The following is a 57671-nucleotide window of genomic DNA, read 5'->3' on the forward strand; positions in this document are numbered from 1 at the left end:
GCCAGAATACCAAGGATATCTCCTGTACGGAACCGAGATGAAATAAATAACGCTTGAGGTTCTAGAATACGATACATCTGAACACGCATCTTCGATAGAATCCGCAGAATCGTATCATGCCCGACAAGACGTTCGACGTAATGAACAACAGATCTACTGGTTCCAAACGTTCTTACGATAACAATCTGCACATACACCATCAGGATATTCTCTGGCCGAAGAGCAGACTTAGAGATCAGATAACCTGATGAGAACATAAGACTACTTGCCGTAAATACCGTCAGGGCACCAAGCGCAACAATCACTACGAAGCGCCAAAAGTATGAAGTGATATAAGGCCGCAGCCATTGTTCCCGTCTCATAGCACACCCTCCAGTTGTGATCTAATTAATTCATAATACACACCTTTGCAGGCGAGTAACTCCTCATGGGTACCAATCTCTGCAATCTTCCCTTGATCCATGACAATGATCTGATCCATATCTGGCATCCAGTGTAGTCGGTGTGTCGCTAGAAACACTAACTTCCCTTCAAATAGAGAGCGCATCGTCTCCTTTAACTCATACTCCGTCTCAATATCCAAATGCGCTGTTGGTTCATCTAATAGTATAACGGGGCGATCACTAAGGAATGCTCTTGCAAGAGCCACTCTTTGCGCTTGTCCACCACTGAGTGTACGACCTCCACCACCAATGATCTCGTCATATCCATTAGGTAAACTATTCACAAGATCGGATAATCCAGCACTCTTAACTGCTTGCTCAACTTCTTCCTGGCTTGCGCTCGGCGTGTAGAACTTTACATTGTCAGCAAGACTGCTACTGAAGAGATACGGACTCTGAGGAATATATGTCATCTGATTCTGCCATGCTTCATCTGTTAAAGCAGGCAGCCGTTGCCCATTCAGCGAGATATCACCTGAAGAAGGTCGTAAGAAGCCACTTAGAACATCAATCAAGGTGGATTTACCTGCTCCACTTTCACCAATAATCCCAATCTTACGTTTACCTTGAATATGCACGGTCACATCTTCTAAAGAATGTGGGCCTTCTTCTTCATGACGCACATTTACATGAGATAACGTTAGTTCACTATTCGAATTCCAAGAATATGAGAATCCTTCAGGTAAAGTGACATCCACCTTGGGGATTGGCATGTCTATGATAGCTTGGATCGATTCTCCTGCCTCTTTCCCATTCAAGGTTGCGTGATAATCGGCACCCACCATACGAACAGGTAAGAAGTACTCAGGAGCTAGTATAAGGATCGTCAATGCCGTAACAAGCATCATATCACCATTCACTAGACGAAGCCCCAGACCCACCGCTACAGTTGCTACAGACAACATCGTAAAGAAATCTAGAGCGAATGAAGACAGGAAAGCAACCCGTAAAGTACGCATCGTTGCCTTTCTATACTTATCACTAACTTTTCCAATCGTCTGACTATGCGACTTGCTTCGTCCTAAATACTTCAATGTCTCAAGTCCACGTAAGGAGTCTACGAAGTGATTCGCTAAATTGCGGTAAGATACCATTTGGCTATCTATTTTCTTCCCAGAATACATACCAATTAGGATCATAAAGGCAATGAGAATTGGCATCGTAACTAACAAAATAATCGCGGATTGAACATCCTGTGTACATACATAAATGAAAAGAACAGCAGGTATAATGACAGTTGCCACCATACGCGGAATGATTAATTCTAAATACACCTTGAATTTCGATACACCGTCTAGAACGATTGTTACTAGTTTCCCTGTTCCTTCCGTCTTCGCGAACCGAGGTCCAAGTTGGAACAATTTATCCATCAACTGTTTACGCAATAACGCACCGGTATGCTCAGCATAGCGGTACGTTATTTTTTGTTGAAGGAAATTCGTAAGATGTCTAACCAGGAAAGCGGCTAGAAATTGAAATATATTTTCTTTCTGTTCTTGCAAAGCCCCTCCTGCGAAGAGGGCGGAGACAACTTCCGATAACGATCTAGCCATCCATAGAATGGATACACTTTGCACTAAGGTCAGCAGTGCCACCGCCGCAAGGACGGGTTTAATTCCTTTGAATCCTAAAAGATCGCGGCCCATTAGTATTCCAAATGATCTTTCGCGTTCACGCGTTTATGGAATACGAAGTAACTCCATACTTGGTATCCTAGTACAAAAGGAAGCAACGTAAGTGCGACGATGGACATGACCTTTAATGAATAGTGACCTGATGCAGCATTCGTGATCGTCAAGCTAAAGGCATCACTAACGGAGCTAATCATGACTCTTGGGAACAACCCGATAAAGATTGAAGCGACGGACACAGCAATAACTGCTCCTGTCATCCCGAAAGCCCAAGCATCTTTTTTTCGTGAAATGAAATACGCAGCTAGGAAGTACACAATGACTCCTACAACAGCAACTATGCTTAGAATCGTACCCCGAACTTCGAATACATCTGTGTTAAAGTACGTCATCACAGCAAAACCAACCAACAGAATAGCCAGAGGAATCAGAAGTTTCTTAGCCATTGTACGCGCTCTGTCCTGTAAATCCCCCAATACTCTTAGGGTAGTAAACATCAGACCATGTACTAAGCACAGAACAACTACCGTAATACCTCCAAGTAAGGTGTACACATTCACTACATCAAAGAATCCTGCATTCATATTCATATCTTCACCAATTGGAACCCCTTGGATCAGACAAGCAAATACAACACCGAACAGAAGTGGTGGAAGTAAGCTGCCTAAGAAAATAACGACATCCCACGTTTTCTTCCATACCTGAGACGCTACTTTACCTCTGAATTCAAAAGCAACACCACGTCCAATCAGAGCCAATAGAACAAACACCAGTGGAATATAGAACCCACTAAATAATGTGGCATACCAATGCGGGAAAGCAGCGAACATGGCACCACCAGCTGTAATTAGCCACACTTCATTTGCATCCCAGAAGGGACCAATCGAATTTATTAACACACGGCGCTCTGTATCGTTCTTGGCTAGAATCGATGTAGACATACCTACTCCGAAGTCAAAGCCTTCTAAGAAGAAAAACCCTACAAATAGTACAGCAATCAATAAGAACCACAACTCATTAAGAGACATGATTACCCTCCTTATCAAATGGGTCGTGAGACTCTTCATCATGGGAATCCAAATCATTTGGCCCCTTCTTGATCACACGAACAAATAAGTAAACTAATACAAATGCTAACACAGTATAAGCAAGTGAGAAGGTAATTAACGAGAATAACATGGAACCCGCTGATACGTTAGGCGAGATACTATCTTCTGTCTTCATTAAACCAAAGACGGTCCATGGTTGGCGCCCAATCTCAGTCATAATCCAACCTGCCCAGTTCGCGATAAATGGCAATGAGATCGCCCAGATCATCATACGCATAAACCATTTGTTACTCTGTTCCAATTTCTTACGGGCAACGAGATACACACCATACATACTAAGAAGAATAAGCGCTGATCCAGCTGCTACCATGATGCGGAAACTCCAGAACGTCGTACGTACAGGAGGAATATAATCACCAGGACCATATTTCTGTTCATACTCTGCTTGCAACTGATTCATCCCAACGACTTCACCAGAGAACTGGCTATAAGACAAGAAACTGAGTAGGTACGGAATCTTAAAGGTGAACCCGTTCTCTTTTTTCTCAGGATCTATGCTCGCTATAACAGTCCATGGCGCTGGATCGGGACTTGTATCCCATAGTCCTTCTGAGGCTGCCATCTTCATCGGTTGAGTATCAACTAGATATTGTGCTTGACTATGTCCAACGAGTGCGACACCAATCGAAGATACAAGCCCTATAATGATAGCAATAATGAAGGATTTCTTGAAAAACTGAACGTCTTTGCCCTTCAAGAGTTTAAATGCGCTGACCCCAGTAACCAAGAATGCACCCGTCATAAATGCAGCTAATATGGTATGCGGGAACTCAAGAAGCACCTGTCCATTGGTGATCAAAGCTAAGAAATCATTCATCTCGGCTCGACCATTATTTATCTCAAACCCTACAGGTCTTTGCATAAAAGAATTCGCAACTAGAATCCAGAAAGCAGATAATACTGTACCAAAAGCTACTAACCAGATACACATAGCATGGAGCTTCTTAGATAGACGATCCCATCCGAAAATCCATAATCCAAGGAATGTAGACTCCAAGAAAAATGCAAGTAAAGCTTCAACAGCTAGCGGAGCTCCGAATACGTCCCCTACAAATCTCGAATAATCTGACCAGTTCATACCGAACTGGAATTCTTGTAAAATCCCTGTTACAACACCAACGGCAAAGTTAATGAGGAATAGCTTACCCCAGAATTTAGCCATCTTTTTGTATTCTTCTTTACCCTTGATAACATACATTGTTTCCATAATTGCAATCAGCAATGCTAAACCAATAGATAATGGAACAAAAATAAAGTGAAACAAAGTTGTTGACGCAAATTGGATGCGTGAGAGCATAACCGGATCCATCAATTCAATCCCTCTTCCTTGTTTAAGTTTCCAATTCCTTATTCTTTCAGAACAAGGATAATAAATATCTTATATTTCACATTCTGTCAGAGACTCGGCTAAACAATGTGTGATATTTATCACACTTTTCGCTAAAATCACCCAACATTGTGAAGTTTGTCACACAATATTTAAAATTAGAACGAATTTTTATTGAAAAAAATCCAATTTATTTAAATTTATCTATCACAAAACCAATAACGCTGCTGTGATCTAAAACATAGATTTAAAGTTACATACTAACGAATAATACTAAAGTATTTCAATCAACCGGATATGGACCTATATAAAGACAATGATTCTAGTGTAATCAACGTCGATACCCTCTTATCTACCAGCGTTCATCGTATAGCTGAAGGTGATCTAACTCAGAAGCCTTTAGAGTTCAAAAGTAAAGACAAGTAGGCAAGTTAGCAACAGATATTAATATCATGATGGTTAATCTACAGAATCTCCGAAAGTGCTGATATGCATAAAGGAACAGCCCATCGAATAATCGATGGGCTGTTCCTTTATGCAGACATTATTCTAAGAATCTCGTTCCACAAAGTACTTGTTCGTCATATACCAAGCATCACCTTTATCGGTAGGAACCTTCCCTTTTTTCTTATCCATAAATACGATTTCTTTGCACTTTGAACAGAACCATTTGGTTGTGTAGTATTGCGAGAAAGTCGTATAGGTTGTACCACATTTGCAGTCAACCTTAAAGAATACAAGGTTTTCTTCATAAGCCTGAGAAAGTTGGTCTGTTTTCTCTTGCTCTATTCCGGCTGAAATAGGTTTAATGATATCCACATAGCTTGAGAAACGATTCTGTACCTTGAAATCAGCCACTAATTCTGGATTCAATCCAAAGAACTCTTTTCCGATTGTAGTAATAAACTTCAAGTTCGATTTATAGCTCTCTAACCATTCTTGAATTTGCTTATTAGATAAAGGTACTGTTCCCTTAATACCGCTATTCAAGGTATATGTCATGATGGATAAATTCTCGTTGTCTTCATAATACATTAATTCGTAAACCTCCTTAATGATATCTTTATTAATGTACTACTTCTTCAAGAGATAATCAAAAGGATGAATCAGGGAACGCTTCCTATCCTAGGTAAGCATTCACCAACGACTTATGAAGCCATATTACCCCATGAGGTCCGAAAGGCCTGTCTCCAACTAACAATATTCACAATAATAAGAATGACCATATACATGTATACCCCATAACTGACAAAAGTACTTAGGAAGTGAATGCCTGCGAATGCAGCCATGATAGCCATGAGAACAAATAATAGCATCCCTTCGCCTTTTCCAGAGACTAGATAGGGTTCTGAGAAAGGTATTGCCTTTCTTAACATACAAAATGAAATAACGGTATATACACATACGCTTAATAGAAACACGATAATATCAGGAATAATCCTCCATCCAAATACAATGGTAAAGACAATGCTTACTAATAGGAAAATGGGTAGAAATAATCTAACTAGTAGCGCTTTAAGACTACCTTTTAGAATAGGTGTTACATCTTGAACCGGCATAACCTTGTAGATCCATGCCCCTTTGTAACTATCGGAGAATTTCAACATCATAATCACAGATGGAACAAATAAGGCTGCAGCATAGATGAGTAAATAACTTTTACTTGACGATACCTCGCCCCATTCTTGAGTCTGTAAAAAGTTAAATAAAAATATAAATGGAAATACAAGTGAAAAACCTAAAGATGGATACACCTTCAGCTTGAAATTTCGGTCATTATGTATCATATCTGAGGTAAAACGGAAGAATACCCTTTCTTCCTGAGTGGAACATAGGAATCTCGATATTCCTGTTCCTTTAGTACGAAATTCCTCCTTTCTCGTCACACTATTATTTGATAGTTTCAGTAAATTCCTCTCAAATAAGGGCATGCACTTGACATAGATAAATATAGATACTAAAGGTACTAGTACAGCCATAAGAGAGAAAATAATAAAGACATTCGTCTTATTCCCATGAATAAAAAATTCAAATGGAGCAGCGAACCATACCGGAACAATAAAATACTGCCACCACTTTCCATCAAATACATAATTGAAGTCTACAATACTAAATAATCTTGATACGAATTGGTACCCGACCGTCATAATCAACGTTAAGCCAATCTGCACATAATTAATCATATCCTTTAGCTTCTCTCCATCAAAAAACTGAAGGACAACGAGGTATAACAGGGCTGTTAAGACCACAATAAAGATATCTATAAGCACGAGCTCAAAGAGAAAGAGCAATAAGAAAACAATGCCGTGACGGATCGTTCCTCCAATAAGCGGAGCAATAGAAAGTGATGCCGTTATAAAGAAAAGGTAAATACTGATGTGTATGATTTTGGCAGCTTGAATTGTTCTTGCATCTACAGGTTTTGAATCCAGAATCGTCTTATCTCGAATGTCTAGGAGAACCGATGAGAAGTCGGAAATTAAAGAGGTCAACACCATAAAGATCACAATTCCAAATACCGTACTCATTGTAAATATGAAGTTATCACTCATCATAACGACAGGTGCTAAGGCTAATGTACCTAACAACAGATATATCCACATTGATCGCAGAAACTTATTCTGGTCTTCATTCTCCGGCTTCTGGTGAGACGAATTCCCAATAACTGTAGGCACTCTTCTGCCATCCAACGTTAATTTGGTTTGGAGAATCCTTCTCATGATCACATAGTTAATTCCTAACTTCTCAAATAGAATCTGAAAACGATCCAATATCCTTAAGGCTCTGAACTCATTCATAATTTACACCTCATGCACAATAGAGACGATTCGTTCTGCTATCATTTTATGGTCATGAGATCCGGTGAGTTGGTTGAATACTTGCTCTAGAGACCCTTCCTTAGATTGTTGCTGAAGTTCGTGAAAGGTACCATCTGCTACGATCTTTCCATCATCTAATAAAATAATTCGATTGCTAATCTTCTCTACCACATCCATGATGTGAGAGGAATAGAAAATCGTCTTTCCTTGTGCAGCTAAACAAGCTAGTAATTCTTTCACAACCATGACGCTATTGGCATCTAGCCCGCTGAGTGGTTCATCTAAGAATAGAATCTCAGGATTATGTATAAGACTTGAGATTAACAACACTTTCTGCTTCATTCCCTTTGAGAAGGAGGAAATGCGCGATTGATACATGTGTTTTAATTCAAAAGTATTCATCAACTGTTGTGCTTTGTGGTCTACCCTCTTATAGTCGATTCCGTAAAGTTGCCCAATAAACGTTAAATATTCTTGTGCTGTAAGGCTATCGTAGATATCCACTACCTCCGGTACATACCCAATCTTTCGCTTGTATTCAACGTTTCCATCCGAGATATCCCTACCTAGAATCTTCACCTCACCCTTGTATCCTTCGATGAGACCAAGTAGAATCTTCACCGTAGTGCTCTTTCCCGCTCCATTGGGTCCAATATATCCGATGATCTGTCCCTTAAATACATCTAGATTAATCCACCGTAGAATGGGCTTATCTCCGTAACTCAAGACTAAATCACGAATAGATATGATGGGTTCTTCCGTAAACTCCAATGCTATTCACTCCTCTCCTTCACACGATAATTGCAATTGTAAGTATATAATTTCTATACATGTTATAAATATCCTTTTTAAATCCAGATTAATTAATATTAATTTAAAACAATATGGCTCTTATACTTAAATTAAAAGGTACTCGTAAGAGCACCTTTTATTTATGATATTCTTTCAGCGATGGATCTGAGTATTACACCTACTGACGATTAAAGTGTGACACCAAGAATACGGCAGGTGAATTCCAGTAGATCGTTACTTCATTGGTAGAATAACTATCTTCATGGTCAGCGAAACATTGAGCTGCAGGTTTACCTTGCAAATGTTCCCTTACATAATCATCATGAAGCCCTTGATCGGGACCGCCGGCAACCATACCTGGTACGGGAGCCAACGCATCGTCACCTACGGATGGACGATGATGCGGATTCATCACAGGATGATCTCCAAATCCGGTAACATAACTTATATCTAGCACATTACGTCCCATTAAGTAATGAAGATGATTCAATGCACACACCTCATAGGCCGGGTCTTCGTGTAGGCCATAAGCAATAAGCAACACCATCGCATTGTTCAGAACCAACATATTGCTACCCCATATGTAATCTTCGGATCGAAGCGAAATAAGATATCCATCTTGATTCCCCTGTTGTACTAGTCGATTGGCTTCCTTCAGCCACTCTTCCTTTAATTCGGTGTACAAGCTCTCATTCACTTGTTCTACACCATGTAGTAAATAAGAAATGGTTCCATAGCCGCCCATATCTGCCCAGCCTAATTGAATCTTTGAGAATGTTTCCTTCGAGAGCGCTTGAAAGGCACGGTGGTAAGACTCATCTCCTGTTGAACGGAATAGTTCAGCAGCCGCCCAATAGCGCTCATCCAAATCCTGCTCATCACCATACTCTCCCGTCGTAATATCCGACGGATTCTTAAATCCAGGTACTGTAGGATTTGCCTCTAACCAATTCCAAGCCACTATGGCTGCTTTCAAACAGCTTTCGGCAAAATCAGAATCGAATGGCATATAAATACGTGCTGCCATCGCCATCACACCTGCGAAACACCCCGTTGCGGTAGCAGAGATTGGTGAGAAATATAAATCAGAATCGTCGTCTTCTGGCATCACATCTAAGGCAGGAAAGTTCAATGTGGTCAGCTTGTGGAACACGCCACCGGTTTGCGTCTCTTGCATTTTCATTAACCATTCCAGTTCAACGCGACACTCATGCAATACATCCGGCGTGTGAGTGTCACTCTCTGGTAATGGAACAGGTTCACTGAATGACTCAGGATACAACTCATAGGCAAGTAATAAGTCAGCAACTGCTTTTGCACCCGGACCTGAATATTTACCATAATCCCCTGCATCATGCCAACCGCCACAACCATCTAGCAAGGTGTTAGGTTCCCCATAGACTATTCCCCTTGTTAAATGACATGCTTTATGATTCCAACGCTCTGCGAATTCCTCTTCTAACTCTACACCACAGCGGAAATAATAGAATGCTTTCAAGAGTCCCTTGTGAAGCTGCTGATAAGGTCGATCTACAATCATGAAGGAACCTGACGAACCTCGACCATCCTGCTCAATATGATATTGTCCTGGCTCCTGTATAAGTGAGAAATCTCCTATATGAACGGTAACCCCACTTGCATCATCCTTACGTGGTTCTCCTGTATGTCCATGAAACACAACCTCTTTGGTTGTATTGTTCACGACTCGAAACTCTCCACCTCGTCCCTTAAATATGGCTATCTTCTTGCTATGGATTGGATATCCAATCTGATTTATCGTAATGCTACGGATTCCACTTTCACTCATCTTTGTTTCCTCCCTCTCACTCCAAATCCAAAATACACGTATAATATATCTTACAATGCAGTAATTGTATATTAGATCCTCAAAAATACCTGATGAGATTCCATCAGGTATTTCAAAGGGACATCTTATTTTTTCCTTTTCACAAGACGAACGGGTGAACTTAATTTTCTATACCGCATGACTTTGCGATACACTGATTTATCAGCCAACTTGTTAAAGATATAAGGATCCGGGTTAGAATTCACCTCGATAATCCACGGACTCATCGATTGATCAAGTCCTACATCTACACCAACTTGCCGATAATTAGGATACTTCTTCTTTAATTGCTTAGCGATCGTAACACCTAATCTACTCATTTTATCTATGAGGGCTTGTTGTCCACTTAATGACAGATGAGAAGATAACAATCTCTCGATGGATACCAATTTACCCCCACTATGATAATTCGTTACTATTTTCCCCGGGTGGGCAACTCTACCAATGATTCCGGTTGTTTCCCAGACCCCCTTAGGATTCAGTTGAACCATGACCCTAATGTCAAATCTACGCTTTTGATATTTCAGTAAATGAATGCCCATCTGTACCAGATAACTTCGTTTCTTCGTAACCTTTTTTAACGATTGATAAAAGGAATAATAGTCTTTAAAGGTTCTCTTACTCATTTCAATCTGATATTGATACTTGTACATTCCTTGTGGCAATATCTCTGCACGTATAACTCCATTACCGTACGTACCACGTTCAGGCTTAATATATACCATCCCATACCTTGCTAACATGGCTGATAGGTTATCCATCGTCAATCTCTGTGTCTCGGGAATATACTTGCTAATTTCGCCGTGACTCAGTAATGCGTTGGTCTTAAGCCATTTACTTGTTATCGTGCTCATCCGCTTACCCTTCATACCTAACCTCTCTCCCTATGAATGAAATGAACTGCATTGGTCATGGCATCCTTAATCCCAAAATCAATACATTCTATTCATCCATCTGCTTCCTTGTATAGTTCATATATATGATCTTTGTGGAAATAGAAGATATTAAGGTACCGACCATAAGACCATACTTTTTCTACAGAGGTAGCATATCCTAGAGAAATAACTAAGTTGTTCCTGACGGATAGGAGAGAAGCTATGCGCATTCTTATCGTTGCCCCAGAACGGATACCCGTTCCAGGAAGTGGTTCTGTAGAAATATGTATTCTCGCAATAGCTAGGCAACTCGCCACTAATCATCAAGTCACCATTATCAGTAGACGCACCCCTTCTTTGCCGCATCAGACTCAGATGGGGAATATTACTATTGTCAGAGTACCCTCAAAGAATACTTCAACCTATATCTCCGCTGTGATCCGTTACATTAGACAGGGAACAATCTATGACTTCATTCAAGTCGATAATCGCCCGCAATATATGGCTCTCATTAAGCAGACATTCCCAGAAATACCAATCTCCTTATTTCTTCATTCTTTAACATTTGTTCCTCCACAACCAGTCATTTCACGATACTTAAAAAAAGCAGATCTCATCATCGCTAATAGCCATTCGTTACAACAGAAACTAGCTTCGCAATTTCCACAATCGGCAAAGAACATCCATACGGTAGAGTTAGGTGTAGATATTTCCCGTTTCCGTTCAGCTACAGAAATAGAGAAGAGAACTAGCAGGAAACGTTATGGTATCGGCAATGCTTTTACTATTCTTTTTGTAGGTAGAATCATTCCACAAAAGGGTGTTTCTATACTGCTTCAAGCCGCACACCTCGTGCGAAAATATACACCTGTGCAAATCGTTATCGTAGGCAGAGTTCGGCCTTCCTACATGAGACGCCTTAAGAGCCAGGCTCGAACTTTAGGCGTGCCTATTACTTATCTAGGGGAATTTGCTCATGCCAAGATTCATAAAATATACCGTCTAGCTGATTGCTTCGTATGTCCATCTCAGACCCATGAGGCCTTCGGTCTTGTCAATATAGAAGCTATGGCTTCAGGGGTACCTGTCATCGCTTCTCGAAATGGTGGCATTCAAGAAATCGTCATTCATGGACACAACGGTTACCTTGTGAATCAATACCGTAAACCACAAGGATTCGCTGATTATATACTTAGATTGGCTAATAGTATCAGTCTTCGAGATCGTATGGGTGCGAATGGTCGTAATGATGTCCTTGAACAGTTCACATGGGATCAGACTGCAAGTAAGCTTACGAATCTATACAGACTTGAACTATAACAAAGAACGACACCCCCACGAAGAGGCGCCGTTCTTTATGAAACGCTAGAGTGATGTGAATACGTTAGGACTACCCTCATCTCCTACAAAAGAAGGTCCATCCTCTGTGGAGACAGCTGGAGGTTGTTGCGTGATCGTAACTTGGTTCTGCTTCATTTCTAAATTCTTAAATGCTATAGCCAACATAAGCTTTATTCGATTAATCTGATTCACTTCACTCACACCCGGATCATAATCAATATACGTTATATTAGCCTGTGGATATTCAGACTTCAGCCCTTTAGCAACACCTTTGCCCGTCACATGATTAGGCAAACAAGCAAACGGCTGTATACATACAATATTATCAGTACCCGATTCGATTAAATCCATCATTTCAGCTGTGAGAAACCAACCCTCTCCCGTATGATTACCAGGTGAGATAATCTTCTCTGCCCTTTCAGCCAATTCATAAATAGAATGTGGCTTAGAGAACTTAGCATATTTACCAAGCACTGATTTCATCACTCGTCGGTAATACTCAATACCCGCAATTGCCGCATTACCAACGAGATAACCTTTCAAGCTTCCTTCAAGGAGCTTATATGCTGTATCACTTCCATAGGCACAGTAGAGAAAGAAGTCCAGCAGATCGGGAACAGCAACCTCCACCCCTTCCTTCTCCAATAACTGGACGATGTTATTATTCGCCTGTGGGTGGTATTTCACAAGAATCTCTCCAACCACTCCCACCTTAGGTTTCCGAACAAGCTCAATATCCAGATCATCAAAATCAGCTACGATTTGCTTAATGTTCCGACGGAACGTTGTATGGTTCCCATCCCGAACTGACATCTTGCAACGTTCTACCCACTTCTCATATAGAGCATTCGTAGCTCCTCTTGCCTTCTCATAGGGCCTTACTCGATACAATAATCGCATGAGCAAATCACCATACACGATCCCGAGCAGTCCTTTATTCATTAACCCTCGTGTCACCTTGAATCCTGGATTCTCCTCAAGTCCGCTACCTACATTTAACGAGATGACAGGAATGTGAGCCATACCCGCATCCTTCAAAGCTTTCCTTAAAAAGCTAATATAGTTCGTCGCTCGACATCCTCCGCCCGTCTGTGTGATCAAGAGTGCGGTTCGATACAAGTCATATTGACCCGATTTCAGGGCATGAATCATCTGACCCACAACAATAATCGTTGGATAACAGGCGTCATTATTAACGTAGCGTAACCCTTCCTCAATCGTCTCTGCATTGACGTAAGGTAGAACTTCAAATCGATATCCCTCAGCACGAAAGGCTTCCTGCACAAATTGAAAATGTATAGGAGCCATCTGTGGAGCTAGAATCGTATGCGTATCCTTCATTTCCTTCGTAAACATCACCCGATCCTGTGATGCCTGTTCTTCTGTAGCATATGCTACTTCCTCGCATCTGGAGCCGCAAGGCTGTTGACTTCGTTCCTTCATGGCAGCCTTTAAGGAGCGTAGGCGTATCCTCGCTGCCCCGAGGTTATTCCCTTCATCTATTTTGAGACAGGTATAAATCTTACTACGGCTCGCCAGTATTTCCTCAATCTGATCTGCTGTAACCGCATCTAACCCACAACCAAATGAATTCAATTGAACATATTCCAACTGGCTTGAATGCCCGGCGACATCCGCAGCCGCATAGAGACGAGAATGATACACCCATTGGTTCATCACTCTTAGCTTCATGTTAGGATCACGCAAATGAGCTATGGAATCTTCACTCAGTACGGCCATGCCAATCTGCGTAATCATCTCAGGGATGCCATGATGAATTTCAGGGTCGATATGATAAGGTCTTCCCCCTAGAACGATGGCTTTTTCTCCAGTTTCCTCAAGACAGGCAAGAACTTCCTCCCCTTTTGTGCGAATATCTTGCTTTACTAGCTCATCCTCTAGCCAGGCAAGTTGAACGGCTTCGGCGATTTCTTTTCGCGAAATTTGGAAGCATTTCAATTCCTCCGTTAATCGCTGAATAAGTTTTCTCTTGTCTTTGTAAGGTAAGAAGGGATTCATAAAGGTCACATGCTGTTCCTCCAGAACCTCCATATTGATCTTAATAACTTCCGAATACGATGTCACAATCGGACAGTTATAATCGTGATCCGCCTCTTCAAGCTTATCTTTCTCATTCGGAATAGCTGGATAGAAAATAAACTTCACCCCGCGATTCACCAGATCCATGACATGCCCATGGGCTAGCTTCGCAGGATAACAAGCTGATTCGGATGGAATAGATTCTATCCCAAGCTCATATGTGGCCTTCGATGAATGGCTAGAAAGCTCAACTCTAAATTTTAAATGGGTGAAGAAGGTGAACCAGAACGGATAATTCTCATACATATTTAACACTCGAGCGAGCCCTACAACTCCCCGCTCAGCATTCTCTGGAGGCAATGGTTCATAATCAAAAATGCGCTTATATTTATAATCATAAAGATTCGGAAGATGTTGATTAGTTAATTTCTTACCTTCCCCACGACTACAACGATTACCTGAGAAGAAGGTTGATCCACTTGAGAATTTGTTAATCGTCATTTGACAACTATTGCTACAACGATTACATCGTGTAAGCTGTGTCTTCATCTCGAAACCTCTCATTGCCTCTTCGGATAACAGGGTGCTCTGCCCTATCTGTTCTCGTTCCTTCGCGATTAATGCAGCACCAAATGCCCCCATCAAGCCGGCGATAGTAGGTCGGACAACCTCACGACCGATGATCATTTCAAATGCTCGCAATACAGCATCGTTATAGAACGTGCCGCCCTGTACCACGATACGCTGTCCTAGCTGCTCTGGTGTACGAATCTTTATCACTTTATAGAGTGCATTCTTTATCACAGAGTACGATAGGCCTGCTGACAGATCAGCTACCGTCGCACCTTCCTTCTGAGCCTGTTTCACCCGTGAATTCATGAACACGGTACAACGCGAACCTAGCTCAACCGGTTGTTGAGACAATAAGGCAACACGTGCAAACTCTTGGATATCCATGCCGAGGGTCTGAGCATATGTCTCTAAGAAAGAGCCACACCCTGCCGAACAAGCTTCATTCAGAATGATACTGTCAATGACACCATTATGAATTCGCATGCACTTCATGTCCTGACCACCGATATCCAATATAAAGTCGACATCGGGATAAAAGAACTGTGCCGCCTTGAAGTGAGCCATGGTCTCAATCTCACCTTCATCGATATGAAGTGCTGCTTTAATTAAATGCTCTCCGTACCCCGTAACCGTCGTATTAGCAATGACTGCACCATCAGATAATTGAGTATAGATGTCCGTTACAATCTGAAGTGCCGTCTTCACTGGATTCCCTTCATTACTGCCATACCAGGAATATAACATGGCTCCTTCTTCATCAATCAACACAGCCTTGGTTGTTGTGGAACCTGCATCAATTCCTAGATAACAGCGCCCTATATAACCCTCAATCTCCTGTGTAGGTACAGTATGTTGTTGATGTTGAGCCCGAAATTGCTCAATCTCCTGTTCATCCTTGAATAAAGGGACAAGTCGCTCCACATTCTCATCCGCAAAGGTGGTTAGTCCATCTACTGCATTCATGAACGTTGAGAATTGAATGACCGCTTCCTTCCGCGCCTCAAGGGCTGCACCGATTGCAACCATAAGATGAGAATTTTCCGGAAAAATAACTTTATTCTCACGCAAATGAAGCGTCGCAACAAACCGTTTACGAAGCTCTGAAAGATAAGTCAATGGCCCTCCTATAAAGGCTACATTGCCTTTGATCGGCTTCCCACAAGCTAGACCACTTATCGTCTGTGTAACCACGGCCTGAAAAATAGACACTGCAATATCTTCTTTAGCTACTCCCTCATTAATTAACGGTTGAACGTCTGTCTTAGCGAATACACCACATCTTGCTGCAATAGGATAAATACGCTTATAATTCTTGGCCAACTCATTTAGACCTTGCGCATCTGTTCGTAACAAGACAGCCATCTGATCGATAAATGCACCCGTCCCCCCAGCGCAAGAACCGTTCATGCGTTGTTCTGTACCACCTCGAAAGTAGGTGATCTTCGAATCCTCTCCACCAAGCTCGATAATAACATCCGTTTGCGGCATCAAATGCTGAGTCGCATTCATACCTGCAATGACCTCTTGAATAAAAGTAACCTGAATCCATTCCGAGATCGATAATCCACCTGAACCTGTAATGGCAACAGCAATATCTGTATCTCCTATATGTAGGTGTGCCTCGTGTATTAATGTAATGAATGTATTCCTAATGTCCGAATTATGTCTTCTATAGTTACTATAGATCAATTCCGTATTCTCGTTAATGATAGCCATCTTAATCGTCGTTGAACCAATATCAATACCAAGATACATCCTATCGCTCTTCATCCTTATATGCCTCCCCATCCCCACTTGTTAAAAAAAGTAACGATTCCAATAATGTGTTCTTATCACTCTCTTGAAGAGATGGCATGCCAAATAAAGCATTAAATTTCAGACCGTCGATCGTAAGCCGAATCATCATCGCCGATTTAGGGTGAATACCATCATGCTCCATGTTGTCCTTCCACAATTCGTAATGTTCATGAAAGGGTCTTAGCATTTCAGGATGCGTCGAAATAGCGGCCAACAACCCTGCATTCGTCTGGTCAAGTTCATCAAATTGTGCAAATACCTCTTCTATATAAGCGCGACACCATTTACCCCGAGGGTTAGGATCATCGGACACCCGTTTCATCATTCCCTCGGTTACACGATCCATAATATCCGTAACCATCGCTTCAAACAGTGCGTCCTTACTTGGAAAGTGATATAACAATCCACCTTTACTTATCCCCGTCTCTTTGGCGATCGCATCCAAAGTCACGTTAGAGACACCCTTGCTACAAATAAGGTAAGATGCTGAATGTAAAATGTCCTGACGTTTGGACAATCTTGAAGTGATTCTCACGGACCTTCACCAACCTTTTCACCGTCTGGACGGTATAGTATGGTTAGAAAATATCCTATTTCCCTGAATCAATTTCATAAATCGTTCTCTCATTAATTAGATTAACCGAATATTAACACCCTCATTTTTTTAAAATAGGGCTACGCAGTTAATTTATTTGCTTTAATACTTTGGTTCAAACGGTCAACGGTAAGTTTACAAGCGTTATACGTCAGACAAGCTAGTTCAAAATCGACTTTGGCCAATGCTCCACGATGACGAAGGTTGTTCAGTTGAAAGTATTCTTTTAGATAGGCATTTACTCGTTCGACTGCGGTTCTTTTCTTGTACAGTTCATAATAACGGTCACTACCCCGAGCAGGAACGGTGTATCTTCTTGGATGATCATCGATTCTTTTCTTGAAGACCTTCTGGCATTCTCCATCGTTAAAAGGACACTCTTTGCACTCTTTGGGTTGCGTGTATTTGTTGGTTTTGTATCTCGCGTCATAGCTGTCGTATCGATAAGAATGACCCTCTTTACAAATCGGACGAAAGTACTTGTCCGCATCGGGATCCGGTTGTTCGTTACGACGGTTGTAATCCATGAGTGCTCTGGCTCCCATGTTCTCAACCTGTTTGTAAATCGGTACTAAATCATAACCAGCATCCGCCAGCACATGAGAAAAAGGTAGCCCAGGGTACCTTTCGGCTAGTCCTTTAAGTAAGGGGATCGCCATCTTACCATCGTTAATGTTGCCGGAAGAAAGTATCGCTGTAAGGATATATTGCCTTTTGCAGTCGACGAGAAGATGTGCTTTAAAGCCATACCAGAATACATTTTTTCCTTGGGAATTCTTCTTTACACCCCAGGCAGGGTTTAGTGGAATTTCCTTCACCAACTCTTCATACGAGTAACATAATTGTGCTTCTACCTTCTTCTCGAACAAGGAACGATTCTCTTCAAGTTCTAACTGTTCCTTTAGCCATTGCTCTCGCTCATCCTTAGATTTGCGACCCCGTTTTTTCTTGGGAGGTTCAGTTACTAGTTGGTTCGGTTCGTCTTTCTTCTTATCCGGTTGGCGATCTCTAGCTTCAATATGAGTGGCATCCATGGCGACCTCGGATGCATCAATAAACCCTTCTTGAAAGGCTTGTTGAACTAATTTTTCATTGGACTGCTGAAAAACTTGGGATTTTTGAAGCTTTTGGATTAGCCGCGTATATGAAGCTTCACTTGGAATTCGATCGGAACCGGTAAACCCACAGTCCGTACTAAATTCAATACTTCTATTCAGGCGCTTTCTTAGATCTTCAATCGTTGGGATACGTTCGACGATCCGAATGAACAGCGAGTGTAGCATAGCTGCATAGTTGAGCTGTGTTGGTGCCCCTAGAAATGCCTTCTTAGAAACAACGCGTAGGAATGGATTAATATCTAGCGTCTCAAAGAGATAACCGTACGTATCCTTGGGGGACATTTCCAGTAAATCCTCCAAGGAAAACAAACTTTCTTGTCGAATACTATACATCGAGAGTACTCCTTTCAATCTCTGTGTAAAGTAGCGGTACTAAACACTTCGAGATTTGGGGAGGTACTCCTTTTTTCATGTTCTAAAAACTTAAGCACAGTAAGGCTTTGAATTTATGAAATTGATTCCCCTAAAAATAAATATGATCGAATTCATATTTATCACCTATCTATGCCTACCATCGTCCCCTCCAAGCGTTTATTCACATCAAATTTGGTTCCAAAAGAAAAACTGCCAAGATCAGGATCTCGGCAGTAAATAGGTTAGCATTTGAATTAGAAATATCTTCTTCTAGTTGAACCCACCAGTATGATTGCAAGTAAATCGAACAGTACTAATGGGAGAATGAATGGTGCAAAAGAGGTATGAACTTTCTTATCGCTCTTAACGGAAGAAACTTTTAAAAACATTTTCGTAGGACTAACTTTCACAATCTCTCCGTAAAAGGTACTTCCATACTTCGTTTTCACCTTCACAAATTTATGAAGATGTTTCCTCGCTGTAACATAATGGGATTTAGGTGACATAATTGATGTCCCTCCCTTCATCCCACTATATGAATGGGATAGAGAGGCGGTGTGGGCGCATCTTATTGAATTGCTGCACCAATTTCATTGATCATCTCTACCATCGATACAAGCCCTCCACCGGATAGATACCAATAATTAGGATTAAGATATACGATATGTCCTTCTTTGAACGCGTTCGTATTCTTCACTAAATCATTCTCAATCGTGTCCTTAGCGGAAGTCGCCTCTGCACCTTCTGCAGCAACCACAGTGCTTCGATCCACTACAAATAGGAAGTCTGGGTTCTTCTCTTGGATGAACTCGGAAGTAATGCTTTGTCCATGAGTGGACACTTCGATAGTAGCATCTGTAGGTTTGAATCCAAGTACGTCATGAATGATTCCAAATCTTGAACCAGCTCCATAAGCACTTAATTTACCTTCATTAGCAAGAACAATGAGTCCATTCTTACCTGTTGCAGTCGCTTTATCGTGAATATCTTTGATCGATGCGTCAATCTTAGCTAGTTCTTCATCAATTTGTGCTTGTTTATCAAAGATTTGACCTAACGTGTTCATATTTTCTTTGAATGACTCTACTAATTTCGTGTTATCTACTCCTAAGAAAATCGTAGGAGCAATCTTCGTCAATTCCTCATAAGCTTCCTGTTGTCTTCCCGATATAATGATGAGATCAGGATCAAGAGCATTGATTTTTTCAAAATCAGGCTCTTTCAAGCTTCCCACGTTGGCATATTTCTTATCTTCATATTTAGAAAGGTACGGAGGAATGTTGGCTTGCGGTACACCCGCTACTTCAACAGCTAACTTATCTAGTGAATCCAATATTCCGAAATCAAACACAACGACTTTCTCAGGGTTCGTCTGTAACTTAGTCTCACCCAACTTATGTTTAATCGTTATTTCTTTACTTTCTACGGGTTCTGTAGGTGCTGCTGCATTCGTCGTATTCCCTGCAGAGTCCGTCGTTGTATTCTTTGCCTCTTTCGTATTATTATTGCCGCACGCAGCTACCACGATAGCCATCATTACAGTCATTATGATCATGAGTACACTTTTCTTCAATTGAATCACTCCTAAATTTTTAAAGTTATACTATTAAAATCATTGATGCTCATTACACCATACTGGCGCCTTTACGCATGGCATATGCACATCATAATTTACGAAACAAAGAGTTACCTTTTAAGCAAAGTAGACACATATTTTGTTATCATGAATGTTCTCAATATGGATATCCATACCATACACTTCCTGTAGAACAGTGCGATCAATAATATCGTTTGTTGCTCCTTCTTTAATGATTCTTCCATCCTTAAGGGCAACGATATAATCGGAGTAGACGGATGCAAAATTGATATCATGAATGACGATAATGACCGTCTTACCCAATTCATCAACCATTCGTCTTAGCACTTTCATAATCTGTACAGAGTGTTTCATATCTAAGTTATTTAAAGGCTCATCTAGCAAAATATAATCTGTGTTCTGGGCAATAACCATGGCGATATACGCACGTTGGTTCTGACCTCCACTTAACTCATCTAAGTACTTATCTTGAAGGTCTTCAAGGTCCATATACTGAATCGCTTCATTTACATACTTCCAGTCTTCAGGAGTCAACTTCCCTTGAGAATAAGGAAACCTTCCAAAACTAACAAGTTCCTTAATCGTCAATCGAATATTAATATGGTTCGACTGTTTCAGAATTGAAATTTGCTTGGCGAGGTCATTACTCTTAACCTTGCTAATTTCCTGTCCTTCAATTAAGACCTCACCTTGATCCTTGGTTGTGAGGCGACTAATCATCGAGAGAAGTGTACTTTTTCCAGCACCGTTAGGTCCTATAAAAGAAGTAATGGTGCCCTTAGTAATCTTAAGGGAAACCTGATCAACGACATGTTTATCTGCATACTTTTTGGAAACATTTCTTACCTCTATCATGACTTATTCTCCTTTAGCAGAAGATATATGAAGTACGATCCCCCAATAAAGTTAATAATGACACTTAATGTGGTGGAGAATGTAAATACCTTCTCAACAATGAACTGCCCTCCGATTAATGCGATAACGCTAATAAGAACAGATCCAAAGATTAAATATTTATGTTGATATGTTTTGAGGAACTGATGTGCAACATTCGCAACTAGAAGTCCTAAGAAAGTGATTGGACCCACTAAAGCTGTGGCGATCGACATCAGAATGGCTATGACTACGAGCAATCTTTTGACAACATAATCGTAATTGACACCTAGATTAACAGCCTGATCTCTTCCTAACGAGATAACATCTAGATATTTAACGAACCTCATGAAATAAATAGTCACGCCAAGAATCCCAATGATTGATATAACCAACAAATCGGTATTCACATTGTTGAAGCTAGCGAACATCTTGTCCTGTAGCATCATAAACTCATTGGGGTCAATGAGTACCTCCATAAAGGAAGATACACTTCCAAAGAATGTTCCTAGTATCATTCCAATCAATAACAGAAAGTAAATGTTCCTCTGTCCATCTTTTCGAAATAGAATCTTGTAGAACACACCCGAGAATCCCACCATTAATCCAACGGAGATTATAAAGTTAACATTTCGGTCAACCGAAGTTACATGGTTCGATCCAAAGACGTAAATGACAAAGGTCTGAAACAACATATATAGCGAATCCAACCCTAGAATGCTAGGTGTCAGAATGCGGTTGTTCGTGATCGTCTGGAACACAATCGTAGAAAAGGCAATTGCACCACCGGTAAGGACCATGGCTAGAATCTTCTTCCCTCTTCTAGGAAGGACATAATCCCAGTGACCACCTACGTCATACAACAAGAACAAAGCGATAAGTGCCATCACAATAACAAATAAAATACTGAGCTTTACCTTCATTATGCATATGCCTTTCTTCTAATAAGTAAGTATATAAAAATACCGCTTCCTATCACGCCAACAGTGAGACCAATAGGTATCTCATATGGAAATATAATCAGCCTTCCTAGGATGTCACAGAACAGAAGGAATACCGCTCCTAATAATGCCGTATGAGAGAGACTTTTTTTAAGATTATCTCCTTGATAGATGGTCACGATATTCGGAACAATTAACCCCAAGAAGGGAATCATACCAACCGTTAATATCACAATAGAAGATACGGCAGCTACAATGATAAGGCCAATATTTACGATTTGCTTATAATTTAGGCCCAGGTTCTTAGCGAAATCCTCACCCATACCGGCAATCGTGAACCGATTAGCAAATAAGTAAGCTACAATGACCAGCGGAATGCTTATGTATAACATTTCATAGCGGCCCTTTAAGATCACTGAGAAATCACCCTGCAGCCATGAAGCCATATTCTGAATGAGGTCATTCTTATAGGCAAAAAATGTTGTAATCGAACCCACCACACTCCCGAACATAATCCCAACTAACGGGATGAAGATGGCATCCTTGTATTTCACTTTGTCTAGAATTTTCATAAAGATAAAGGTACCTAGAAGTGCAAAGATGAACGCGACTAACATTTTCTGAAGTGATGTCGCATTGGAGAATATCATCATAGCGACGAGGATTCCGAACCTTGCCGAATCCATGGTTCCAGCTGTCGTCGGTGATACGAACTTGTTACGGGTTAACTGTTGCATAATTAGACCGACAATACTCATACTCATACCGGCTATAATAATGCTAATAAGACGTGGAACCCGACTAATCGTTAATGTTTGAAGTTGTTGATCTGTTAAGTGGAAGATATCCAACGGAGAGATGTCTTTAACCCCGATGAAGATCGAAATAAATGAAAAAACCACAAGTGTAATGAGTAAATATCTCTTTTTCATAGCTCTTTCCTTACTCTTCCTGAAATATAGGGTTAATGAACTCTAATTAATAATGATATTCATTATCAATTGAATGATATTTTAATTATACTGTCTTACTGGGTATTGTCAATGGAACATCTGAATTAATAATATGTATCCAATACTTTCGATTTATATCTTCTATGGAATATAATGGTTATAATAAAATAGATAAACCATTTTCATATTTTTATCCCATATTTCTTATAACAACTCACTTTTGAGATTGGAGTGTACTTATGTTAGATCCTTATCAGGCTAAGAGCAAAGATAAACGAAGAGAATTTTTCACGCTAAGAGTAAATACTTTCTTTTTTTGTACCTTTATTATTTTCTGCATCATTATTGTTAGATTAGCTATTCTTCAATTTGTTGAAGGGCCTACTCTGAAGGAGGAAGAAACCAATGGGTTAATGAAAACGATCGCCCTTCCCCCGATTCGAGGTACCATTTATGATGATACGCATACGAAACTTGCCTATTCTACGCCTATTCAATCTCTTTTTATCACATTGAGAGAAGATTATAGCTTAGCAAAAGAACAGATTCTAATTAAGAGAAAGAAATCGCTCGTTAGGCACAAAGCCTTTCAACTAGCCGAGGATATTGAGAAAGCCTTGAATAGATTAGATCCTGATGATAAGAATTTTACCAAACAAGATATCATCGATGCCATGGATTTGGAATTCATGAAGGGTTCAGGTTATGAGCCTCGGCGGATCAAGACTGACCTTAACAAAGAGGAAGTCGCCTTTTTCTCAGAAAATAAGGCATTTTTTCCCGGCATAGAAATTGTAGAAGAAGGTATTCGCCATTATAATCCGGATACGATAGCCGTCCAAACGGTAGGATATATTAAATATTACAAAAGTTCGAAGGAATTATATACGAAGATGGATGCACTTCAGAAGGATAGAGAAGGCACAAGAAACCCTGGTCTAACCTATACAGAGGATGAAGTTGTCGGATATGACGGGATAGAGTATGCCTTTCAGGATGAGCTTAGAGGAGAGAATGGCTACAAGGACGTTTCCGTCACAGCCCAGAATATGCCGATAGCCGTAGAACAAGTGGTTCCTCCTCAGAAAGGTCATGATATCTATTTGACGATAAATAAAAATGTCCAACTGAAGACTGAGCAAGCTATCACAGATCAGTTGAATTGGCTTCACACCAATACGGTCTCTGGAAAGACTCATCCAAATGCCATTACGGGCTATGCAGTAGCCATGGAAGTAGATACGGGAAAAGTAATTGCGATGGCAAGCATGCCCGATTATAACACGAACGTATGGAAATCATCAGGAAGTAAGAACATTTCTACCGAAGATTATGAACGGATCAAAAACAATTACCAGAATGGGACGATCTCTCCAATAAGTTCTGGCAAATCCGCTAATGGGCTGGATTCTCTCTTACTGTTAGGTTCTACTATTAAACCTCTCAGCGTATTGGTTGGGTTAAACGAGAATCTATTCAGAACTACCGATCGCTATCAAGATCGCGGAATAACCTACATTGGGAAAGAGGGCTCTGAGCAGCCTATCCGAAATTCCTCTGGTCATGTCCTTGGCTCCATTAAACCTACCATGGCTATTCAGGAGTCATCCAATACCTTTATGGTCGATATGGTAGGTAAGAGATTGAACTCCAAATATCCAGGAGAAAAAGGTATCGATATTTGGGATCGATATATGAAGCAATTCGGACTCGGTGTTTCTACGGGTGTAGATCTACCCAAAGAATATTTAGGTATACTTGAATACAAGAACACCAAACAAGCTGGGAGTAATTTAGCAGCCTTAGCCTATGCCTCCTTTGGACAACAAGGCAAGTACACAACCTTACAACTTGCTCAATATGCCAGCACACTAGCAAATGAAGGCATACGAATGAAGCCACAGCTAGTGAATGAGATTAAAGATCAGGATGGAACCATTGTTAAGAAGTTCGGTCCCGAAATTCTAAATGATGAAGAAAATGAAATCAAGATAGATAAAAGCTTCTGGCGCGAAATCAAACAAGGTATGAATACGAGTGTAAGTGCTTTTGAAGGATTCCCTTATGATTTCGCAAGAAAAACAGGGACATCTGAGCAAGATGCCAAAGGTAAAACAAGGGATAACGGAATATTCATTGCCTTCGCCCCTCGTGATAACCCTAAGCTTGCTATCGCTGTTGTCGTTCCCGAAGGTGGATTCGGCGCTCAGAGTGCAGCTCCCATTGCACGTAAGATCTTTGATGCATATGATCAAGAATACGGACTGGACGGCACTCCCAAAAAGTCTCTCCCGACATCACAAGACACCCCTGTAACTGTTCATTAATAAAAAGCCGGCAATTTACACACATTATACTTAAATGCTACCTCGGCATTAAGGATGAGGAGACGACAACCTTCTCATGCTTGGTTCCGAGGTTATCCTATTTGAATAATGGAGTGTGTGTACATGCTAAAGCTAACCCTACGCAAAAAAAGAGCCATCCTGATATGGATCACCTGTATCGTTATGTTATTATGTGTATCCTGCAGTAATACTGCCAAAGAAAAGGACGCCCCCTCTTCTCCTACTACTGCTGGGATGTTTACGGATCAAGTCTTATACACCGACTATTCGGGCAAGACCTGGGTTCCGTTAAAGAATGCCGTTCAATCCCTTGGTCTTCGTATGAAGGATTCTGGAAAAGATGTACAGATTGGATATACCGATCCCATGTACCATGCCTACCTAGGGCAAAAACAAGCTTCCTCATTAGGATCATCTATTCAATTAAAAGAAGCCCCTATTCGACAAAATGGCCAATTATTTCTAACCCTTGGTTCTCTTTCAACGCTACTCCATACGGATGTCAAATGGAACCAGAGATATCACAGAGTAGAGATTTCGCCTTTGCATGATGTAGACTCGCCAAATAAAATTCAAGCTAAATCCTTAAAGACTGCGAGTACAACAACAGACCAGAATAAGCTCGTCTCATTTGCTAAAAAATATCTTGGAGTCCCCTACGAATTCGGTGCGGAACCCTACACCCAATCAAAGACCTTTGACTGTTCCTCATTTACTCAATACGTGTTCGATCAAATCAATAAGGATCTACCTAGACTAGCCAGAGATCAAGCAAAGGAAGGAGTTGAAGTTACACGTAACGATTTAAAACCTGGGGATTTAATATTCTTCACCGTTCCTGACCGTTTTGAGAGCAACACGATTCCAGGTCATGTGGGGATTTATATAGGAGAAGGTAAGTTCATTCATACTTGGGGAGACCCAGGGGTTCAGATCAGTAGTCTTGATACGGGTTACTGGAGTAACGTTATTCTGTCTATGCGACGTGTCGTATAGCTTAGCCTCCAGATGATCTGTAATGGATCAAACCCCGACTCATGAATTTAGTCGTTCATGGAGATAGTATAAATAGTAACTATACAAGGAGGCTAAACACATGGATAATACGCACGAGTTTGTAGAGAAATTACATGATACACAGGCTAAGCAGGAACTAAATAAAGAGCATCATGGCAAGGGAACCCCAAGCGATAAATTACCTAACAAGCAACACGGCACCAAAAAATAACTATATCTAACCGGTATCGTTTCCCAAAAGAGACGATGCCGTTGTATTATTATCCATCTATATCCTTGCGAACTCTTTGGTACAACTTATGTAGTCAGTTTGTTTACTGTAGTTATCGTCTGTATGTCGATGAGGTAACTGTTGAAGTCTCTTGTGGATATACATATTTATTATCCGATCAAGCTGTACCGATTTAATCATGACCCGTTGATCTTTAATACCATATATACTTACAAGCGTATTTAATTCATTCCTCCTACACTCTATCAATTTATAGACTGTAACAATATTCACTATTCTCCCTCCTTATATTTCCTATATATATTACAACAAGTTACCAAATTGTAACTTAACACCTTTTCGATTTCTTAACGATTTCTTAATGATTTCTTAACGATTTCTTAATCCCCCCTTACTTATCTCTTACCTATATATCACATGCTATATATCCATATAAATATATTAAATCACACAAACAAGAGCCTACTTGTCAATGAGTAGGCTCTTACATTTATTTATTATTCGTTCTTTTCATATACAGAATCTATTCTGCTTTATCTGGTATTAACGGAGAATCCCAACATTCAATGTTATGAGAATTATCCAACATATGCAGACTATCTCTCGTAAATACGGGGTCCTTGCCCATTTTCCTCTGCTTCATATAATCTTTCAATGCGGCAAAGGCTACTCTAGATAACATTGTAATGGCAATCAGATTGACGATGACCATGAATCCCATAAATAAGTCGGCCAGATCCCATACTAACTTAACCTTGGCCACCGATCCGAAAATAATCATAGCTAATACACTACATCTGTATATAACGATCCATATCTTATTTGACTTCAAAAACGCAATATTGGTCTCTCCATAGTAATAATTCCCGATCAGCGTACTGAACGCGAACAACAACACCATAATGGCTAAGAAACCAGATGCCCAAGAACCGATGTGCACACTTAATGCCGCTTGAGTTAATTCAATTCCACCTAGCCCAGATTGCGTATATACGCCGGACAATAGAATGATCATAGCAGTACTTGTACAAATTACTAATGTATCGACTAGTACGCCTAATGCTTGAATTAACCCTTGCTTAACCGGATGACTTGTCGTTGCAGTTGCTGCAGCATTGGGCGCACTCCCCATACCCGCTTCATTCGAGAATAATCCACGTTTCACACCCTGCATGAGTGCTGCCCCCAGAGAACCCCCTGCGACTTGTTCAATACCAAAGGCATTCTTCACAATCAGGGAAAGTACTGCCGGAACTTGTCCAATGTTAGCTAACACGATATACACGGCAATCCCGATATATAATACAGCTAGAACAATAACGATATATTCGGACATCTTTGCAATACGTTTCACACCACCGAATATGATGATTGCGAATACCGCCGCCATGATTAAACCTATTGCTAGACGATTTGTGCCAAAAGCATTCTCAAATGCTAAGGTAATGGTGTTTGACTGAACCGCATTAAATACGAGTCCGAACGATAAGGTGATCAGGATAGCAAACAAGGCGCCCATCCACCGCTTCTTTAGTCCTCGTTCCATATAATAGGCTGGTCCACCTCGGAATCCATCTTTATCTTTGACTTTATACACTTGCGCTAGTGTGCTCTCAATAAAGCTGGATGCTGACCCAATAATGGCAATAACCCACATCCAGAACACAGCACCCGGACCACCAAGTGCGATAGCGATCGCAATCCCCGTAATATTACCCGTCCCTACTCGCGCCGCCATGCTAATACAGAAAGCCTGAAACGGAGAGATCGTATCACGAGAACCGCTCGTGGATTCTCTTAATACGCGAAACATTTCTTTCAAGAGACGGAATTGTAAAAAATTAGTTTTAACACTGAAATACAAACCACAAACAATAAGCATGATGATAAGTAATTTAGACCACATCATACTGTTTATAACATCAATCATATCTTGTAAAATTTGTAACATGAATACGACTCCTATCTAGTTGAGGTATATAGTTTTTGATGTCCGTGTTGAGGAGACACATTAGTATAACAAATTTCGCTTTTAAAAATATACATGTTTTAATTTGGAATATATCGAACGTTATATATCTAAATGGTTATTCTGATGTGTTTACTCCCGCCCTAATGTACTGGGACTCTCGGACCATGTCAGCATGCCATGCACGAGTAAGGCCATCTCCAGACATGTTCTTTTATCTGAATCGAGGAAATTGTCGCCTAGGATCTCCGTCATTTTATCCAAGCGGTTGTATAACGTCTGTCTGTGAATATATAATTGTTCCGCTGTATCTTTCTTAGAACCCATACATTTTAGATACACCTCTAACGTCTGAATCAACTGTAAGTGATGTTCTTGATCATACGCAATAAGAGCACCTAAATGGTCCCGAACGAATGCTCGAAGAAAGGACTGATCTGGGATGGCTTTTAACAGCTGATATATTCCTAGATTCTCGTAAAATAACGAGGTTTGCCCTGTCGGCCTGATTCGTGCCATCTCAATCACTTGAATGGCTTCTTTGAAGTCAAGATACATATCCGCGATGACGGATCGAATTTTTCCAAAGCCCGCAACCAAGGTAAGCGAGTTAGAAGTACTCATACTAGACGCTCGGAGTTGTTCTACGACTTTCGCAATGCCTTTTCTCAGTAGATCCGTGGGATCTCCACTCGTTACATCCTTGGCACATATCACATATATTCGAGTATCCTTCATCATTAACAAATGATGTATTCCATGCTTCTTAAGAAGTGCCCGTAAAAGTACCAGTATATCCTGATGGTCGATATGTATTCGTTCTTGGCTCAATTGCCACATATCATGCTTCATCTCTATGATTCCACCCATAAAGAAGTCCCTCTCCCCATGGCCTTTAGGTCGCAGACCCATCCGAGTACGAGCTACCTCTTCATCTTCGATCTTATGATCCATAATGTCTTGGATGAGTTGATTCTGATCTCGCATCATCTTTTCTTCTAGAAATAGACTTCTAATCAATAGAGTCGCAATCGACTTGGCCGTATAATCCAAGAGTAGAATGAGTGTCTCCGTTGAATTATTATTCGGAAGAATGATACCCACATAGGAGAGCGTCTGACCTAGACAAATAACAGGCTGGGATAACAGTATCTGATCATCATTCATTCTGAAAAAAGCCGTCTCCTGTGCTGCCCCTTCATCATTCTCAACCTGTTTTTTATAAAAAGCAGACATTTGATTTGTCATCTCGGAAGGTAGTGATGGAACAAATTTATTCGATTCTACCGTAGAATGGTACACAATTTGCTGATTAGTGTATTCATATAATAAATGGAGTACCGCATGCACATCCGTACTTTGAAGTGTCATCTGTTGCAACTTACGTGAAAAAGCCTCCAGATCTTTAAGGATCTGATGTTGTTGATTAATCAGTAGCCCATGGATATCCTGTGTTATTGCAACGAAACGGACGGGGTGTTCAAATATAATCAAGGGAAAATCATGTGCATTCGCTAGATCTATTATTTTATCGGGGATTCGTTCGATTGCGGTACCGAATTCAATACACAGACCCGCCGCCTCTTGATGAATGAGTTGCTCCATATAGGCAAGCTGTTCCTCCTCTATTTGATTAAGCCAAAGACCCGTCGTAAGAATGAAATCATTTTTACTGATAAAAGGAGCAATTTGAGTAATTTCTATCACGTGAACCCAGCCTACTTCTCGGTCTAAACCACGATTGCCTGCTATCAACTTGGCCTTCTGGAATACGGAACGTTTCAATACATCTTTAATGTAAAGTGTAAATCCCTTTATCATATAGTTTCACGCTCCTGCGTTAATATTCATAACACAAATCACTTGTCTGTTCGTTGATTGCGGGCTAGTTTTGGTCAAGTCCCATGTTAGTTCATTAAATCACACACTTTATGTGTTATATAATATTACACCATAAACATTTTGTCTTCCTATTATCTTATATTTCTAGACATGGCGTACGATGATAAAGTTTCCATTCACTTGTACACTTTAATTATAGAGGTGGTTCAAAAAGTCATCTTTTGATCACGAAGTATATCAAGAAGCTTATTCGACATCGAATATTGAATTCAGCCGGTCCTTCCGGTGCTCACGTAGGTACTGCCTACGCTCCGCTCCTCACTCCCTTGCTTCATCCAATCTTCTTGGTGCTGAAAATCTGACTTTTTGAACACGCACTTACGCACTTATAAGATTATTAAATCTAAGAGGTGATTATGATGAGAATTGGAATCCCAAAGGAAATCAAAAATAATGAAAATCGTGTAGCGATCACCCCTTCAGGCGTAGAAGAATTCCTTCAACATGGACATACCGTATATGTTGAACATCAAGCAGGAGCAGAAAGTGGGTTCCCTGATCATGAATATACTGCTGCTGGTGCAATAATCGTAGAAGAAGCTCAAGAATTATGGAGTCAATCGGATATGATTATGAAGGTTAAGGAACCTTTATCTAGTGAATATGTGTACTTTAGAAAGGGGTTAATCCTCTTTACGTATTTGCATCTAGCCGCTGAGCCTTCACTTGCAAAGGCTTTAGTTGATTCAGGTGTAACCGCCATTGCTTATGAGACAGTTACTACTCATGGTACACTCCCGCTACTAACACCCATGAGTGAAGTGGCTGGTCGAATGGCAGCTCAGATCGGGGCGCAATTACTAGAAAGACCCCAGGGTGGTAAAGGGATACTATTATCGGGTGTTCCAGGCGTAGCACGTGGGAAGGTGACGATCATTGGTGGAGGAGTCGTTGGGACGAATGCTGCAAAGGTTGCTATCGGTCTCGGAGCACATGTCACCTTATTAGATCTAAATGTAGGTCGATTACGCCAATTAGATGATATATTTGGTCACCAGATGACCACATTAGTCTCTAGTCCGTCCAACATTGCTAAAGCTGTTGCAGAAGCAGATCTATTAATTGGTGCTGTTCTGATCCCTGGAGCCAAAGCTCCCAAGTTAGTGACCGAAGAAGTTGTGAAATCAATGAGTCCAGGTTCTGTTATTGTAGATGTTGCTATTGACCAAGGGGGAATCGTAGAGACGATTGACCATATCACGACACATGATCATCCAACCTATGTGAAGCATGGCGTAGTTCATTATGCTGTAGCGAACATGCCGGGTGCCGTACCGCAAACGTCAACGGTAGCCTTAACAAATGCAACTATACCATTTGCGTTAAAGTTAGCTAATCAGGATATTCAAGAACTTATTCTTAGCAATCCAGCGATTGCAAGTGGAGCTAATGTCATCAATGGCTGCGTCACATATGCAGCGGTGGCTCGTGATCTTGGATTTGAATATGTCCCTGCAGATAAGGCCCTTTCCCGAGTTACCGTTTAATTTTCTCATATCACAAGTGAATATAAAAGAAAAAGGATATGCATCTAATGCATATCCTTTTTCGTTATGATACTTCCCCGTATACCCACTATAATCACACTGCCATCACAATCGCCACACTCAAGGCTAAGATCCGAGCCATATTGGTAATCATGAAATTCTGTACAGCTAAACCAAAGGTGTGTTGTTTGGTCTGCTTCTTCATAAACAAGTTAATATTCTTCCTAACGGGGATCAAAGTGAGTAGAACCAGCACAACGATGAGCGGATTTACTTTCAAGAATAACAATACAATCAGATCCAAGAAAGAAGCATAGTAAATGAATCTGAACAAGATTAAGGCATGCGATTTGCCGATATACACCGGAAGGGTGTATCTTTTATTCTCAACATCTTCATCCATATCACATATGTTATTGGCTAGCATAATATTAGCGATCCCAAGAATAGCAGGGATCGAAATGAGGAAGATCAATAATACTTCGACCATGTCGATATGAACGCTCAGATTCTGTTGGTTAAAAGCTAAAGTAACGAGTTGATCACCTACATGAATAAATGTGGAGACAAATATAATGACGAACCCCATAAATAAACCGGAGAACAACTCACCTAATGGCATTCTAGAGATAGGAATGGGACCGAACGAATACAATATCCCCACGCAAAAGGATAGCCCTCCTATAAGGAATACAACCATTCCCGTACTCATAACCAGCCATATCCCCGTACCCACTGCTGTCACAAAAAGACTAATAATCAGCGTCACAACCGTCGATTCTTTCAGTCCGAACTTCACAATGGCGTTATGTTCTTGGTAACCATAACCCTCTTTCTTACTTGCCCTTTTGAAATCATAGTAATTATTCATTGCCGTTGTAAACATATCAAACGAAAGTAAGGATATCAGCATCAGTAGGAAATGTGTAACTTGAAACTCATGGAATCGGAACACCACATATACCGATCCTATAAAGAAGGGAATCATGCTGGCGAGTTTCGTTCTAATCTCCACTAAACTCAGGAAACTTTTGAATGTCATCTGTTGTCACCCTTTAAATTTTATTGTTATCACGGAATGCCAAGTCAAGTGTGACAGAGACTGACCATGTATTATACAAAATGATGATATCTTAATTTTTAAGTTTATTCAGCTAGAAACCTCCTTGACAATAGAGAAAAAGCCGCACCGAATACCGTGCGACTTCATTCCTTTACCTGCTATGTCTTCGTTCACCTTCTACTATGTTGGTCATCTACATTCAGCATTCATAGTCAGTTAGCGTAATGCTTGCATCTCAACGCAAGCCATCACAAATGCGCCAACGCCGTGTAGATCATTCTTACTCGTAGGACGAGTTACATAATTCTCATAATCTCCAGCCGAAGTACCAATACAAATATTCGGTAGAATTAAGCCCTCATTCTCGTCCCACTCTAATATGTTGATTAACCCTTCATACCCCTTCTTAGCTGCTTCTACATATTCTTTCCCAACGATGCCGTGCTTCACAGCCTTCGCAATGGTATAGACGAATAAGCAACTACACGATGTCTCCAACCAGTTATCCGACAAATGCCCCTTATCTACAACTTGATACCAAAGGCCACTTTCCTTGTCTTGATAACGAACCAGTGCCTGCACGAAGTTCCCCAATTCCAATAATAGTTCTGCGTGTCCTGGGTCGCTCTCTGGTAGATAATCAAGAAATTGTGCTAATGCCAGGCCATACCATCCAAGTGATCTCCCCCAGAATTCAGGAGAGCAGCCACTCTCAGGATCAGACCATGGCATATGTCGACTCTCATCCCACGCGTGATACAGTAATCCTGTATCCTCATCCTTCATGTGTTTGCGCATCAAGCGCTCCTGATGAAGGACTGTTTCCCTCAGGGATGGCTCCCCATAGGCTTCCGCATATTTCAAGGAGAATACCCCCGCCATATATAGCCCATCGAGCCACATTTGATTAGCGTATTTATCCTTATGCCAGAATCCTCCCTCCGAGGTTAAATTAAGCGTCAGTAATAAACTTCTCAGTTTGGTAGCAGCCACACGATATTTATCCTTACCTGTCCGTTCATGAAGATTAAATAATAGAAGCCCTGCCTGAATGGCATCTAACTCATCACGAGCGAAATAGAAATTACCATGATCATCTATGAGATCATCCACATAACTTTGAATATAGTCCACATAGCGATCCTCTTGTACCGTTTCCCACAAGAGTTCCATTCCACATAGAAATACACCTTGGTGGTAATGCCACCGATGTGCAGGAGGAAGTTCTCCTGCAGCGTAAGTGTTCATCAGAGAATCACAAGCCTTTTTAGCCCATTCTAGCGGTGTTCTCGTCAACATTTGAGTCATGTGTAGTCTCCTCTCATTATCAGAACAATATCTATTCATCAGATTTCAAACGTTAATTTTCTAACCTTTCATAGACCCCAACATGGCACCTTTAGCAAAATGCTTCTGTAAGAACGGATATAACATTAGAATTGGCAGTGTTGCAACGACAATAACCGCCATCTTAATCGTCTGATCTGGGGGAGGTACAGCCGCATCCAGCGTAGAACTGTAATCCATCCCACTTGCAAGAACTACAATCTGTCGCAATAGCACTTGAATCGGCCATTTAGCACTATCGTCCAAATATAGAATTGCCGTCATGTACGTATTCCAATAGGTTACCGCGTAGAATAGAGAGATGGTTGCTATAGCTGGCATAGATAACGGAAGTACGATCCGAAATAATATTCCGAAATCCGTGCAACCGTCGATCTTAGCGGACTCTTCCAACCCCTCCGGTATATTTTGAAAGAAATTCTTAAGAATGATCATATTAAATGCGCTAATGGCTGAAGGAAGAATGAGTGCCCAATAAGAGTCGATTAACCCCAGTTCCTTTACAACTAAGAATGTCGGGATCATTCCACCATGAAACAACATCGTGAAGACGACCATGAAATTGATAGCCGTACGTCCATCTAGATCCTTGCGAGAAAGACCATATGCCATGAGCGCAGTCACAAACATACTGAACAATGTTCCTACCAGTGTAACTCCAACGGAGATACCCATCGCTTTGAAGATCGTACCCGTAGAGAATATAAACTTGTAAGCATCCAAGCTCCACACTTTGGGAATGAGCACAAACTTGTTAGCTGCCATCTCAGCACTTGTCGTAAAGGAGCCTGCAACTACGTGAATAAACGGAAGAACCGTGACTAAAGCAATGATGGCTAGTAACGTAAAGTTAACTGCAGCAAAAATCCTTCCACCGATGGATCGATCTTCTACCATTCTAATCCCTCCCACAACATATCAATACACGCCTTCTTCTCCCATTTTCTTGGAGACTTTATTCACAGACATGACCATAATCAAACCAATAATAGATTTAAAGAATCCGATCGCTGTACTGTAACTGAATTGCCCCTGTCTCAAACCGGCTGTATATACGTACGTATCAATAATTTCCGCAACCTCTCGGTTCATCGAATTGAGCAATAAATAGACATGTTCAAATCCAAGATCGAGTACGGAACCAATTTTCAAAATAAATAATGTAATAATGACGCCTCTTATGGCTGGAAGTGTAATATGCCAGATTTGTCTCAGACGTCCTGCACCATCTATACGAGCTGCTTCATACAATCCAGGATCAATGGCAGCAATAGAGGCTAGATAGATGATCGTACCCCAACCCGCTTCTCTCCAGATAACCTGAAGGATATACATCGGTCTGAACCATCCGGGGTTGAGCAAGAAATTGATCTTTTCGAACCCGAAAAACGATATAACTTCGTTAATAATTCCTCCATCCATCGTTACCATTACGAAGGTGATCGAGACCACGATAACCCATGACATAAAGTGAGGTAAGTAGACCAGCGTCTGAAAGAACCTTTTAAAGAACGTCCCTCTAAGCTCATTCAACATAAGTGCCAGAATAATAGGTATTGGAAAATAGATAAGAATGTTTAATCCGAATAAAATAAGCGTGTTCATCAGAATGTTTATGAAATCAGGCTCTGTAAATAACCTTTGGAAATGCTTCATACCCACCCATTCACTGCCAGCAATTCCTTTGTAGGGTTTGTAATCCTGAAATGAGATAATTAATCCGTACATCGGTAGATATTTAAATATGAGAAAATAGAGTACTCCCGGTGTTAACATGACATAGAGCCATTTATTTCTCCACAGTCGCTTTTTGAGCTCACTGCTACTCTTGTTGCTTTTACGCTTGGGCTGAGGGGATGTAGTCGGTTGAACGGCAACTTCCTGCATGAGATTCTCCCTTTCTATATAGTTATTCAAAATACAATTTCCAACACTTTAAAGGGAACAGAAAGGACTGTTGAAATCGATCATCAACAGCCCTCTAAGCCCAACTTTTCAGCCAGTGGCCATTGTAAGACTATTTCTTATACTCTGCGTTATACTCTTCGATGATTTTGGCGCCACCACGACTCTTCCAGTCCTCAACCTCTTTTTCGAATCCCGCTTTATCCAGCTGTCCATAGATATACTTGTAGGTAGCATCTGTGATGATCTGCTGAAGTTCAACACCTTTTTCCGTATACGTAGCTGAATCTAGTGCAGCCGTAGGATCTGCCACCCCAAACTTCACATTCTCGAGGACTAACTCCTCTGCGTGAATTCTACCAGGCAATAGGTTCAAGCTTTCATACATGCCATTTGTCTCGGATTCACCGATCACACTATCCTTGAACCCTTTCACTTCACGTTCGATCAATTCTTTGTCATCTGCTGGTTTGGCTTTACCATCAACAACGGTATAATGCGTACCTTCAATTCCCCAGAACATTAAGTTGGCAACTTCAGGTGTCATCATTTGATCAAAGAAGGCCAGGATCTTCTTGAGCTCTGCTTCGTCCTTCACAGCAGATTTAGGGAACAAGACCACATTGTTATATCCCGGAATCATCCACTGAGCGAACTTACCGTCAGGACCCGCAACCATACTGTGTGTATCGAGAACTGCATCTGGGAAGTTCTTAATTAGATCTTTGTTCAATGTATCGATATCTTGCATGGATCCACCAATATAAAGACCTGCTTTACCACTTGTAAACATATTTACGGCATCTGTTTTACTAGTTGCAGCGAAATCCTGGTTCATATACCCTGCATCACGTAGCTTTTTGAAGAAATCTAATGTGTCAATATACTGTGGGAATGTAAACTCTGGTGCCAATTGTCCGTCTTTCTCACCCCACGTATTAGGTGTTCCGAACCAAGAAGAGACCGTCTTGAAAGCACCATAGGTTAACTCATTTCGGTCAGCAATACCTGTGGTGTCTTTCTGTCCGTTACCATCTGGATCCTGCTCTGTAAACGCCTTCGCCATGGCGAACAACTCATCCAGATTGGCTGGAGCACTAATTCCAAGCTTATCTGCCCAATCCTTACGGTAGATAATTCCTTGACGTGCAAGCGGTCTACCAATATAAAGCGTATACAACTTGCCGCCTACTTTGGTGTTATTAAGAATTTCAGGTTTTAGCTTGTTCAAATTCGGAAATTCATTCATGAATGGACCAATTTCCCAGAATTGATCTTCCTTAATTGCCTCTTTCATCTGGACGAATGTTGTCTGATTCTTCAAGTACGTTACTTGAGGTAAGGACCCTGTAGCAAATGATGAATTTAATTTCTCTTCATATGAATCTGCAGGAAAGAATTGATATGTTAATTTCGTGTTGGTTAACTTTTCAACCTCATTCTTAATCGTATCTGGTGGTGTTCCTGTTGTGTTCAGCGGAAGCATAATCTTAATCTCTGTCGGTTCCGCATCTTTCGCTGGTTCTTCCGTCTTCGCTGTGGTATTTCCCCCATTTGGTTCAGTTGCTTCCGGAGACGTTGTTCCATTGTTACCATTCGAGCATGCAGACAGCATGACACTGAATGTTAGCAGCGCAGTAAGCAACAAGGAAAAGGATTTTTTCTTCATACCTTCGTGACCTCCATTTAACTTTTTAATTGATTACAGAACCCACATTACAGGCTAACGTAAGTTACGAATACAATCATTTACTCACAAAAGCACCTCGTTATCATCATCTGTTCTAATGATTATCTAGATCATTTATCTAAACCTAGACACAAAAATCCACTGCGCCTACTCCGCAGTGGATAGATAGAACCTATTCTCTATGGGTTAACCAATTCTTTAGCTACCTTATATTCCTCTGAAATCCGCTTACCACCATTTCGCTTCCATCGTTCAACCTCTTGTTCGAATCCCACCTCCGTCAGATTACCTAGAATATAATTGTATGTAGCATCTGTAATGATCGTTGATAACTCCATGCTTTTCTCATCATACGTCTGAGAACTTAGATGAGCGGTTGGATCATCAACAAGAAAAAGCTCATTGTCCTTACTTAACTGATCTGCAAGAGCTGTCATCGACTCCTTCTCAACCACTTCAAGGATATTTTGATTGCTAGAGCTTGCAATAATCATCGTGTTAAGAGGATTTACTTCGTTCACCCGTAATTGGGAAGTTTCCTCGGGCAGTATCACCTTATTATCTTGTACGCTATAGTGCCTTCCTTCCACGCCATACATCATCAGATTAACAACATCTTTATCCATTGTGCGGTCAAAGAATCCAAGGGTTGTTTTTAAATCAGCTTCCGACTTGATGGCTTTCTTAGAAAAAACATAAAGACCGTTATAATTAGGAATGGACCAAATCTTATATCCACTTGGGCCCTCAATACGATTGACTAACGTTAATGTAGCTTTCGGATTAACAGCTTTAGCCTCATTAGATAACCTTTGTACATCTGTCATACTTCCAATAAATACGCCAGCCTCACCACGAATGAAGCGATCCCGTTGAACTTCCTTACTTGTAAGTGCGAAATCCTGATTTAAAATCTTCTCATGATACAACTTTTTCATAAAGTCCATGGTATTCCTATACTCAGCTGTCTCAAATTCAGGAATAAATTGATTATCCTCATACATCCAGTTGTTTGGTGTTCCGAAATAAGAACTAAGTGTCTTGAACACACCATAGACTAAATCGTTACGATCTACTAACCCTATTGTATCGTTCTTTCCATTCTGATCTGGATCATTATAGGTGAACTGTTTCATTACGTTATACAATTCATCCAACGTACCTGGCTTATTTAGATGAAGATGCTCAAGCCAATCCTGCCGAATGATGATTCCCTGTCTTGATGATGGTCGTTCCGTATAAAGTCCATATATTTTCCCATCAACCGCAGCTTGCTCCAGATAACTCGAGTTCAGATACTTGAGGTTAGGGAACTCTTTCAAATAAGACCCAATCTCCCAGAAGGCTTCAGATCTAATCGCATTCTTCACTAAACTGTAGTCTGTGTATTTTACAAAGGTCACTTTTTTTAGAGAGTTGGTCGTTAATGTCGTGTTCATCTTATCCGTGTAGATCCCCTCAGGGACCCAACCGATATCAAGGTTCGTATCCGTTAACTTCTCAAGTTCTTGAATAATTTCTTGCGTGGGTGGATGCGGGAAATGGAGAGGTACCATGATCGAAATATTGGGTATATCATTCTCTTTATGATGTATATGTTCGGAGCTCTCTCCATTCGTACAAGCAACCATAAAAAGGAATAGCAATAGGAACAATAGCCATCGACAAGAACTCACGAACCTTTTACCCAGAAACTTAATGAACATGCCCATCCCCCTTGATCAATTCCCATAATTTAGTCATAATTAAAGTGAAAGCAACCAATCTCAAAGATAATGATTATCCTGATTCTAGATGATTATTGTTCTCCCCATACCTTTTCCTTAAAATTAATATGTGTCTACTTCTTCTGATGGGTGTTGAATTTCGTGAGACCATTAAGTTTCTTAAGTAAGTTGACTATCTTTGCTTGTATATTAAGTACGCTTCCCGTCATATTTATCGGCTCCTTCTCTTATTTCACATCTTCAAATGAAATCCAGAAAAATGTAAATAAGGGGAAAATGGAGCTTATCTCGCAAATCAACTCCAATGTAGAGCATAAGTTAACGACTGTCAACCATACTTTAAATCAAGTTGTTAACTCCTCTGTGTTGAAACAAGCTTTAACTACATCGTTAAATGTAAACGATTTCAAATTGTATAATGATTTACGCAACGAGATTCGCAATATGCAATCGTTCGATACCAAATTAGAGGATGTCATTTTATTTAACGAGTACGAGAATTGGATGATTAAAAATTCAGGTCTGTATCGATTAGACCAATATGAGAATTATGATAATCTAATCCGTTTGATGGATACACCAGACAATACGTCATGGATCATTAATCCATCCGAATGGTTCTATAGCGAAGAGAATACAAGTATTACAGACTGCAATTACACCATCAGCCTGATCAAGAAGTTACCTACCTCTGATCTGGAGAAATACGGACTGGCCATAGCCAATATTCCTGCTTGTAATCTTCAGGATTTCATTAAATCAGAAGTTAATCCGTCAGAAAACACGATTATTGCGGATGAGAACAATATCATTCTATTTCACCCAGACCATTCATTGATTGGTAATCCGCTGAGCACCAGTGGAATTCAAGATTCAACACTATTATCCGACGAGGCTAAACCCTCAGGTCAATTTGCAACGACGATACAAGATAAGCCATATTCCATTACTTATCTTCATTCAGAGCTTAATGGGTGGGTCTATTTATCCGTCACCTCCATTGAAAGCTTAACGAAGAAATCAAATAAAATTGGCACATATACTTTGTGGGTGTGTACGTTCATGCTACTGTTGTCGATTCTGCTGGCTTGGATTGGATCCAAACGTATGTATACCCCAATCGAACGTCTACTTAATCAGATGGGGCAACGTCTAACGGATGTTCGGGCTAAACATACGAATGAATTTCAAGTTATTGGTGAACAGGTTCACCATTTGTTTCAGTCTAAATCACAATTGGAAAAAGAAGTCCAACAGCATATTCAGCAGGTTCGTACTTTTTTCCTCATTCGATCATTCCAAGGAGATATAAAACAGAGCGAGTTATTATACGAACTTGAGCAGTTCGGTTATCAGACTCAACTTCAAGAATGGAAGACGATGGCTGTCATGACATTATCCATCGACTTCTCCGAAGGATCACGTTATGACAAGAAGGATTTAAACCTTCTTCTATTCGCTGTACATAACATTATTGAGGAAGTCATATCACCGCCACAACGGCTTGCTCCCGTAATCATGGATCATACTGTTGTTGCCATAGTGGGTACGTCTGACTCCGATCTTGGAATCTTCCATCGCTCATTATATTCATTAACAGAGAATCTCCAACAAGAGATTACCCGTTACCTTAACCTGAAAGTCAGCATTGGATTGAGCTTGCCGTTCCATTCCTTTCATAAGATATCCATGGCTTACCGAGAAGGTCTAGAAGCACTCAAACACCGTATCAAACTTGGCAAAGGGATCATCATTCAATATGAGAACATCAACTCTGGGAATCATTATTTGAAATTAAACTACCCTATTCATACGGAGAACGATCTGATCGACGCGATCAAGCTAGCTGAGACAGCTAAAGCGAAAGAACTACTCAATCAATTTTTCAATAGTATCTTCTCTTTAGAATTATCTCCACAGGAATATCAAATTCCGTTGACACGTCTATTAAACAATTTACTGATCGTGATGCAGGAGTCAGGAATTAATCTAACTCAGATTTATCATGTCAATGGCTCGCTACTTGAGGAATTAATCGACTTACACATTGTGGCTGAAATTGAGGATTGGTTCTGGAGTACGGTTATTTATCCGTTAATCAAAATTTTCATAGATAGACAGGATGCACAATATCATAATATTTCCGAGAAAATAATTGACTTAGTTCAACATTATTACGACACGGATCTAACGTTAGAGGATTGTGCTTCGAGGCTACATTATAATGCGAATTATTTGAGCAGCGTGTTCCGTAAAGAAACCAACCATTCATTCAGCGAATATCTATCGATGTATCGGTTCAATATGGCGAAGAAATGGTTGGAGACTACGGATATGCCTATTAAGGATATTGCATCTAAGTTGAGATACAACAATTCACAGAACTTTATTCGTTCCTTCCGTAAGCAAGAAGGTATGACACCAGGACAGTATCGGGATCATAAAAGGATAAGAGATTAGTCTTTTAGCCAGGTATCAAAAAATTGGGCATATCCCTCTTTCATCACACGACTAGAGAACTTCTCAAATCCGTAGTGACGATTGTCCAAAGAAAATTTCTGAGGCGAAGCTGCGGCCATGTTGACTAACTCGAACCAGTTCTTCTCATTTCCAGAAAAGGCATGCTTAGAGCTGATATGATCATAACAAGGATGTTCGGGTTTAATGATGATCTTACCCATAGCCAAGGCCTCCGTTAAAGGCATAGCAAAGGTATCAAACTTCGAGCAGCTCCAGTACACTTTTGAAGAATTCATTAGTGCAAATATCTCATCTTGAGTTAACGCGAACTTTAACGTCACATTATGTGGAATGTTATATTTCTTCATACTTTCTTTATACCGCACCCCACCGAACACCATGAATACCTCCTTGTCAGGGTTCTGTCTTGCATATTCAAGCACTAGATCAGGTCGTCTGTTCTCTTCGTCTCGGCCAATCCATAGTACTCTATTATCAACAATCTGTGTGGGGTCGAAATGACGTTCTGCTAACTCCTCATTGAATCCAATGGGAATCACCGTCACATCCTCCACACCGAAATTACGGTCTAGTTCACGTTTGAGAAATTCCGTCTGTACCACTGCCTTGTCCACCATTTGATAGAAAGGCTTCATCATCTCATACCCTGTTAGTGCTGGATCTGGGAAACTGTGAGGAAACAGAACACTTTTCTTAATAAACATTTTTAAATAGGTAAATCCAGAGACTGTATATATCACATGATCAATGTTCTGAGAATAAATCTGATCCAATACGATATCGTAATTAACCAAATCGCCCTTCTCATGTTCATATCCAGGAATCCAATCATGTCCATTAACATGACGTTCAGGGGATATGAATACAATCTCCACACCTAACTCTTCACCTATTTGTTTCAGACGATCTGCAAACACGCGGGGACCTTGAGACTCCGCAAATTGTATTTTTCTCATGACCAATCCGACTTTTTTCATGAAATCTCCATCCTGTCTCCTGAATATCAGGTGTACTTATCTTCTATTCAATATATCAGAAGACAAGAGAGATTAATAACGACGGTTACAACGGAACTCTTGTGAAATAACTTTCGATTTTCTTACTAATGAATAAGGAGGCTCCGATAAATAATAGAACATACACCAATTGAGTAGGATGCTCCACAAAACCTCTTATATCATGACCGATATATGAGACATAGAATACCATAATTGCTTTACCAAAAATAACAGCTATGAGATAAGAAATAATTCGCATGCGAGCGACTCCTGCTGCTATATTAATGACAACAAACGGACCCACCGGAAATATGCTTAACAGAAACACATAGCTGAAGGCGTTCCGCCGAACCCAGATCATACTTTTAGCTACCCTTGGTTTAAGTGCCCACCGTGTGAAGTACGGATACGATGATATCTTACGAACCAACAGGAATGTTACCAAACATCCGCTGACCATACCGATCCATGAATATAAGAATCCAAGCCACAGTCCATAGACTGCAGCATTTACACCCACGATGACGATGGTAGGTAATGGAGGAATGAAAGACTTCATAAATGTCAAAAGCATTCCAGGGAATGGACCGAATTCACGGTACCTTTCAAGCAGTTGCTTCATGTTCTCTTCCGTCAACATCGACATCATATCTAATGCGGCCGTCAATATAATCACCTGTTTCTTTTCTACTAAAATAAGACCGTACACTATGAAGCGTTATTATCTCCATCTTATCATATCTATATGATGTTCTATCACGATCTTATCATTTGAAATATAAGTCCACAGACTGATAGAATAAAGAAGACTTCGAGGAATAAATCTATTGATATCGTAAAAAGGGGACCCCTTATGATGAACGAAACCCAGCCATCCGAACTTAATCATATGTTAATTCTAGATCGAATGAATGACCTAACGGAGAATGACCCACTTTATCCATTTGCATTGGACGAGCTCCTCTGTAAACATACCGGAAATGGAGGTCCTGCCATCTGCCATCTATGGCGGCATCCCCATTCATTCATTATGGGGTTACGAGACAGTCGACTCCCCCATGCAGATCACGGTAGACAATGGATTGAATCCCAAGGATACCAAGTAGGTATACGAAACTCCGGTGGTGCTGCCGTTCCACTCGATCTTGGCGTCGTAAACATCTCGCTAATTATGCCTAAACAAGGGCAAGGGGACATCCATTTCCATCGTGACTTTGAACGGATGTATAACTTGATCAAGAATGCGTTATCGTATACTGGATCTCAAGTAGACAAAGGCGAAATTCAGGGTGCATATTGCCCGGGTGATTTCGATCTAAGCATCGCTGGACGCAAATTCTGTGGTATTGCCCAGCGAAGACAAGCTCACGCCTATATTGTACAAGCCTTTGTCATTGTCGATGGTGTCGGTCAGGATCGAGCCCAATTCGTACAAGGTTTCTATAATCGCGCTGCCGTAGAAGCAGCCACTTCTCAATATCCACATGTAGAGGATGATAGTACAGCAAGTCTTGCTGAACTAACCGATATGGGTGAAGAACCCGTTACTACATTCTCCGAAGCTGTGAAACATGTTATTCGAGAACAACAAATGACACAAGGCTTATCTACATCCGTGAAACCATTATATGTACCGAATTCCAGTGAAATCATGGAGATGGTTACAACATTGCGACAACGTTATGATACAAAGACAACAACTTAAAGGGACTAGTCAGAGGATATCACGAAATATATGATCTAGATATGAGTACACGCACAGAAGAAGGGCTTCCAAGTTACGGAAGCCCTTCTTTCTATAATACCTATTCAATTCACATATTACCCTTAAGGTTTATCGAAATAGCCCACAACGATGGCATGTTCAATAAGCCTTTGGAAGAACCCGCTGTCTGGAACGCGACACTCTACATTTAATTTCTGTAAATAGTCCGTTGTTTGAGGACATGCATATCTATAGATGGAATTTTTGGCTCCATCCCCTTCGAGTTGAGCCATAGCCAATTCCAATCCAATCTGTCCCTTCGGCTGACGACTATCCAACAGCCATGTTTCGTACTGATTCCAGTCGAGAAGGGAAATATCATATCCGTATTGGCGGAAGAATTCGATCATATCTTCATACGAAATCTGTACGGGATTACAAATATGAAACATTTTTCCAACGGTATCGTTACTCAGAGCTAACGATGTAATAGCTTGTCCCGCATAGTTAATCGGGGTCAAGTCAACCTGCCAGCTCACCCTTGGGGCTTTTTTCAAGAGCAACATCGCTTTGAGCATTCTATAAAATGCATTATTGTTGATGTTATTCTGAAATGCGCCCGTCGCCGAATGACAAGACAAGTTCCCTACACGATAAACGGTTGCCGCGACACCTTCGTCTTCGCAAGTTCTAACCACTAACTTCTCCGCTTCCAGCTTACTATTCGTATATACATTCTCAATACTCACTGAATAATCGTACGAATCCTGTGCAGTAAATTTACTCCATTGATTACTGAGCGCTAAGTCTTCTGGTATTCCCAGCGTCGATACAAAGTGGAACCGAACATTCGCTTTCCCTCTAGCGAACGAAAGCAGTCGATTCGTGCTCTCCACATTAACTCTAGCGAAATATTCAGCATCTCCGAAATGCTTTACTTCAGCCGCACAATGGATGATCGAATCAATCTTCTCATTTAGCAACTTCACGACGGTATCCATCAACCCAAGGTTATCCTTCTCCAGGTCTCCCTGAACGGCAACAACGCGACCCTCAAGCTTCGCACCCATGGCGTCTCCGAAGTAATTCTTCATGATACCCACAATACGTTGATATGGGTCCTCATTCTCTGAAGAACGTACCAAACAATACACGGTTGCATCAGACTTCTGAATTAACTCATACAAAAGATGTGAACCCAAATATCCCGTAGCTCCGGTTAAAAAGATGTGTTGGTTGCTATATGCCTGTATGCCATTTGCAGGATGAGTTCCGAATGATTTAGGATATTCCTCTAAATCTTGAATTTCTGAGCTATCCAACATGTTGTCCTCGATCACAAGCATATCCCTAAGTTCAATCACTCTTTCAGCTAGTTTTGCAATGGTTGGAAAAGCGAAGAAATCATTTATTTTTAATTTCGGGAACTTCGGTTTTAGAATAACAAGGATTTCTAGTATCTTTAGTGAATGCCCACCGACCTCAAAGAAGTCATCATGTATACCAATATGCGTGCGATTAATCGCTTGCTCCCAAGCAGCGGATATCTCCTGCTCCAATTCATTACGGGGAGCTACATAATCAGCGTTCTCCTCTACGGTTACTTCCACTTCGAACCGTGCAAGTTGCTTACGATCGATCTTCAGTGTAGGTGATACAGGCATCTCATCTAGATAGCAGAAATGACTTGGGACCATATAGGATGGCACCCTTTTATTCAAATACTGGACAAGTTCACTCTTAGCTATCGCTTCGCCATTCTTTGATGTATAGAAGGCAACGAGGTACTTGCTTCCATCTGTCTCTGCCTTCGCGATAATTGCTGTTTCTTTTATGTTCTCATGTTTAATTAGGTTTTCCTCAATTTCGCCAATCTCAATTCGGTATCCTCTGATCTTAACCTGCAGATCCCTTCTGCTTACATACTGGATTCCGCTCTTTTGCAACATCACTATGTCTCCAGAACGATAGTATCGCTTACCCGAAGTCGGATCAACAGGATCTGAGATGAACACTTCATTCGTCTTGTCAGGTAAGTTCAGATAACCTTTAGCAATACCAACAGAACTAATCAGCATTTCACCCATTACATTTAACGGACAAGGTTGATCATTGTCGTTCACGATCAAAACTTCATAGTTTGTGAGGGGCAATCCAATAGGAATTCCATATACATTATCTTGAACAATATAATCAATAATATGAACCGTCGATAAGGCTGTAACCTCCGTTGGACCATACCCATTTAGAATCTTAATATTCTTATGAAGCTTCTTCTGTAATCCCCGAACAGCCTCGCCCATTACAGCCTCACCACCCACAGAGATACTCTTAATAGCACTATACTTCAGTGCATCTTCATCACTGAGATGGACAGACAACTGATTAAAGAATACGGTCGGCAAGAAACAGATGCGAGTAGCTCTCAATTCCTCAATCGCTGCGGTAAATGACTCTATTGAGAAACGCTGTTCATTATTTAAAATATGCAACCTAGACCCGCTGCATATCGAACTGTACAAATCATATACCGAGGCATCGAAGCTAAAGGTTGCGTACTGTAACATCACATCATGTTCGTTAAACTGTAGGTTTTCCTTACTTGCCAGAGCAAGGTTTACAACACCTGCATGTACGATCATAGCCCCTTTAGGCTTGCCTGTAGAACCGGATGTATAGATGACATAAGCCATATCATCTGGATGATGGATCACATGAACGGAGTCATCGGAATATAAGTCTAGCTGCTTGTCTAGACAAAAAATAGCAACGTCCGAATCATTCCCACTCAACAGATCTGTTAACTTCGAAGTGAAATGCTCTTTTGTAATAACGATATGAGACTGTGTGTCTGAAACAATATAAGAGTTCCGGTCATCTGGATGCTCTGGATCAAGGGGGATATATGCCCCGCCAGCTTTTAACACACCCAACATGCTTACAATGGCATCCATGCCTCTCTCCATAAAGATAGCAACAAATTCACCTTTAGTAACACCCTTTTGCACCAACATGTTAGCCACTTGATTCGATAAACGATCCAATTGGGTGTATGTTAAACTCCCCTCATCCGAGGAAAGGGCAATACGATTAGTATAACGAGCCACCGATGATGCGAACATCGCTGGAATGGTTAACGTATCAGGCCATTCCTTACTTGTATTATTAAGCTCTGCATATGCATTCATATCTTCTTCAGTCAAGATCGGAATGTCGCCGATAGAGACATCGTTGTTCACTAGAACAGCTTTCACTATGGACTGAAAGTGACGTGCAAACTTTTGAATGGTAGCCTCTTTAAACAAGTTGTTATGATAGGTGATGTGAGCAACCCATGCCCCTTCTTCTTCACGAACAAACCAATTCAGAGAACTATCCTTTAACGTATCATTCTCCCCGTAGATTGTCTTAATGATGGATGATTGACCCACCACTTCTTCGATCTCTGATAGAAGTAGACTAGCATCATAGCTACTATTTAGTTTCTCAATCGTATTTGCAAATAATTGCTGGAATGAAATATTCCCTTCCCATATCATTCGAAGTGGTAAGATATTCCCTCTAGTATCGTTTACTCCAACGATCAGATCTCTCTCGCCCGTCATTCTGTGTAGAAATACAAAGTAACAACTAAGCATCCACACACTCATATCACAACGATGGTGGAGTTCAATCATTTGCTCTGCCTGCACATCTAATTTAAAGGTCGTCTTCTGAAGTTTTCTGGAAGTTAAATGATTAGGGAAATCCGTATAGATATCCAATGCCGACAAAGGCGCTTGAAGCTCCTTCATCCAATAATCTTTCACAGTTCCATGATTCATGATGGTACTCATCTACAACAACTCCTTGTTATCTCTCTATAAATTCAGTATCAGAATACGAATGGCCATCTAGGATGTACTTATTCTAGACTTTCAATTCAATAACTAAATCCTCAAGTTCAGTGGAGATTTGAGTCAAATGCTTTGCCGTGTCAACCATTTTACCTGCAGATACACGTTGTTCATTAGCACTTGATTTGATCTCTTCTGATAATTCTGCATTTCTCTCAGCCGTAACAGAAAGTTGTTTGATAGAAGCAGTAATTTGCTCCGTCTCTGCTACCATTTCTTCCGTTGCAGCAGACACCTCCTGAATCTGACTCGTAACCGATTCTGTGGCCGATACTAATGTAGCAAATAATTCCCCTGTTTCTTGTACAATCCCTATTCCGACTTCAACGTTATGTTCGCCTTCATTGATTGCCTCTACAGCAACTTGAGTTTCCTTCTGAATGTAGTGAATTAACTCAGTAATTTGTTCTGCTGACTTTCTTGATTCCTCTGACAGCTTCTTCACCTCATTGGCTACAACAGCAAACCCTCGTCCTTCTTCTCCAGCCCTAGCCGCTTCAATACTCGCATTCAGAGATAGTAATTGTGTTTGTGTAGCAATTTGGGTAATGACCTGTACAATTTCTCCAATCTGTCCAGAACGTTTCTGTAACTGTTCGATAGAGACCACTGAATGAAGTACAGATTTATGAATAGCGTCCATCTGTTTCATCACTTTATCAACATTCACACTACCTTGTTCTGAATGCTCTCTCATATTCATAGACGTATCAGATAACACATTGGTACTTCCTGCAATCGTGCCAACCCCTGAAGATATTTCTTCCAGCGAGATGGCACTCTCTACGATTGACCTACTCTGCTGTGATGCCTGGTCAGATATTCCATCAATATTCTTAGTAATCTCCATCGAAATATGTTGATTATCTTCCAAAGCAGCGAATAATTCCTTCCCCTGCTCAGCCGATTGTATTGATATCGATCTAATCGTCGTAACCAAACGGTTAATCGTGACTACCGTCCCATTAAACTTCTCAGCCACTTGACCCAGTTCGTCTTTGCTTGTTGCCAACTGAACGTTGAAGTCACCTTGACTTAATTTCTCTAGCGCTTTAATCAAATCTTGCACAGGTGCAAAAGTCCGCTTCGTAATAAAATACTGAATTGTTATCATAATAATTAAGATCAATACCAAAGCTATTGACGTATATTTTAGCAATTCTTGTTTGCCGTTCTTAATTAGGCTTGCATCGACATCGATACCCATGTAAGCAAATATATTTCCTTCTGCATCCTTGTATGGAGCAAGAACAGTTACCCAAGTACCAAATCCATCATCATACGGTTGGGTAAACGTTAATTCTTTGGTCTTTAGCATTTTTCTTACACCGTCTGCATGAATTTCAGGTTGCGGATATATTGCTCCTAAATTCAGACCTTCTTCTTGAATAATCGCATCTAAGAGTTCATCTGAGAAGGCAATCATTGATGTTCCGTTACCCTTCTCAAGTTCAGGACCAAATAAATACCCTTGAGATACGTTAGGATGTTGAATAGGTAATTCCGCAAATATTTCTGCCATTTTCCTCTGGATCGGTGATTGGCGGTCAGTATTAGCCTTTGCTTCCGCAACCTCTTCTGTCGTTACCTTACTCTCCCATGATTCCATTATTTTTCTTGAATCCGACTCCAATTGGTTCGTCAATACATTCCCCTGGATATAATAACTTGCTGCAATCAATATGACACCTGTTAAAAGAATAAAGAGACTCGTCCATAACATATTTTTAGTGACAATACTTTTGTTACTAAAGAACCCTTTTAGTTTTTTTAAAAACTTCATTTATATGTCTCCTCTTATTTGTTATAATATGAATCTATTACATATGTATTTCATTCTAGGTTGTAGTTGCTTACTAAAGAGTCAATTCCCCCCTTAATCTTTTAAGTCATACTTCATTCCTATTAAAATAAAAAATGGTGTTCCACAAAACTGACTAAGCAGCCGCAGATCACCAATTTATTGCAACTGGCTGACTTTCCCTGAGGAATTAGTCCCTATAGCTTTGCGTCACTACCTTTCGGTAGTTTTGCCTTATTAATATATAAAGTTGTTAAAAAAATCTTTTATTCGACAACAACCAACAACGATACTCATTTTACTATGTATTTGTAAACATTTCCAGCGTTTTTTCGGTAGAATTTATATGTTCTTTGTCGAAATATAAAATTTATTGTTCGAATCACTTGATTTACGAACAAAAAAAATAGGAACTGAACAATAGTTCAGTTCCTATTTCTTGCTTCTATCGGTCTATTTTATCCCAAAGCCACTCTAATACCGACGTATTTACGTCCTTCTGCCGTTAACACGCGCATGTCTTTATGACTTCCTTTATCAAGTTCTGTAAATTTCACCTGTGCGCCATCTAGGTCTTCTAGTATATTAGTAATGGTATAACCTGCACTTATCAGTATATCTATTTGCTCTTTCTCACATTGATAATCTTCATGATCTGACATCAACTTCCTCCCCCTATGCCGATCTGTGCTGGTCCCTTAGAGTACTTCTTAACTCCCTCAAAACGCTTACGTCTTAGATACTGTCCCGCTCCCGCAGCACCCACAAACTCCTTATTTCGAATCACAAATGTCCCTCGACTTAAGACGGATACAGGCTCTCCCGTAATCGACATTCCTTCAAAGGCATTGTAATCCACATTCATATGGTGTGTTTCCACTGAGATCGTTCTTTCCACTGTGGGATCAAAGATAACGATATCTGCATCACTCCCTACCGCAATCGTTCCCTTCTGCGGAAAGATTCCAAATAACTTAGCACTAGAAGTCGCTATGATATCCACGAATTGATGAAGAGAAATCCTCCCTTTACCCACTCCCTCCGAAAATAATATACTGAAGCGATCCTCAATCATGGGCCCTCCATTTGGTATTTTGGAGAAATCGTTCAACCCCATATCCTTCTGACCGTTGAAATCGAAAGAACATTGATCAGATCCGATCGTTTGTAGCGCTCCACTTCGCAGTGCCGCCCATAACACATCTTGGTTCCATGACTCCCGAAGTGGTGGAGACCACACATACTTTGCACCTTCGAAGTCCGGCTTCTCCATATAAGATTGATCTAACACTAAATATTGTGGACAGGTCTCGCCGAATACTCGAAGTCCTTTCTTGCGTGCCTCTGCAATCTTCCATGCGGCTTCGGCACAAGTGACATGAACAACATATAACTGTGAATCTGCTAGTTCTGTTAAATAAGCCGCTCTACCCGTGGCTTCGCCCTCTAGCACCGGAGGTCTTGTTAATGCGTGATAGATCGGCGCAGTATTTCCATCAGATAATGCCTTCTCTACCAAATACTCAATAACATCGCCATTCTCTGCATGTACCATGACTAAGGCGCCTTCCTCTTTAGCTAATAAAAGGGTTTTATATAACGTTCCATCATCCGCCTGGAAGACATGCTTATAAGCCATAAACACCTTCAGAGACGTGATCCCTTCCTCCTCAATAATGAGAGGAAGTTCTTGGAGTACGGCATCATTCACTTCAGAGACCATTAAGTGAAATCCATAATCAATAACGGACTTTTTTTCAGATTTAGCATGCCATGTTTCTACAGCCTTACTTAGAGGTTCACCTTTCGTTGTCAGACAGAAATCAATCACTGTCGTTGTTCCACCAAAGGCCGCAGCAATCGTACCTGTCTCGAAATCATCTTTCGTCATCGTTCCACCAAAAGGCATATCTAGATGAGTATGTGGGTCCACGCCACCTGGGAATACATAACAACCAGAGGCATCGATGATCTCGGCTCCTGGTTCATCCAGATGGAGACCAATCCGAGTAATTACTTCACCCTCAATAAGAATGTCACCGATATAGGTGTCACTAGCCGTTACAATCGTTCCGTTCTTAATGATTTTTGCCATGGTTCATCCTACCTCCAGTTCAGAAGATTCCGAATTAAGCCTAGCTAGTACCTTTTGTCTCTCATTCCAGCTCATTGGAGCATGTTCATTTACAAGCTCAACCATATTGATGGCTCCGTCCACAGGACATACAATCGAGCATAGATTGCAGCCTACACAGTCCTCTTCACGTACTTGCAGAATAGCCTTGCCATCAGGATCATGCAGCATATCGATACATTGATGGGATGTGTCCTCGCATGCAATATGGCACTTATTACAGTTGATACACGTAACAGGATCGATTCTCGCCACCACTTTATAATTGAGATCTAAATCTCCCCAATTGGAATAACGACTAACCGTTTGTCCAACTAAGCTCATCACGGATTCGATTCCCTTGTCATCCAGGTAGTTATTTAATCCATCAATCATATCTTCAACAATTCGGAATCCATGGTGCATGACAGCTGTACATACCTGAACACCCGTTGCTCCCATGAGCATGAATTCCACGGCATCCTGCCAAGTCGAAATTCCACCAATACCTGAAATAGGAACTCCAACATTCACATCCCTTGCACATTCTGCCACCATATTTAACGCAATGGGCTTAACAGCAGGTCCACAGTACCCACCATGTGCACCTTTTCCGCCAACATGCGGAATGGTGTTCCAAGAGTGAATATCCACGCCTGCGAGACTGTTGATCGTATTAATCATACTGACTGCATCCGCTCCGCCTTTAACAGCATGACGCGCAACAACGGTAATATCCGTAATATTGGGTGTTAACTTTACGATCACAGGTGTCTCTGCGACTTCCTTGACCCACATTGTCTGTTTCTCTACGAGGTCGGGCTGTTGCCCCGAGGCTGCACCCATTCCTCGTTCCGCCATACCATGCGGGCAACCAAAATTCAATTCAAGTCCATCTACGCCGATGGCCTCTACTCTTTTAACAATTTCATGCCACTTCTCTCGTGTGGGTTCTACCATCAGGGATGCAATAATCGCATGGTTGGGAAATCTCTTCTTCGTCTCGTAGATTTCCTTCAGATTCACTTCAAGAGGTCGATCCGTGATAAGTTCTATGTTATTGAAGCCCGCTACTCTCTGCCCATTGAAATGAACTGCAGCAAACCTTGATGAAGTGTTAATAATGGGGTCTCCGAGTGTCTTCCAGACGGCACCACCCCAGCCTGCCTCAAATGCACGTTGCACCTGATATCCGGTATTTGTTGGAGGTGCAGACGCTAACCAAAAAGGGTTCGGTGATTTAATTCCTGCAAGATCAATACGTAAATCCGCCATACGCAAGCTCCTCCCTTGTCATACACATTTAGTCCTACTCCAAGTATCCTTTTTATGAAAAACCGACATGGTGCTATTTATATAATGGACTCTGTTACAAGATCATTCTCCATAGAGAATCTTCTCGTTATAGCTTGAGCCACTAGCTTACCTTGTTGCGCAGCCGACACGACCATCGCTTCGCCCTTCCCCGATCCAAATACAATATCGCCAGCTGCATAAATCTTAGGATGAGACGTCAGAAGGGAAGCATCATCAATACTGACTACGCCCCGGACATGTTCCAATCCCAAATGTTCAATGAGTTCTACGTGACGTGTCTGTCCGATTGCAAGCACTACGGCATCTACTGGCAACAACACATTAGATCCTTCAACAGGAACTGGAATCAATCTTCCGTCTTTTCCCTTTTCCTCGGATAATTTCATCTGGACACATTCCAAATGCGTGACCTTAGCATAGACATCCCCAATGATACGGGTTGGGGCTGTGAGCCAACTAAATTCTACCCCTTCTTGCTTCGCAAACTCATACTCAAAGTCATAGGCTGTCATTTCTTCTCGGGTACGTCTATAGATCATTCTCACTTGTGTCGCACCTAGTCTGACCGAACAAGTCGCAGCATCAATCGCCGTATTCCCTGCTCCAATCACCGCAATGCGTTTCCCTAGTAAGTTCATAGAGGTTAGATTACTCTTTGTGCTCTCAACCAGTTCGATCGCATCATACACGCCATCTAACTCTTCTCCTTCTAACCCAATAGGGGGAACGTATCCCATACCCGCAGCTAGAACGACAACATCATATTCTTCTAATAATTGTTCCACCGTAATGTCTACTCCAACTTTAACGCCTGTCTGAATCGTTACCCCAAGCTTCTCAACTTGCTCCACTTCCCATAACGATATCGTCTGTGGCAAGCGAAATGAAACAATCCCATACGTGTCTAATCCGCCAGCTATAGCCCTTGCCTCATAGATCACAACAGCGAAGCCCGCTCTGGCAAGATCTCTTGCAGCAGATAGCCCTGCGGGTCCTCCCCCAATGATGGCTACTTTCTTCCCGTTAGTTGCTCCAGCTGAGAATAGCTGTATATTATTTTCTCTTGCCCAATCCGTTGCGTAACGTTGCAACAAACCAATCTCAATTGGCTTCGATGCATCGTTCAACACGCAAGCTCCCTCGCATAACTCATCCGTTGGACATACTCTTGCACAACTTGCTCCTATCGGATTAGAGTCCATAATGGTCGTTGCTGATCCTTTTAAATTATCTGTTGCAATTCGTTTGATAAATGAAGGTATGTTAATGCCTGTAGGACAAGCTTTAATACAAGGTGCATCATAACAATAGAGACAACGGTTCGACTCTTCCATCGCCGCTTTCCGACTCAATCCTTCCTCGAATTCATCAAAGTTACGTGGTAACATGTCCGTGAAATAGGTCTGCTGAAGTGGATGGTTATTCGCCATCATGTGCTCCCCCCTGTATCACATACTCCGTATGATCAACCCCGTCTGAATTAGTCTGATCTTGATCTAGGCACATTTTGAGTACGGTCTGATAGAGAATTTCCGTGCCCAATGCAATATCTTCCTTACTTGAGTACTCCTGCGGGTTATGGCTAATGCCATCTTTACAGCGAACAAAAATCATACCGTAATCACAGTAATACGACATGGCAATGGAGTCGTGAAAAGGTCCACTCATAAGCTCAGGAGCCTTGATGTTCATTTCTTGTGCAGCTTCTCGAATGTAACCCTTGATGTAATCCGCACAGTACCGCGGTTCACTTCTCATATCTTCTCTAATCTCTACTCGAAGTCCATGTTCCTGTATAACATCATCGATTAGATCACGTAGTTGTTGCTCTAACCGATCTCTACGTTGCAACTCAATATCTCGCAAATCAATCGTGAACCGCACATGTTCTGGAATGATATTCCGCGAATCAGGAAATACCTGAAGAGAGCCAACCGTGCCTACCGTTGGGGCATCTGGATCTCTAGAGGCAATAGCTTGAAGCCCAACAATAATCTTGGACGCTCCGACCAAGGCATCTTGTCTTAGATTCATAGGCACAGACCCCGCATGACCAGCGAATCCATACACATCAACCGTCCACCATAGAGGACCCGATATTCCAGTAACGATACCTACTGCACAATCCACCGATTCTAGAACCGGACCTTGCTCGATATGCAACTCCAGAAAGGCGCCAATCTCGCCAGCTCCATATTGAGAATCAACGAACTTGTCAGGATCTCCACCGAATTCTAGTAACGCTTCTCGACGTGTGACTCCATTCTTGTCCTCACGTTCTAACTCCCCTTCCTCTAGCTGATTCAGAATTCCACGTACACCAAACAACCCCTTGTTAAAGCGACATCCTTCTTCATCACAAAAGGAGACCACTTCGATAGAAACTCTTGGAATCATTCCTTTGTCAGATAACGTTTGAACGGTTTCAATTGCGCCTACCACACCAATAATTCCATCGAATCTGCCTGCATAGGGTTGTGTATCAATGTGTGATCCTACCATCACGGCTGGAGCTTCCCGATCAGTTCCCTCGATTCGTCCTATCAAGTTACCAAAGGCATCGATTCGAGTTTTTAATCCAGCTTGCTCCATCCATATCCTTACGACATCCACGGCTTCACGATCTTCCTTGGAAAGAGCAAGTCTGCATACCCCTGTGTCACTAATTTTGCCAATCTCAGCGAGCCGTAAGACTCTTTCTTGGACTCTATCTGCACTGATGGTTAAATTCCGCATGACATTCCCCTCCAGGATATTTATTCATTTGTGTAACATAATATAACATGTAAACTACATTTAGGGTTTAAAATATTTTTGTTGGGACACAGAATGTTATTTTCACTTCAATTCACGCATTTACATTACCTTATAAGTTATATATGCTAACATTAGATGGTTAAGATTATGGATTATTGTGACAAAACACTTCATTCATTTGAAAGCGAGGGATTATCGTGGATATGGAACTCGTATTTACTATCAAGGACGCCTTACAAAGACCTCTATTTCAAGACGTTGAGGTTGTAGCAGGCCTGAATGGAATTCATCGTCAGATTCGTTGGGTTCATATCTTAGAAATCGTGAACTTTGAGACTCTTATCCACGGAGAGGAAATGATCCTCACCACTGGCATGGGTTTTAATGTAGATACCCTCTCATCCATCACATTTACTGAGAATCTAATGAAGCAGAATGTAGCATGTCTATGCATTGAGATCGGGCCCTATTTCGACAGCATCCCAGACCAATTGCTTGAACTGTGCAACTTGCATGATTTCCCACTCATTGTATTTCCTCAGCCCGTTCGTTTTGTCGATATCACGCTTGACCTGCACTCGATCATCATTAATCGTCATCACAGAATGCTTCAAGAACTTGAGAGTATCTCTAGAGAGTTTCATCGCTTAACCCTTACTTCTCAAGGAACATGGAAAGTCCTTCAATTGCTACACCACAGCACCCATGCTCAGATTATCTATCAACCTAACCAAGGTAAGACCCTATTCCATCCTTCTAACCTTTCCTTTCAAGAACAAAATCTGTTCCTCGACTGGTTCCATACCATACAAACAGAATTAGAAGGTCTCAAGCCTGACGGGGCATCTTATCTCCGCGAATATAATAACCATATCGTAGTAATCAAACCTGT

43 protein-coding genes and 1 riboswitch (2 of these 44 running past the window's edge) are annotated in these 57671 nt (G+C 41.1%); of the genes, 8 read left to right on the forward strand and 35 right to left on the reverse strand.

The window, feature by feature from the left end:
- The 9 genes from cydC to AC1D69_RS14390 form a co-directional block, all read right to left on the reverse strand.
- Positions 1-362, reverse strand: partial view of a thiol reductant ABC exporter subunit CydC gene (cydC, locus tag AC1D69_RS14350; RefSeq protein WP_495456840.1) — the start only. 1432 nt of this gene lie to the left of the window's left edge; only the first 362 of its 1794 coding nucleotides appear in the window; it begins with the start codon at positions 360-362; its stop codon lies off the left edge, out of view.
- Positions 359-2089: a thiol reductant ABC exporter subunit CydD gene (gene cydD / locus AC1D69_RS14355; protein WP_495456841.1), complete on the reverse strand. Its 1731-nt coding sequence runs from the start codon at positions 2087-2089 to the stop codon at positions 359-361. The genes cydC and cydD overlap by 4 nt, the downstream gene beginning before the upstream one ends.
- Positions 2089-3105 (reverse strand): cytochrome d ubiquinol oxidase subunit II, encoded by a 1017-nt coding sequence (gene cydB, locus AC1D69_RS14360; protein WP_495456901.1) that lies wholly within the window; start codon positions 3103-3105, stop codon positions 2089-2091. The genes cydD and cydB overlap by 1 nt, the downstream gene beginning before the upstream one ends.
- Positions 3092-4492, reverse strand: coding sequence for a cytochrome ubiquinol oxidase subunit I (locus tag AC1D69_RS14365; protein ID WP_495456842.1), 1401 nt, complete (start codon positions 4490-4492; stop codon positions 3092-3094). Before AC1D69_RS14365 ends, cydB begins: the two co-directional genes overlap by 14 nt.
- A 567-nt stretch (positions 4493-5059) precedes the next feature.
- A complete protein-coding gene (locus AC1D69_RS14370) occupies positions 5060-5545 on the reverse strand; it encodes a hypothetical protein (RefSeq protein ID WP_495456843.1) in 486 nt (161 codons plus the stop codon).
- A gap of 113 nt (positions 5546-5658) precedes the next feature.
- Entirely contained in the window at positions 5659-7308 is a 1650-nt protein-coding gene (locus tag AC1D69_RS14375; RefSeq protein WP_495456844.1) for a hypothetical protein, read from the reverse strand.
- Positions 7309-7311: 3 nt separating this feature from the next.
- A complete protein-coding gene (locus tag AC1D69_RS14380) occupies positions 7312-8100 on the reverse strand; it encodes an ABC transporter ATP-binding protein (RefSeq protein WP_495456845.1) in 789 nt (262 codons plus the stop codon).
- A gap of 199 nt (positions 8101-8299) precedes the next feature.
- The gene (locus AC1D69_RS14385; RefSeq protein ID WP_495456846.1) at positions 8300-9928 is read right to left on the reverse strand and encodes a glycoside hydrolase family 9 protein; all 1629 of its coding nucleotides are present in this window, start codon (positions 9926-9928) and stop codon (positions 8300-8302) included.
- Between the two features lie 125 nt (positions 9929-10053).
- A complete protein-coding gene (locus AC1D69_RS14390; RefSeq protein ID WP_495456847.1) occupies positions 10054-10836 on the reverse strand; it encodes a YheC/YheD family protein in 783 nt (260 codons plus the stop codon).
- A 228-nt stretch (positions 10837-11064) separates the two neighbouring features.
- Here AC1D69_RS14390 and AC1D69_RS14395 point away from each other — a divergent pair, with 228 nt between their 5' ends.
- A complete protein-coding gene (locus AC1D69_RS14395) occupies positions 11065-12162 on the forward strand; it encodes a glycosyltransferase family 4 protein (protein ID WP_495456848.1) in 1098 nt (365 codons plus the stop codon).
- A gap of 45 nt (positions 12163-12207) precedes the next feature.
- On the opposite strand, the gene AC1D69_RS14400 is transcribed toward AC1D69_RS14395, so the two are convergent.
- The 8 genes from AC1D69_RS14400 to AC1D69_RS14435 form a co-directional block, all read right to left on the reverse strand.
- Positions 12208-16566 carry an acyl-CoA dehydratase activase-related protein gene (locus AC1D69_RS14400; RefSeq protein WP_495456849.1) on the reverse strand — a complete coding sequence of 1453 codons (4359 nt, stop codon included), beginning with the start codon at positions 16564-16566 and terminating at the stop codon, positions 12208-12210.
- Positions 16553-17128 (reverse strand): TetR/AcrR family transcriptional regulator, encoded by a 576-nt coding sequence (locus tag AC1D69_RS14405; RefSeq protein WP_495456850.1) that lies wholly within the window; start codon positions 17126-17128, stop codon positions 16553-16555. The genes AC1D69_RS14400 and AC1D69_RS14405 overlap by 14 nt, the downstream gene beginning before the upstream one ends.
- Before the next feature lie 140 nt (positions 17129-17268).
- Complete coding sequence (locus AC1D69_RS14410; RefSeq protein ID WP_495456851.1) at positions 17269-18639, reverse strand: transposase; 1371 nt, start codon at positions 18637-18639, stop codon at positions 17269-17271.
- Positions 18640-18914: 275 nt separating this feature from the next.
- A complete protein-coding gene (locus AC1D69_RS14415) occupies positions 18915-19166 on the reverse strand; it encodes a hypothetical protein (RefSeq protein WP_495456852.1) in 252 nt (83 codons plus the stop codon).
- Between the two features lie 62 nt (positions 19167-19228).
- The gene (locus AC1D69_RS14420; protein WP_495456853.1) at positions 19229-20233 is read right to left on the reverse strand and encodes a siderophore ABC transporter substrate-binding protein; all 1005 of its coding nucleotides are present in this window, start codon (positions 20231-20233) and stop codon (positions 19229-19231) included.
- Between the two features lie 120 nt (positions 20234-20353).
- Positions 20354-21112, reverse strand: coding sequence for an iron ABC transporter ATP-binding protein (locus AC1D69_RS14425; protein ID WP_495456854.1), 759 nt, complete (start codon positions 21110-21112; stop codon positions 20354-20356).
- Positions 21109-22053 (reverse strand): iron chelate uptake ABC transporter family permease subunit, encoded by a 945-nt coding sequence (locus AC1D69_RS14430; protein ID WP_495456855.1) that lies wholly within the window; start codon positions 22051-22053, stop codon positions 21109-21111. The genes AC1D69_RS14425 and AC1D69_RS14430 overlap by 4 nt, the downstream gene beginning before the upstream one ends.
- Positions 22053-23003, reverse strand: coding sequence for an ABC transporter permease (locus AC1D69_RS14435; RefSeq protein WP_495456856.1), 951 nt, complete (start codon positions 23001-23003; stop codon positions 22053-22055). Before AC1D69_RS14435 ends, AC1D69_RS14430 begins: the two co-directional genes overlap by 1 nt.
- 260 nt (positions 23004-23263) lie before the next feature.
- On the opposite strand from AC1D69_RS14435, the gene AC1D69_RS14440 reads away from it, so the two are divergent.
- The 3 genes from AC1D69_RS14440 (at position 23264) to AC1D69_RS14450 (ending at position 26600) form a co-directional block, all read left to right on the forward strand.
- Positions 23264-25351 (forward strand): peptidoglycan D,D-transpeptidase FtsI family protein, encoded by a 2088-nt coding sequence (locus tag AC1D69_RS14440; protein WP_495456857.1) that lies wholly within the window; start codon positions 23264-23266, stop codon positions 25349-25351.
- A 123-nt stretch (positions 25352-25474) separates the two neighbouring features.
- Positions 25475-26368, forward strand: coding sequence for a C40 family peptidase (locus AC1D69_RS14445; RefSeq protein ID WP_495456858.1), 894 nt, complete (start codon positions 25475-25477; stop codon positions 26366-26368).
- 100 nt (positions 26369-26468) lie between these two features.
- A complete protein-coding gene (locus AC1D69_RS14450) occupies positions 26469-26600 on the forward strand; it encodes a DUF4023 domain-containing protein (protein ID WP_495456859.1) in 132 nt (43 codons plus the stop codon).
- Positions 26601-26657: 57 nt separating this feature from the next.
- Here the strand turns inward: AC1D69_RS14450 and AC1D69_RS14455 are convergent, their stop codons facing one another.
- The 3 genes from AC1D69_RS14455 to AC1D69_RS14465 all read right to left on the reverse strand — a co-directional run bounded on the left by AC1D69_RS14455 (position 26658) and on the right by AC1D69_RS14465 (position 30411).
- Positions 26658-26894 carry a Spo0E family sporulation regulatory protein-aspartic acid phosphatase gene (locus tag AC1D69_RS14455; protein ID WP_495456860.1) on the reverse strand — a complete coding sequence of 79 codons (237 nt, stop codon included), beginning with the start codon at positions 26892-26894 and terminating at the stop codon, positions 26658-26660.
- A 250-nt stretch (positions 26895-27144) separates the two neighbouring features.
- Complete coding sequence (locus AC1D69_RS14460) at positions 27145-28572, reverse strand: alanine/glycine:cation symporter family protein (RefSeq protein WP_495456861.1); 1428 nt, start codon at positions 28570-28572, stop codon at positions 27145-27147.
- A 150-nt stretch (positions 28573-28722) separates the two neighbouring features.
- Positions 28723-30411 (reverse strand): PucR family transcriptional regulator, encoded by a 1689-nt coding sequence (locus tag AC1D69_RS14465; protein WP_495456862.1) that lies wholly within the window; start codon positions 30409-30411, stop codon positions 28723-28725.
- A gap of 440 nt (positions 30412-30851) precedes the next feature.
- Between AC1D69_RS14465 and ald the strand changes: the two genes are divergently transcribed.
- Positions 30852-31979: an alanine dehydrogenase gene (ald, locus tag AC1D69_RS14470; RefSeq protein WP_495456902.1), complete on the forward strand. Its 1128-nt coding sequence runs from the start codon at positions 30852-30854 to the stop codon at positions 31977-31979.
- 94 nt (positions 31980-32073) lie between these two features.
- Here the strand turns inward: ald and AC1D69_RS14475 are convergent, their stop codons facing one another.
- The 6 genes from AC1D69_RS14475 to AC1D69_RS14500 all read right to left on the reverse strand — a co-directional run bounded on the left by AC1D69_RS14475 (position 32074) and on the right by AC1D69_RS14500 (position 39690).
- A complete protein-coding gene (locus AC1D69_RS14475; protein WP_495456863.1) occupies positions 32074-33021 on the reverse strand; it encodes a prenyltransferase in 948 nt (315 codons plus the stop codon).
- Positions 33022-33258: 237 nt separating this feature from the next.
- On the reverse strand, positions 33259-34350 hold the full coding sequence (locus AC1D69_RS14480) for a glycoside hydrolase family 88/105 protein (RefSeq protein WP_495456864.1): 1092 nt from the start codon (positions 34348-34350) through the stop codon (positions 33259-33261).
- A gap of 60 nt (positions 34351-34410) precedes the next feature.
- Complete coding sequence (locus tag AC1D69_RS14485) at positions 34411-35286, reverse strand: carbohydrate ABC transporter permease (protein WP_495456865.1); 876 nt, start codon at positions 35284-35286, stop codon at positions 34411-34413.
- A 21-nt stretch (positions 35287-35307) separates the two neighbouring features.
- Entirely contained in the window at positions 35308-36276 is a 969-nt protein-coding gene (locus AC1D69_RS14490) for an ABC transporter permease (protein WP_495456866.1), read from the reverse strand.
- A gap of 130 nt (positions 36277-36406) precedes the next feature.
- Positions 36407-37963 carry an extracellular solute-binding protein gene (locus AC1D69_RS14495; protein ID WP_495456867.1) on the reverse strand — a complete coding sequence of 519 codons (1557 nt, stop codon included), beginning with the start codon at positions 37961-37963 and terminating at the stop codon, positions 36407-36409.
- 200 nt (positions 37964-38163) lie between these two features.
- The gene (locus AC1D69_RS14500) at positions 38164-39690 is read right to left on the reverse strand and encodes a type 2 periplasmic-binding domain-containing protein (protein ID WP_495456868.1); all 1527 of its coding nucleotides are present in this window, start codon (positions 39688-39690) and stop codon (positions 38164-38166) included.
- A gap of 162 nt (positions 39691-39852) precedes the next feature.
- Here AC1D69_RS14500 and AC1D69_RS14505 point away from each other — a divergent pair, with 162 nt between their 5' ends.
- A complete protein-coding gene (locus AC1D69_RS14505; protein WP_495456869.1) occupies positions 39853-42171 on the forward strand; it encodes an AraC family transcriptional regulator in 2319 nt (772 codons plus the stop codon).
- Here AC1D69_RS14505 and AC1D69_RS14510 read toward each other — a convergent pair.
- Both AC1D69_RS14510 and AC1D69_RS14515 read right to left on the reverse strand, forming a co-directional pair.
- Entirely contained in the window at positions 42168-43169 is a 1002-nt protein-coding gene (locus AC1D69_RS14510; RefSeq protein WP_495456870.1) for a glycosyltransferase, read from the reverse strand. The two genes, AC1D69_RS14505 and AC1D69_RS14510, sit on opposite strands and share 4 nt — an antisense overlap.
- A gap of 85 nt (positions 43170-43254) precedes the next feature.
- Positions 43255-43836, reverse strand: coding sequence for a TVP38/TMEM64 family protein (locus AC1D69_RS14515; RefSeq protein ID WP_495456903.1), 582 nt, complete (start codon positions 43834-43836; stop codon positions 43255-43257).
- A 207-nt stretch (positions 43837-44043) separates the two neighbouring features.
- On the opposite strand from AC1D69_RS14515, the gene AC1D69_RS14520 reads away from it, so the two are divergent.
- The gene (locus AC1D69_RS14520) at positions 44044-44895 is read left to right on the forward strand and encodes a lipoate--protein ligase family protein (protein ID WP_495456871.1); all 852 of its coding nucleotides are present in this window, start codon (positions 44044-44046) and stop codon (positions 44893-44895) included.
- Positions 44896-45017: 122 nt separating this feature from the next.
- On the opposite strand, the gene AC1D69_RS14525 is transcribed toward AC1D69_RS14520, so the two are convergent.
- From AC1D69_RS14525 to AC1D69_RS14555, 7 genes are all read right to left on the reverse strand, one after another.
- The gene (locus AC1D69_RS14525) at positions 45018-48731 is read right to left on the reverse strand and encodes a non-ribosomal peptide synthetase family protein (RefSeq protein ID WP_495456872.1); all 3714 of its coding nucleotides are present in this window, start codon (positions 48729-48731) and stop codon (positions 45018-45020) included.
- Positions 48732-48804: 73 nt separating this feature from the next.
- Positions 48805-50574: a methyl-accepting chemotaxis protein gene (locus AC1D69_RS14530; RefSeq protein WP_495456873.1), complete on the reverse strand. Its 1770-nt coding sequence runs from the start codon at positions 50572-50574 to the stop codon at positions 48805-48807.
- A gap of 178 nt (positions 50575-50752) precedes the next feature.
- A riboswitch (cyclic di-GMP riboswitch) is annotated at positions 50753-50836 on the reverse strand.
- Between the two features lie 214 nt (positions 50837-51050).
- Complete coding sequence (locus tag AC1D69_RS14535; RefSeq protein ID WP_495456874.1) at positions 51051-51254, reverse strand: hypothetical protein; 204 nt, start codon at positions 51252-51254, stop codon at positions 51051-51053.
- Positions 51254-52687: a dihydropyrimidinase gene (hydA, locus tag AC1D69_RS14540; protein WP_495456875.1), complete on the reverse strand. Its 1434-nt coding sequence runs from the start codon at positions 52685-52687 to the stop codon at positions 51254-51256. Before hydA ends, AC1D69_RS14535 begins: the two co-directional genes overlap by 1 nt.
- A 3-nt stretch (positions 52688-52690) precedes the next feature.
- Positions 52691-53980, reverse strand: coding sequence for an NAD-dependent dihydropyrimidine dehydrogenase subunit PreA (gene preA / locus AC1D69_RS14545; RefSeq protein WP_495456876.1), 1290 nt, complete (start codon positions 53978-53980; stop codon positions 52691-52693).
- 77 nt (positions 53981-54057) lie between these two features.
- Positions 54058-55452, reverse strand: coding sequence for an NAD(P)-dependent oxidoreductase (locus AC1D69_RS14550; protein WP_495456904.1), 1395 nt, complete (start codon positions 55450-55452; stop codon positions 54058-54060).
- Positions 55442-56758 carry a M20 family metallo-hydrolase gene (locus AC1D69_RS14555; RefSeq protein WP_495456877.1) on the reverse strand — a complete coding sequence of 439 codons (1317 nt, stop codon included), beginning with the start codon at positions 56756-56758 and terminating at the stop codon, positions 55442-55444. The genes AC1D69_RS14550 and AC1D69_RS14555 overlap by 11 nt, the downstream gene beginning before the upstream one ends.
- Before the next feature lie 224 nt (positions 56759-56982).
- Here AC1D69_RS14555 and AC1D69_RS14560 point away from each other — a divergent pair, with 224 nt between their 5' ends.
- A protein-coding gene (locus AC1D69_RS14560) for a PucR family transcriptional regulator ligand-binding domain-containing protein (protein ID WP_495456905.1) crosses the window boundary here: on the forward strand, positions 56983-57671 show its 5' portion. Its footprint extends 112 nt past the window's final position; 689 of the gene's 801 nt are visible here — the first part of the coding sequence; the start codon lies at positions 56983-56985; its stop codon lies beyond the right edge, outside the window.

It is taken from the genome of Paenibacillus sp. Y301 (genome assembly GCF_059445505.1).

Coding starts and splice junctions, on each gene's coding strand:
- cydD (WP_495456841.1), bottom strand. CDS start 2,089: ATGGGCCGCGATCTTTTAGGATTCAAAGGAATTAAACCCGTCCTTGCG.
- AC1D69_RS14365 (WP_495456842.1), bottom strand. CDS start 4,492: ATGGATCCGGTTATGCTCTCACGCATCCAATTTGCGTCAACAACTTTG.
- AC1D69_RS14370 (WP_495456843.1), bottom strand. CDS start 5,545: ATGTATTATGAAGACAACGAGAATTTATCCATCATGACATATACCTTG.
- AC1D69_RS14375 (WP_495456844.1), bottom strand. CDS start 7,308: ATGAATGAGTTCAGAGCCTTAAGGATATTGGATCGTTTTCAGATTCTA.
- AC1D69_RS14385 (WP_495456846.1), bottom strand. CDS start 9,928: ATGAGTGAAAGTGGAATCCGTAGCATTACGATAAATCAGATTGGATAT.
- AC1D69_RS14390 (WP_495456847.1), bottom strand. CDS start 10,836: ATGAAGGGTAAGCGGATGAGCACGATAACAAGTAAATGGCTTAAGACC.
- AC1D69_RS14395 (WP_495456848.1), top strand. CDS start 11,065: ATGCGCATTCTTATCGTTGCCCCAGAACGGATACCCGTTCCAGGAAGT.
- AC1D69_RS14400 (WP_495456849.1), bottom strand. CDS start 16,566: ATGAAGAGCGATAGGATGTATCTTGGTATTGATATTGGTTCAACGACG.
- AC1D69_RS14410 (WP_495456851.1), bottom strand. CDS start 18,639: ATGTATAGTATTCGACAAGAAAGTTTGTTTTCCTTGGAGGATTTACTG.
- AC1D69_RS14415 (WP_495456852.1), bottom strand. CDS start 19,166: ATGTCACCTAAATCCCATTATGTTACAGCGAGGAAACATCTTCATAAA.
- AC1D69_RS14425 (WP_495456854.1), bottom strand. CDS start 21,112: ATGATAGAGGTAAGAAATGTTTCCAAAAAGTATGCAGATAAACATGTC.
- AC1D69_RS14430 (WP_495456855.1), bottom strand. CDS start 22,053: ATGAAGGTAAAGCTCAGTATTTTATTTGTTATTGTGATGGCACTTATC.
- AC1D69_RS14435 (WP_495456856.1), bottom strand. CDS start 23,003: ATGAAAAAGAGATATTTACTCATTACACTTGTGGTTTTTTCATTTATT.
- AC1D69_RS14440 (WP_495456857.1), top strand. CDS start 23,264: ATGTTAGATCCTTATCAGGCTAAGAGCAAAGATAAACGAAGAGAATTT.
- AC1D69_RS14445 (WP_495456858.1), top strand. CDS start 25,475: ATGCTAAAGCTAACCCTACGCAAAAAAAGAGCCATCCTGATATGGATC.
- AC1D69_RS14450 (WP_495456859.1), top strand. CDS start 26,469: ATGGATAATACGCACGAGTTTGTAGAGAAATTACATGATACACAGGCT.
- AC1D69_RS14460 (WP_495456861.1), bottom strand. CDS start 28,572: ATGTTACAAATTTTACAAGATATGATTGATGTTATAAACAGTATGATG.
- AC1D69_RS14465 (WP_495456862.1), bottom strand. CDS start 30,411: ATGATAAAGGGATTTACACTTTACATTAAAGATGTATTGAAACGTTCC.
- ald (WP_495456902.1), top strand. CDS start 30,852: ATGAGAATTGGAATCCCAAAGGAAATCAAAAATAATGAAAATCGTGTA.
- AC1D69_RS14475 (WP_495456863.1), bottom strand. CDS start 33,021: ATGACATTCAAAAGTTTCCTGAGTTTAGTGGAGATTAGAACGAAACTC.
- AC1D69_RS14480 (WP_495456864.1), bottom strand. CDS start 34,350: ATGACTCAAATGTTGACGAGAACACCGCTAGAATGGGCTAAAAAGGCT.
- AC1D69_RS14485 (WP_495456865.1), bottom strand. CDS start 35,286: ATGGTAGAAGATCGATCCATCGGTGGAAGGATTTTTGCTGCAGTTAAC.
- AC1D69_RS14490 (WP_495456866.1), bottom strand. CDS start 36,276: ATGCAGGAAGTTGCCGTTCAACCGACTACATCCCCTCAGCCCAAGCGT.
- AC1D69_RS14495 (WP_495456867.1), bottom strand. CDS start 37,963: ATGAAGAAAAAATCCTTTTCCTTGTTGCTTACTGCGCTGCTAACATTC.
- AC1D69_RS14500 (WP_495456868.1), bottom strand. CDS start 39,690: ATGTTCATTAAGTTTCTGGGTAAAAGGTTCGTGAGTTCTTGTCGATGG.
- AC1D69_RS14510 (WP_495456870.1), bottom strand. CDS start 43,169: ATGAAAAAAGTCGGATTGGTCATGAGAAAAATACAATTTGCGGAGTCT.
- AC1D69_RS14515 (WP_495456903.1), bottom strand. CDS start 43,836: ATGTCGATGTTGACGGAAGAGAACATGAAGCAACTGCTTGAAAGGTAC.
- AC1D69_RS14520 (WP_495456871.1), top strand. CDS start 44,044: ATGATGAACGAAACCCAGCCATCCGAACTTAATCATATGTTAATTCTA.
- AC1D69_RS14525 (WP_495456872.1), bottom strand. CDS start 48,731: ATGAGTACCATCATGAATCATGGAACTGTGAAAGATTATTGGATGAAG.
- AC1D69_RS14530 (WP_495456873.1), bottom strand. CDS start 50,574: ATGAAGTTTTTAAAAAAACTAAAAGGGTTCTTTAGTAACAAAAGTATT.
- AC1D69_RS14535 (WP_495456874.1), bottom strand. CDS start 51,254: ATGTCAGATCATGAAGATTATCAATGTGAGAAAGAGCAAATAGATATA.
- hydA (WP_495456875.1), bottom strand. CDS start 52,687: ATGGCAAAAATCATTAAGAACGGAACGATTGTAACGGCTAGTGACACC.
- preA (WP_495456876.1), bottom strand. CDS start 53,980: ATGGCGGATTTACGTATTGATCTTGCAGGAATTAAATCACCGAACCCT.
- AC1D69_RS14550 (WP_495456904.1), bottom strand. CDS start 55,452: ATGGCGAATAACCATCCACTTCAGCAGACCTATTTCACGGACATGTTA.
- AC1D69_RS14555 (WP_495456877.1), bottom strand. CDS start 56,758: ATGCGGAATTTAACCATCAGTGCAGATAGAGTCCAAGAAAGAGTCTTA.